We start from the raw sequence: 56,076 nt of genomic DNA on the forward strand, positions 1-56,076 counted from the left end.
TACCTGACGTTGCGGTACGTGATGGTGTCCTTCGGCCAGAAGGTCGGCATCGGCGACACCCTGGTCGACGCGATCACCGACATGTCCGGCACCTCCACCGTCCCCGAGAACGGCGGGAACAGCGGGAACAACGGGAACGGCAACAACGGCAACAAGGGGCAGAACCAGCCCGACAAGAACGCGATGGCCAAGGCGCACGCGCTGCTCGTGCAGGCCCAACACGACTTCGACGCGGCCCAGCAGGCGTTCAACGACGGCAAGGGCGCCGAGTGGGTCCGGCTGAACCACAAGGCCCGCGCCGAGGTGGCCCGGGCCCTCAACCTGCTCAAGTAGGCCGGGCGCTCACGATTTGAACGGCCACGTTCCCCTCCCGTAGAGTGAGGCTCACCGACGCGGGGTGGAGCAGTTCGGTAGCTCGCTGGGCTCATAACCCAGAGGTCGCAGGTTCAAATCCTGCCCCCGCTACGAAGAAAGTCCAGGTCAGCCCATGGTTGACCTGGACTTTCGCTTTGGGGGCGAGATGCGATCCCATCGTTTACCCATCACATTGACAGGTGCGCGGCGCCGCCCAGCCGGGCGGCCGCGCCGTTGGTTCCGGTCGCTTCGGGCACGCTCGGCAGCGGTCGCACACCTACTCGGCATGAGTACGACGAAGCTGGGGCTGGAGCCCCTCATCGGGGTCGAGGAGCTCGCCGAGTACCTCGGTGTCCCCGTGCAGACGATCTACGACTGGCGGCTGTCCGGCCGGGCGCCGCGGGCCTACAAGTTCGGCAAGCACCTGCGGTTCGCAGCCAGCGACATCGCGGCGTGGCTGGAGGAGCGGCACGAGGGTGGCTCTCATGAGTAGGCCACGCATCCCCATTGGCGGCTACGGCGAGATCGCCTTCATCCAACGTGCGAGGGGCAAGGTCGAGGCCCGCACTCGATTCCGTGATTGGGACGGGCAGACGCGGCTGGTGCAGGCGACTGCGACGTCTCGCCCGGCTGCCGAGGTCGCGCTGAAGAAGAAGCTCACGCAGCGCAACGCATTCCAGCCCGTCGACACGTCCCTGACGCCGGACAGCCCGTTCCCGGCGCTCGTCGAGTACTGGCTGGCCGACCTTGACCTGGAGAACAGGATCGCTCCCGCGACCCGGTTCAACTACGAGCGCGACATGCGCCGGCTCGTGCTTCCGGCGTTCCGCGGCTACGCGCTGCGTGAGATCGGTGTGGCCCGCTGCGATGCCTTGCTCAAGGAGCTCGGCAAGCAGTCGTACGCCCGCTCGAAGCGGGCCAAGACCGTGCTCCGGCTCGCGTTCGGACTCGCGGTGCGGCACGAGGTGATCCACCGCAACCCGATCGACGGAGTCGCGCGCCTGCACAAGCCGAAGCGGACGCCGACAGCGCTGACTGCGACCGAGGTCAACGCGATCCGGGCCGTGATCAAGGCGTGGGAGTTGTCGCGCGGCACGTCAGGTCCGAACCCGGACGGCCAGCTCGGACAGATCGTCGAGGTCATGCTCGGCACCTCCGCCCGGATCGGCGAGGTGCTCGCGATCCGTCGCCGCGACCTGGACCTCACGACGACGCCCGCAACCCTGCGGATCTGCGGCACGGTGATCTCCGAGCGTGGTGTCGGGACCTACCGGCAGGAGCATCCGAAGACCGACCGATCCAACCGGGTGATCGCGCTGCCGTCCTTCACGGCCGAGGCACTCCGCCGCCGACTGGCGATCATGGCGGACCACTCGCTGGACGCGCTGGTGTTCCGCAGCCGTGAAGGCACGCCGCTCACCACCGCCAACGTGCGGCGACAGCTCCGCAAGGTCCTCGGCGACGCCGGCATCGAGGGCGTCAGCCCGCACATGTTCCGCCGCACCGTCGCGACCGTGATCAACGAGCAGGCCAGCCTCAACCTCGCCTCGGAGCTGCTCGGCCACACCGACCCCAAGGTCACGATCGAGCACTACATCCGCCGCAACGAGCAGGTGAACCCGCTGACCGCCGAGCTGCTGGACCAGGCGTTCGCTCGGGACGACGACTAGCGCGCGTCGAGCTCGTCGGCCCAGGCATCGAAGTAGGCCCGGATGTCAGCGATAGGGACGCCGACGTCTGGGAAGTCCTGACTCTCGATGCGGCGATGGGTCCGCAGCGTCGCGGCGAACATCGCGAGGTCGAAGCCGCGATCGAAGTCGGCCGCCCTGCTGAGCGTCGCGTCGCGGTCGAAGGTCTGGTGGAGCACGTAAACGTCGACGAAGTCACGCGGCTCCGCCCGGCCGAACAGCGCGAGCGTCTTGCGGATCGCAAGTTCGTCGGGCGCGAAGCTCGGGCCGGCGATGGTGACGGTGGGGGTGCTGGCGGCGGGACTGTCGACGGCGAGATCCACGAGGACGGTTTCGGGACCGGTGATCGCCCAGCGCCGAAATTCCTCGCCGGTTCGTACCAGCTCGTGTCTCCACCCGCGAGCAGTAGCCGCCGCGATGAGCGCATCGCTCGCGGCCTCGACGCTGCCCGCGTGACGCGATGTGAAGAAGTCGAGGTCCTCGGTCGGCCTCGGCACGATCCCTTGGGCGATCAGAGCCCCGCCGCCGGCAAGCAGGAATCCTGCTGACTCGGGCAGCGAGAAGAACACGTTGGCCAGTTCGACCTGGAAGTCGCTCAGCCTCGGGTCGCTCATGCAGTGGCACCGAACGACGCGATGAGCGGCTCCCACGCGCTCCGGATCGCCCTCGGGATGACGAGGTCGTCCCAGAGATCAACCAGCAAGGCCCCGTCGAGACAGGCGAGCAGGTCGGCCGGCTCGCCCTCGCGAAGCACGATCTCGTAGACCCTGGCCCGGTCCCGCCGGTCACGAAGGTTGTAGGGGCGCGATGGGCCTGACCAGTGCAGGTGTTGGGGCAGCGTCACGGTCGCCAGAGCGGTCGCGGTGTCGAGTCGCCACAGGCGGTCGGGCACGACGAACGGCTCGCCGCGAGCGCCGGGGTGGGTGGTGAAGGTGACCCGGGGGACGAGGTCGAGATCGAAGCCGCTGCTGTTGACGATCCGCTCGGCGACCGCGAGCGTCGGCGACTTGGTGCCGTGCTCGTACGTCGAGAGCGTCGGCTGCGAGGTGCCAGAACGGCGCGCCAGCTCGCGCTGCGACAGCCCACTGCCGCGGCGTGCGCGCTCGATGATCGTTCCAGCCATGTCCGCTACGATATCCGCTTAGATATCACTTCTCAAGGTCTCTGTGGCCGAGCAGTCCAAGGCAATAGTGTCACGTTCGCGTTATACTTCTGCCATGCCTGCCCGGCCTTTCTCGCGAGCCGTGTTGTGGGAGATGGCGGCCGCGCAGCATGGCTTCGTCACGGCGCAGCAGGCCACTGAAGCCGGCATCGGCAAGCACGCCACCCAGATGCTCGTTCACCGCGGAACGCTCCATCGCGTCGCGCACGGGGTTTACCGGTTTCCGCAGTATCCGGTTGGCGAGCACGACAACCTCATGCTGGCGGTGTTGTGGACGCGGGTGCCCGAGGCCGCGCTGTCCCACGAGACCGCTCTCGATGCGTACGGCATCAGCGCCGTGAACCCCAACCGCATCCACGTCACTGTCGGCAAGCAGCGCCGGTTCAGGCGCGCGGGATGCGACGACTACGTCGTGCACTACGAGGACCTCGCCCCGGAAGGCATCGGCTGGTGGCAGGAGATCCCGACGGTGACACCGGCCACGGCCATCGCCCAGTGCCTGACCTACGGCACGCCGACGTACCTTCTGCGGCAGGCGATCGAGCGCGGCCATGCACAGGGCTTCCTCAAGACGGCCGACCGCGACGAGCTCATGGCAGCGCTCGGACGCCGCCACCAGATCGTGTGACTGGCGACGTCAGAGCGCGCGGTACCCTGGCACCATTACGCCCCGTCGTCCTCCGGGATTGGCGGGGCTATTTCGCTGCTTGTCGGAGAAGACGTCGGCGCAAGTGCCGGAGCCCAGCCGCGTTGGATGCCACCACGGGAAATCACGTTGGCGATGTCGGAGGTGATCCGTAGCGTCGGTCTCAGTCATGGGCAGTCCGAGCTGCGGGAAGGGGGCGGCTGTGCAGAAGATCGTCGTGAATGCCAAGCCCGGGGGCTTCGGGCTGTCCCGCGAGGCTGCCGCTGCGCTGGGGCTGGAGGTCGCCGAGGAACGGTCATTCATGCAGCCGTATCGCGTCGTCGGCGAGAACGCGCTCCGCAGGGACGATCCTCGTCTCGTTGAGGTCGTGGAGAGCCTCGGCCAGGGTGCGAGCGGCCCCAACGCCGACCTCGTCGTGGTCTGCGTCCCCGACGGGGTCGACTGGGGAATCGCTGAGTACGACGGCGCCGAGTGGGTGGCCGAACGGCATCGCGCGTGGATGCCGAAGGAGAGCGACGTACAGGGCTACGAGGGTGTGCTCCAGACACCTGCAGCCGTTGTCGCGCCGCGCCGCGACATCGCCGCGCTACTCGCTGCGGAGGCCGAGGTTGCCGAACGTGCGGAGGCAACCAGCGACCCGAACGAGCCGCTGCCTCCCCACGTCACGGTCATACGCGGCAGGTCGCCTCGGACAGACAAAGGCTGAAGCTCAGGGCAGTCCGGCGCGGTCGAACTCTTGCTGCAAGCGCGGGCGACGCCGGTGGGTCTCACGCAGATCCGCTATGAGGTCGTTGACCTCGGCTGACTTCCCGGACCCGGCACTCAGCGTCCGCATCTTCGCCAGCCTTCGCGCAGCCAGTCGGTAGTGCTGCGCCCCAGCCTCGACCAGCTCGTTCTCGACCAGACGCTGGTGGATCGGCAGGGTGGCGATCGGGTCGACCTTCTCGTACGCCTTCACCAGCTCGCTCCAGGTGTGGTCGGTGTCCAGGGCGAGCGAGTGCGCGAGGTTCCAGGCGAACTCCGGCTCCTTCAAGGTCAGCAGCGCGAACAGGACCGCGTCCCGCGGACTCGCTGCGAGGGTCGCCACGACCTCGTCGCGGTAGTCGGGCCACGCCTTGCCGGCAGCCTTGTGCAGCCGGGCCGCCGTTGTCGACGAGGGCCACTTGCGGAACACCGACAGTCGCGCGTCGAGCGCATCGGCTGGCCGATGTGCCTCCAGGAGTCCGCACCAGTAGTCGGCCGCCTTGAGCGACTGGTGCCCGCGATCGAAGTTGGTCGCCTGCTTGGCCCAGTCCATGGCCAGGTCGATCTCGCCGATCTCCTCGAAGGCCTCGGCGGTGTCCTCCAGCCAGGCCGCGACCTTCCGGTCCTTCGCGTGGGTCCGGATGATGGCGTCGACGTCGTGGTCAAGGACGGCCAGCCGTTGTGCGTTCCAGTCCAGCGTGAACCACTCGTGGGAGTGGCCCGAGTTCCACCGCTCGGCTGGGCGAGGCCCGAGCTTCGCCTCGACGTCCGCCAAGCGCTTGCGGTACGCCTTCATCCCGGTCTCGCCGAGGGCCGGCGCGTAGGCGACGGGGTCGAGTTCGAAGTAGTCGACCTCGTCGTCATCGAACTGGAACTTCATCATCCAGTCGATCAGCTTCGCGACCGGCGTCCTGGCCGCGGCGGCTGCCCGTGGGTGGAGATCCAACAGGCGCCGACAGGCATCGCCGATGATGCCGCTGGAATCATCAGCCCGGGCGATCACCTTCAGCGACGACGCCAGCGCCTTGTGAGTGACCGAATAGATCTCGGCCGGATCGGTCGTCGGGATCGCGGCCTCCAGGATGTCGACCGCCTCGTGCATGTCCCGGCCGTGCGCGTTGGCGGCGCTATACCGGTAGAGGTCGGACCGCGTGCGGATCAGCGGAAGGACGGCGTCAGCCAGGGTGCTCACCCGCGTCATTCTTCCTTCCGCCGATCATTGCCCGTCCTCCACTCTCCTTCCTGCCCTACCTCGTCCGCGTCTCCTTCTTCGCCCTCTTCGTCTTCCACTTCCTGCTCCCGCCCTCCCTCCTTCACCTCACCCGCATTCCCTTCACGCCTCTTGCAAACGAGGCCTGAAGGCCCGGGCGGGCGGGGCGGCCCGCACACCTACCTCCCACAAGGAGGTGGTCGCGGTGACCGTCACGATCAACAAGATGAGCGCCGGCAAGGGCTACGAGTACCTGCTCCGCACGGTGGCCGCGGGCGACGGGGACAGGTCGCTCTCGACACTGCTGACGCGCTACTACACCGAGGCAGGTACGCCGCCCGGGCGGTGGATGGGCACCGGAGTCGACAGCCTGGAGACCACAATCCAAGCCGGCGACGAAGTGACCGAGGGGCAGCTCAAGCTGCTCATCGGGCAGGGCGCCCACCCGACCACGGGCGAGCCGCTCGGCCGGCGATACCGCACCTACGACCAGCCGCAGTTAGGCAAGCGCCGCCACGCAGTCGCCGGGTACGACCTCACCTTCTCGATCCCCAAGTCGGCCAGCGTGCTCTGGGGAGTAGCCGACGGCGGCACCCAAGCGCTGATCGCCGAAGCTCACCATGCAGCGGTTGCCGACGCGCTCGACTTCCTCGAACGCGAGATCGTGGCCACCCGCGTCGGCGCCAAGGGACCGAAGGGCGCGGTCGCGCAAGCTGAGGTCACTGGCGTCGTCGCGGCCGGGTTCGACCACTACGACTCGCGGGCCAACGACCCGCACCTGCACACCCACGTCGTCATCTCGAACAAGGTCAAGACCGTCCGCGACGGCAAGTGGCGCGCCATCGACGGCGCCCCACTGCACGGGTGGGTCGTCGCACTCTCCGAGCTGCATGAGGCGTCGTTCAGCGATCACCTGACGCGGACCCTGGGCGTCGGCTGGGAGCGGCGCCCGCGCGGCCGTGACCGCAACCCAGCCTGGGAGATCGTCGGCGTCCCGCAGTCGCTGGTCGAGAAGTTCTCCAGCCGGGCTCGCGACATCGACGCCGCGACCGACCACCTCATCGATGATTACGTCGAGCGCCATGGCCGCCGCCCGCACCGAGCCACGATCATGAAGCTTCGCCAGCAGGCCAACCTTTCGAACCGCCCCGCCAAGCGCATTTACTCGCTTGCGGACCTCACGGGCCTGTGGCGGCGCCGTACTGCCGACTACCTCGGAGCGGATCCCGTTGCCTGGGCGAGGGAAGCCACATCGAACCCACCCGCGCGGCTACTGCGCGCAGACGATGTCCCGCTCGACTTCGTCGAGGAGGTCGGCCGCCGTATCGTCGCGACGGTCGGCGAGAAGCGCTCGACCTGGCGCCGGGCCAACCTGTACGCCGAGGCCGCACGCCAGACCCTCGGATGGACGTTCGCCAGCACAGCTGACCGCGAGGCGATCACCGGCCTGGTCGTCGACGCCGCCGAGCGCGGCTCCCTGCGACTCACGCCGCCGGAACTGGCCGTGACGCCGCAGCCGTTCCTGCGCGAAGACGGCACCAGCGCCTTCCGGCCCAAGCACTCGACAGTCTTCTCGGCAGAGCACCTGCTCGCCGCCGAGGACCGGCTCCTCGAACGCTCCGCCGCGACGACGGCACCGACTATCAGCATCGAGATCGTCGACGCCATCGCAGCCCGGCCGGTCACCGGCAATCGACTGAGCCCCGAGCAGGCCGAGGCGATCGCGAAGATTGCCGTGTCAGGTCGAGCGGTCGACCTGCTCATCGGCCCGGCCGGCGCCGGCAAGACCACCGCAATGCGTGCACTCAAGGACGCCTGGACCCGCCAACACGGGAACGGCAGCGTCGTCGGCCTCGCACCGAGTGCGGCCGCTGCCGCCCTACTCTCCGACGACCTCGGCATCGCCTGTGAGAACACCGCGAAGTGGTGCTACGAGCACGACCAGGGCCGGACCGCGCTGAGGAAGAACCAGCTCGTGATCCTCGACGAGGCGACCCTCGCCGGCACCATGACCCTCGACCGCATCACCGCCCATGCCCAGGCCGCAGGAGCCAAGGTCCTCCTGGTCGGAGACTGGGCCCAGCTCCAGTCCGTCGAGGCAGGGGGAGCGTTCGGAATGCTCGCAGAAGCCCGCAACGACGCACCCGAGCTCATCGACATCCACCGCTTCACGCATGCGTGGGAGAAGCGCGCCTCCCTCGACCTACGCCACGGTCGCCCAGAAGCGGTCGACGTCTACCTCGCTCATCAGCGCGTCAGCGACGGCGACGCCGACGACATGGCAGACGCCGCCTACCGAGCCTGGCGAGACGACATCGCTCCCGGACGTGCCAGCGTCTTGATCGCGGACACCTCGCATGTCGTTCAAGAACTCAACGCCAAGGCCCGCACCGAGCGGCTTCTCAGTGGGGCGACGCGACAGGGCACCGAGGCGCACCTGATCGACGGCACTCGAGCCTCGGTCGGCGACTGGATCATCACCCGCAAGAACGACCGCCGCCTCCGCACCCTTCGCTCGGGCTGGGTGCGCAACGGCGATCGCTGGCGCGTCACCGACGTCCGCATGGACGGCTCGATGGTCGTACGCCGCCTCGACCGCAAGCACAGCGGTGCCATCATGCTTCCCGCCGCGTACGTCTCGGAACACGTCGACCTCGGCTATGCCGTCACCGCGCACCGCGCCCAGGGCCTCACCGTCGATACCGCGCACGTCGTCGTGTCCGACACCACGACGAGGGAGAACCTGTACGTCGCGATGACCCGCGGCCGCGACCACAACCACGCCTACGTAGTCGCATCGGCTGCCGACCAGAATCACGGCGTACCCGCCGGCGAAGAGGTCACGGCGCGATCCGTGCTGATCGGCGTCCTCGCCAACCGGGGAGCCGGGCTCTCGGCGCACCAGACGATCACAGAGGAGCAGGAGACCTGGGGCTCCATCGCCCAGCTCGCCGCCGAGTACGAAACGATCGCCGCAGCCGCGCAACGCGACCGCTGGGCCACGCTGCTCCACTCGTGCGAGCTCACTGGCGACCAAGTCGATGACGTCCTCGCCTCCGACGCCTTCGGTCCGCTGGCTGCGGAACTACGCCGCGCCGAGGCCAACGGCCATGACGTGGACCGCCTCCTGCCTGCGGCAGTGAGCCGCCACGGACTTGGTGACGCCGAAGACGTCGGCGCCGTCCTGCGCCACCGGGTCCACCTCGTCACGAGCCAGCGGGCGAGCGGCCGGCGTGCACGATCTCGGCTGATCGTCGGCCTGATCCCCGAGGCTGTCGGCCCGATGGTACGCGACATGCGGCGCGCCCTGGACGAGCGTCGCGACCTGATCGAGCAGCGTGCGCGTGAACTCGCTGACGCAGCCCATCGGAACCGCGAGCCGTGGACGAAGGCGCTCGGTCCGCGGCCCAGCGATCCGGCACTCCGCTCCCAGTGGGACAACGCAGCGGCCACCGTGGCCGCGTACCGCGACCGCTACGGGATCCAGGACAGGCGACCCCTTGGACAAGGGCCCTCAACTGACGGCCAGCGCCTCGACTACGCACGAGCCCTCGCGGCGGTGCGACGAACCGAGCAGGGAAGCCCGGGCAGCCGCGCGGCGGACCGGTCTGCCACCTTGGCGCTATGACCCAGTGGAGAGCGGGTCGTGGACCAGGCAGCCTAATGCTGTCGGAGGATCGGTCTACGGTGACCCCGTGTCATCGGATCCCCCGTCGCAAGCCCGGGTTGAGCTGCCATCCTGGCTCTGGGGCGGTAACCCGGAGCAGCTTCTGAGCGAGTGCCGTTACAAGGCCCGGTCCGAGTCCGGCGGATACCTCGTGCAGCCTGAAGAACGCTATCTCCGCCGATCTCCTGACCTTGTCAGGGTGAAGACGGTCTACGGGCCGGGGCTCACGTCGCGTCTCGGGGATCTCGCAAACCTCCGCGAACGCATTGACCCACCCATGCCCGAGATCATCGGACCGGCGTTGGAGAAGCGAAGGTTCAAGGCGGAAGCCACGCAGGAGCTACTCGATCTCCTCAACTTCGAGCGCTTGGCGATGTACGCCACGCCTGTGAGTGACCTTCCCGACCGGGCCGCCTACCTGCTTGATCTCCTGCGCCAAATGCCGCTGGGGGGCGACGCTAGCGTCCACCCATTTGAAGGAGCCGGCCTCCACGTCATCGAAGTGGACCCAGTCCTGCTGCACCGACTGAAGCTCGCATCGATCTGGTTGCGCATCGAGCAGGACGAGCGCCTGGGTAACGGCGACCTGACGCACCTCAAGGACGTCCAAACGCACGACCAAGCGTTCGGATCCTCGGCCGGGCTGTACAGCGGCGTCTACATGTTCGACGCCTACGTCGATCCGCTCCTGGCTGCGCTCGCGCCGGGAATCTGGGGGTTCCAGGTTGTCCGCACGTTCGGACCGATGATCTTCAGCTTCGGCCGATGCGTTTCGGGCAGCAACGGTGATGCTGCGGAGCTGCTCCAGCTGATCTCGACGCCCGGCGCAATGGAGAAGACGCCGACGGCTGCCCTCTCGAGCGGCGCCGCCGCCGATGCAACCCGATGGTGGGCCGAGCGGCTCAATCAACTGTTCGGGGTCCTCGGTGATCTTGCGGTGTTCACGGACCAGACAGGTCTCTACCGCCCTGAGAAGCACCTCGAGGCGATGCTGACGGTCGAGCAGATCTTCCGTCGCACGACCTCGATGCAGGTGTCTCATCGAGATTCAAACGCCCGACGGACCTTGCTGTTCTCAGTGCTTGACTCGATCCAGCGGGCCAACGGCTGGGACCTCGACCTCATGGTCACGCTGAGTCACGCGGAGAGGGTTCTGGCCGACCTCGAAGAGTCGATCCCCGCCGGTGCAGGCGACATCCTGCTGCCGATGGCCCGACAGGGAGTCAGCTCGCTCCGACGCATGCAGGACGGGTTCTTCATCCGGAGGCACTTGAAGACGCAAGCAGTTGAACTCCGTCTGCCCGGCGGGCAGGTGAAGGTGCTCTCGGCCGAAGACGCCACCGCCCAGTACCTCAAGGTTCTGCGGAACGCGACCCATGGCCACGGCGGCAAGGGCAAGGCGGTCGACCAGACTGCGGCGCTCCTGGCGCACCATGACGGCGACGTTCCACACGACATCGGACTCGTCGCCTACCTCTACCTACTGGACATGATCGCCAACCCTGAGCGCCTGCGCCGATGCTTCTATCGGTCAGGCCAGTAGCAGAGCGGAGCGGAACTGCGGTCTGCCCGATTTCGTCGGCCGTCCCGAATAGGCTGCCGACGTGAACTTGGTGCGGTCGAAGCAACGTGTCGCGGACCACGGGGAGGTATTCACCCCGCCGGATCTGGTCGAGGCGATGATCAGCTTGGTCCACGCCGAGGCCGAACGCATCGACTCACGTTTCCTCGAGCCGGCCTGCGGCTCGGGCAACTTCCTTGTTCCCGTGCTGCTCCGCAAGCTCGGCACCGTCGAGGCCCGCTATGGCCGGAGCGACTTTGAGCGGCGCCACCACGCCTTGCTCGCCCTCATGTCGATCTACGGCATCGAACTGCTGCCCGACAACGTCGCCGAGTGCCGGGCCATTCTGCTTGAGGTGTTCACGACGTTCCTCGGTGACGCGGACATGCTCTGGGCAGAAGCGGCCTCGGCCGTGCTGTCGGTCAACATCGTCCACGGCGACGCATTGGCCATGACCACGAACACCGCTCCACTGCGCCCGATCACCTTCGCTGAATGGACCTACCTAGGCAAGGGCAGGTTCCACCGCCGCGACTTCCGCTTCGACACGATGACTCAGTCGTCGTCCTTCGGCGAGGAAGACACCTTGTTCGCGGACCTCGGCAAGCATGAGATCTTCACCCCGACCAGGGACCACGGCGACCTCACGGTCGACGAGATCGCGGAGGGCGCCGCATGACCGAGCAGGTCCCGTTCAGCATGCGCAATCGCAACCCCGACGTGCTGACCTGCATCGCCAACTTGTCCAACGACGAGGTGTTCACCCCGCCGGAGTTCGCCAGCCAGATGCTCGACCTCATCGAGGAGGCGTGGGCAAAGGACCACGACGGCGCGAACATCTGGGCCGACTCGACGCTGCGTTACCTCGACCCGTTCACCAAGTCGGGTGTCTTCCTTCGCGAGATCACCACGCGGCTCGTGAAGGGACTGGAGTCGGAGATCCCCGACCTGGAGAAGCGGGTCGACCACATCCTGGCCAAGCAGGTCTTCGGCATCGGCATCACCCAACTCACCAGTCTGATCGCGCGCCGCAGCCTCTACTGCTCCAAGAGTGCTAACGGGAAGCACTCCATCGCTTCGTCGTTCGACACCGAGGATGGCAACGTCTGGTTCGAGTCGATCGAGCACACCTGGGTCGGTGGCACCGAGTGGGTCTACAGCGCCGACGCTGGCGGCAACCAGGTCAAGAAGTTCACCAATGGCAAGTGCAAGTACTGCGGTGCCAGCCAGAAGACGTTGGACCGTGGTGAGGGCTTGGAGACCCACGCCTACGCCTTCATTCACACCGACGACATCAACGCTCGGGTCGCCGGGCTGTTTGGAGACGACATGCAATTCGACGTCATCATTGGCAACCCGCCGTACCAGCTCGACGACGGCGGCTTCGGGACGAGTGCCGCGCCGATCTACCAGAAGTTCGTCGAGAAGGCGCTCGACCTCGACCCTCGGTACGTCGTCATGGTCACCCCCTCTCGCTGGTTCGCCGGTGGCAAGGGTCTCGACCAGTACCGCGAGCGAATGCTCGCGGACCGGAGAATGCGCAAGCTCGTCGACTATCCGAAGCTGTACGACGGGTTCCCGGGGGTCAAGATTCGTGGGGGCATCTCGTACTTCCTGTGGGACAGGGACCACGACGGCCCGTGCACGATCCAGACGATGTGGGACGGCCAGCCAGTAGGAGCACCTTCCGCTCGGTTCCTCGATGCCTACGACGTTCTGATCCGCTGGAACGACGCTGTCTCCGTGTTGGACAAGGTGACCGCCAATAAAGAGCCCACGCTGGACTCACGGGTGTCGAGCCGAAAGCCGTTCGGACTCCCAACCAACTTCCACGGCAAGGCGTCTGACGTGGGGCTGCAGGACGCGGTGAAGCTATTCGGCTCGCAGAAGGTCTCGTGGATCAACCGGTCGGAGATTCCCGTGAACCGTAACTGGGTGGACGACTGGAAGGTCTTGATGACCGCCGTCCAGGGCACAAGTGCAGCGGTCGAAACGAAGTTCCTCAGCAAGCCGATCATTGCTGGCCCAGGGACGGCCTGCTCGGAGACCTATCTCGTAGCAGGTCGATTCGACACCGAGCAGGAGGCGACAAGGTACGCCACATATCTCCGCTCCCGGTTCGTCCGGTTCTTGGTTTCCCTGCGCAAGCAAACGCAGCACGCGACGCGGGACGTCTACTCGTTCGTGCCGGACCTTCCGTTGGAGGAGGACTGGACGGACGCGAAGCTCTACGAGCGGTACGGCCTGACGAAGGATGAGATCGCCTTCATAGAGTCGCAGGTCGCTGCGCACGACGACGCCGTGGTGGATGAAGCCCCATCGGATGACGCTGATGAGTAGGCCCATCGCGGACCTCCTGCCGGAGAAGCCGGAGGCCCGACTGCGGATCTACGCCTACGAGATCCACGACGACGCGCATGCAGGTCTATTGAAGATCGGCCAGACAGCCCGAGACGTGAAGAAGCGGGTCGGGGAGCAACTCAAGACGGCCGGGATCAAGAACTTCAAGATTGTCCTCGACGAGCCCGCCGAGACCATCGAGGGCACTCTGTTCGGCGACGCCGAGGTCCACGCCCTGCTGCGCATGAAGGGCATCGAGCACGTCACCGAGGTCGGCGCGGAGTGGTTCCGGTGCGGTCTCGCTGACGTCATCACTGTGCTCAACGAGTTGCGCACAGGTGTCGTCTACGGCGGCACGCATTCCGACACCTTCCCGATGCGGCCTGAGCAGGCCGAGGCCGTCGCGAAGACGCACGCCTACTTCCACTCGATCTGGAAGGAGGACATGCACGCGGTCCCGCGCTTCCTGTGGAACGCGAAGATGCGGTTCGGCAAGACCTTCGCTACCTACCAGCTCGCCAAGAAGCTGGGCGCGACCAAGGTGCTTGTGGTGACCTTCAAGCCGGCAGTCGAGGACGCTTGGCAGAAGGACCTCCAGGACCACGCCGACTTCGACGGCTGGCAGTATCTGTCCAAGGCCACCGGCAGCGACCCAACGACCGCCGACAAGAAGCGCCCACTCGTCTACTTCGGGTCGTTCCAGGATCTGCTCGGCAAGGACAAGTCCGGCAACATCAAGGCCAAGAACGCTTGGCTGCACGAGACCAACTGGGACCTCGTCGTCTTCGACGAGTACCACTTCGGCGCGTGGCGCGACAACGCCAAGGAGCTGTTCGAGGGCGAGGACGACGCCGAGGCCAAGAAGGAGCTCAAGGCCGAGTTCAATCCCGACCTCGAAGGGTTCAACGAGGAGCTCGACGAACTCGGTGAGGCCGAGGCCGAGTTCCTGCCGATCACCACCAAGGCGTACCTCTACCTCTCCGGCACACCGTTCAAGGCGTTGGCGACCGGAGAGTTCATCGAGGAGCAGATCTTCAATTGGACCTACACCGACGAACAGCGCGCCAAGCAGGCGTGGCCGATCAAGCATCCGGACAAGAAGAACCCCTACGCCGCGCTGCCGGAGATGCGGTTGCTGACCTACCAGATGCCCGACGAGCTGATCGCGATTGCGAGCCAAGGCGAGTTCGACGAGTTCGACCTTGGCGAGTTCTTCGCAGCGACCGGCACCGGGACCGCGGCGACGTTAAAGCACAAGAACGACGTCCAGAAGTGGCTCGACATCCTCCGCGGCGCGTACTCAGCGGCGAACGTGGACAACCTCAAGCTCGGGGCGAAGAAGCCTCCGTTCCCATACTCCGACGTACGTCTGCTCCCGTACCTGAACCACTCGTTCTGGTTCCTGCCGACCGTCGCGTCGTGCCACGCGATGGCGAACCTGTTGGCCGAGAAGCAGAACATCTTCTTCCAGGATTACCAGGTGCGCACGGTCGCAGGCACCGGCGCGGGCGTCGGCCTCGCCGCACTCCCACCGGTCAAGAAGGCAATCGGCAGCGGCTTCGACTCCAAGTCGATCACCCTGTCCTGCGGCAAGCTCACCACCGGCGTGACAGTGCCGCAGTGGTCATCGATCCTGATGCTGCGCAACCTCAACTCGCCGGAGACCTACTTCCAGGCAGCCTTCAGGGTGCAGTCGCCATGGTCGATCAAGAACCCCGAGGGCGATGACCCGAACAAGGAAGAGATCCTCAAGCCGGTCTGCTTCGTCTTCGACTTCGCCCCTACCCGTGCTCTGCGCCAGATCGCCGAGTACGGCGCTGGCCTCTCCCCAGAGACCTCGAACCCCGAGGACGCCGTCAAGGAACTCGTGAACTTCCTGCCAGTTCTGGCCTACGACGGCTCCCACATGACCCAGGTCGATGCCGGCGGCATCCTCGACATCGCCATGGCAGGCACCTCAGCGACACTGCTCGCCCGCAAGTGGGAGTCCGCGCTGCTGGTCAACGTGGACAACGACACCCTCCGAAAGATCATGAACGACCCCAAGGCGATGGCCGCGATCATGAACATCGAGGGCTTCCGGGCGCTCGGCGCCGACGTGTTCGAGACGGTCATCAACAAGTCCGAGAAGGTCAAGGCCTCGAAGAAGGAGAAGGGCGAGGACATCACGCCCAAGGAGAAGAAGGAGCTCAGCGAGGAGGAGAAGGAGTACAAGTCCAAGCGGAAGCAGATCCAGGAGAAGCTGATCAAGTTCGCCACCCGAATCCCGGCGTTCATGTACCTCACCGACTTCCGTGAGAACACCCTCAAGGACGTGATCACCAAGCTGGAGCCCGACCTGTTCAAGGCCGTCACCGGCCTCACGGTCGATGACTTCCACCTGCTCGTGTCGCTCAACGTCTTCAACAGCGCCCACATGAACCAGGCAGTCTTCGCCTTCCGTCGCTACGAGGACTCATCGCTGTCCTACACCGGGATCGAGAGCCACGAGGGGCTGCGCCACTTCGGTCTCTACGACACGGTGATTGCAAAGGAAGCCTGACTCGGCTCGGCGAGGAAGTTGACGGATGACTGATTCTTTGACGAAGCCCAGCGGGGGGTGGGGCTGGGAGCAGACCGGCCCTGCGTGGGGCGCCCGCGCTTTCGCTCCGAAGTCTGGCCAGGATCACCTCGGGCTGGGCTCGGTCAGCTCCGACCGCATCCTCCCCGCGCTATCGCCAGGCATCAACGTGCTGACGGTGCACCCGCGATACTGGTCGTTCTACTCCTGGGTGCTCGACGACTTCTGGGCAGCGGATCTTCCCCGCAACCGCGCCAGCTTCGTCGGCTTCTACCGGCCCCGCGAGGCCATCTTCTCGATGGCTTGCCATGTGTGTGACGCGCCCGAGCACGCCACCGTCGCGGGCAACGTGAACGGCAGCCGGCGGATCAGTGCCAAGGTGAACGATCCGGACTTCGACCCACAGTTCGATTACATCAAGGAGCCGCTCGGCGGTTACGGGCTCTACTACCGCTCAGCGATGGAGCTGACCGGGTCGCTCGTCGTGGCGTCGCCAGCTAACGGATTCCCGGTCGACGCCCCGACCCCAATCGGGCGGGCACTCGCCGAGGCATTCCGGAGCGCTGTCGCTGGCACCGAAGTTGCTCGTCGGCTCGCGGAGAACAAGGTCTCAGAGCCGGTGCCACGCGAGGCCCTTGTCGAGTTCGCGCGGAGGGGATGCCTGTGCCAGTTGCGTGCGGCGGAGGCGCACGACCTACCCCTGTTGCGGGACCTGTTCCTCCACTCGGGGACACCCGCTGAGGTGGCCTCACGCGGCGAGACCCTGCGAATGCTGCTGGATCTCAGTACCTGCCGACAAGCAGTAGAACTCTCGCAGGACGACTTCCGGCAGCTCATCTACTTCCGGCAACTCGACGGCTCCGACTACGTGCCGCGGCTTGAGTTGGTGGACGTTGCCCGCCGCTGGCGCGTGTACCAGGGCCGGGAGTACTTCGCGTACGTCTTCAACCGCCTGCTCCGCTGGGTCTCGCGCCGCGGGCTCGCCGCGACCGACGGCGGACTTACGGTCCTTCCGAAGGCGGAGTTGTGGGCACTCGTCGACGACGCCGTGGACGGTAGCTCTCAGGGAGACGACCTGCGGCTGGACCTTCCAGCGGTGGATGCCCGTACCCGCGCGTCTTCCCTACTTGAGGGGCTTCTCGCCGAGGTCGACGCGTCGCCCGATGCCGACGGCATCTGGCCACGCACCGAAGCCCTCGACGAGCACGCGCTCTACACCGCCTGCCGCGAGTACGACGAGGATGACGGCCGCACCATGGTGGCGCTCCTTGCGATGGTGCTACTACTGCGGGAGCGTTTCGGACTTCCAAGCCGCGCACTGGAGTACGCCAAGGAGCAGGTCCTCGTCGCAGAGGGAGGGAGTCTCCGCATCGGCATGGCGAGGTTCATGCACCAGCTGAACCAGCGCATGCTGCGAGCCCCAACGCTCGGCGAGCTTGCCCGATGGCTGATCGAGGACTTCGTGATCGTCCAGCACGAGCGAGTGGCGACGGCGAAACTCCCTGACGACACCTACCGGGTGCGACGCATCGGCGATGCCGTCAGGTTCTTCGCCCAAGAGTCGCCAGCGGTCTTCAATGACAGCCGCTTCCGTGCTCTCAGCACAACCGTGCATGAACTCGGTTGGGTCTCGACATTCAATGAATCTGACCGTGAACTCACCGAGTCAGGCCAGCGACTCCTGGTCGACGGAGACTTGCCCGGGAGAGCCCTCGCAGACGCGTCGGCGCCATTCGGCGAACCGGATCCGGAGAGTGCGTGAACTCGCCCCGAGCAGACGTCGTCATCCCCGAGCTCCTCCAGGGACAGTGGACGACAGCCCTGATCTGCACCTACGGCGCCGACCTCACCTTCTTTGAGACGAGGCTGTTGGGGCAGCTCGCTCAGATCCCGCTGCGCATCGTGCTCGCCGACGATGGCCAGCTCAGCGAGACACTCGCCGAGTCGGCCCGGACGGGCCAGCGGCGTCGGCTCGCGAACAAGGCGTACGTCGCAGCTCCTGTCCGTCACCCTCGCGCGGCACACGGCAAGTTGATCGCGCTGCTTGGACCTTCGAGCGGGCTCTTAGTGGTCGGCTCGGGGAACCTTGGGTACGAGGGATACGCGGCCCCCGGAGAGCTCTGGCATGTGTACGCCTACAGCGACGAGCGCTCGGAGCACCTACAGGAGTTCGCCTCGGCACGGGCCCACATTGACGGGCTGGCTCAGCGCGGCGTGCTCGATCCGCCCGTCGTCGAACTGCTACAAACAGCGTGGGGCCAGTCGCCGTGGATCCCGCCGGCACCCGACAGCCCGTCAGCGCTGCGGAGCAGTCTCGATGACCCGGTCATTGACCAGCTGCGGGCGGAGGTCGACGGGCCGGTCGATGAACTCATCGCGCATGCTCCGTTCCATGACGCCGACTGCGCTGCGCTACGAGCCCTCATCGAGCAATTTCAGCCCAAGCGCACCCGCCTCCTGCTCACCGACGCCACGTCGGCGGATCCGGTTTCCATCCAGAACGTGATGAGGAATGCCCCGGGTCCGGTCCTCGAGCGAGTCCAGGTCAAGTCCGAGCCGAGCGCCTACATCCACGCGAAGTGGGTGCACCTGATCCAGGGCGACTCGGAGACCCTGCTCACCGGCTCTGCCAACCTGTCGCGCACCGCATTGCTTCGGTCCGCGATGAACGGGAACGTCGAGCTCAGCGTCATCAACCACGGTGAGCGGGGAGCATTCGACTCGCTCTACTCCCACCTGGAGCGCAGCAAGATCGGCGATCCGGCGTCACTCAAGATCAGCTATCAGGGCGCCCCACCCGGAGAGAGGGTCGAGGAGCCGCACCCGGTTCTGTTGTGGAGCAGGCTCGACGGGGCCAGACTCACGTTGGCCTTCGACCGATCGATCCCGGACGGAACCTCGATTGTGGTCGAGGACCACGCCGGTCGCCCGCTTGAGTGGACGTCGACGGAGATCGACGGCGCCCAGGTTCGACTGGCTCTGGCGCGGGAGTCCGCGGATCGACTGGCCGAAGGTGGCCGGATCCAGGTCATGCTTGACGGCGACGACAGGCAGATCAGCCACTCGTGGCCATACCACGTCGCCCAGTTGCGCGGGCGGCTCGAACGGGTGGGCCAGCGGGATCGACTGCAGCACGTGGGCGACCTTCCGGAGCAAGACGCGGAGCTGTACGAGCTTCTCCAAGAGCTCGACGCGACGCTTATCATCGACCGCGCATCGGTCTGGCGGATCGCGAAAGGCAACGAGCCGACCCCTGTCGCCACCGACGATGACGGGGAACCGTCGATCAGGCTCGAAGACCTCGACTGGACCCGCGTGCGTCGCGATCACCGCTACGGCGGCTACTTCGGGCGCAGCGGCGGACCCGGCGCAGCGCCGACGGACATTCAGGTGATCCTTGCCGCGATAGCCGGTCGACTCGGCGAAATCGGCCTGGAGGCTGTCAATCCGTCCGAAGCTGAGGACGAGCTCGCGCATGAGGGCGACACCACGTCCTCAGAAGGCGACGACGAGCGCGAAGACGAACTCGAAGACGAGCTGCTGAGGCGTCGCCTTCCGGTCAGCACTCGCACACGGATGGCGTTCGACCGGTTCTCCCGCCGCTACTCCGAGGCGCTCGCAGACTCGGGCTTCATCGAGGAACTCGGCCCCATTCCGGCGGCTACCAACGCGATCATCTTCAACCACCTGCTTGCTCGGTTGGTGGAGCGGAGCGCCATCTCGCCTCTGGTTGCGCTGGACGCTCAACTTGGGACGTGGGCATTCCTCTGGGGCAGCCCTGACATAGCCGGCATCGCTGAGGGGCTCGATGACGAAGCCGCCGAGGTAGTCCGACAAGTGCTGCGGGAAGGTCATGCGAAGGTTGCTACCGTTCGCGGGCTCGCTGCAGCAGCGGACGGACCGGCGTCTGGTCAGGATGTCGCGAGGCTGCGGGAGCTGACGCAGCACCTGCTCGTGGACGAGGATTTCAGCCTCAGCCCCGACCTGCTGGAGGAGTCGGTTGGCGCTGCCGCAATGGCTAGTGGCTTGCTGGACTCCCTGTCCCGCGCGGCGTCGCCGCAGGGGCCGACGGACATTCTCGATGTTGTCGTGGGCGGCCTGGGGATCGCGCGAGGGTCGGCTCACTGGCGAAAGGAAACCGTCCGTCGAGCCCGGGCAAACTACGACGCGACGACCCTCGTCGTGACCGAAACCCTGCCGGGACTCACGCCGGCACTCGCCACCGAAATGCTCGGCAGGGTCGTCGTGGCGGCTTCCTTCGCGGGCCACCCCGGTGAGTACTGGCGCATCCGCTTCGAGGGCAACGGCAGTGCGGTGGCGTTCTGGGACGCAGATGCCGAGGACGGCATTGTCATGGTCGACGGTGACGATGAAGACCTCGATGCGCTTGCCGTTCCGTGGCCGTCGTGGATGAGCAAGGTCGAACTCCTGCGCGAGGAGCTCATGCAGCGGTCCCACGTGGCGGCATCGGCATGACGCCCACGGTTGTGCACCGGGTGCACGACCGGGTACTACGGTCCCGCGCCCGGCACGGTGCCGCGGATTCGGCGGCACCGTGTGACCTGCAGGTTCCTGGCGACGGTCCCGCACCCGGTGCGGTGCCGGTGAGTCACCGGCACCGGGGCTCCTGCCAGAACTTCCCTACGGACCCGGTCCCGGTCCCGGCTCCGGTCCGGGACCGTGTGACCTGCAGGTTTGCGGACGGTGGTGCCGAATCGGCACCGCCGTGCAGTCCACACGTTCAAGCGCTCAGAAACACTTGCCGACGCGGGCCTGGCGACTCGCCGGGACCGTGCTCCCGGTGCCGCTGCCGCGGCGGCACCGCGCGCTTCGGCAGGAGCCGAGCCATCGGCGGCAGGGAGGTCATGCACTCGACGGTGCGCGTGGTCGGAGCTGATGTCAACCGCCGATTCCTGCTCGGCATCGGCAACTCCGAAGTGGTCGAAGACAGTACGAGACAACGGAAGACAACCGGTGACAACCAACGCGGAAGATTCTGCCGGCCGCGTCTCACCATGCGATCTGCCGGGCGGGGGTGCCCATCGAAAACCCATCACAGACAGGACGATCGACACCGAGATGACCGGAGACAACCGGTAGAGTGGCGGCGTCGGCAGCCAGCCGATCTCCGTGTAGATCGAGTCAACCGCAGCTGACCAAAGACATTCCGAAGTAGCGGAAATCGGACCAGATCGTCCCAGAGGTCGCAGGTTCAAATCCTGCCCCCGCTACGAATTTCAGGCTCGGAGATCGTGGATCTCCGAGCCTGAAAGCATTTGAGATTTGATACGACAGCCAGAAACCGGCCAGAAACTTGGCCGAGGAGCCCTCCGGAAGCCCCGTTGCGGGGAACGGCATGGGATGTCATGGAGCGCCACGGAGGCGCGTGGAACGGCCAGCACACCTGTTGGTCATGGATACCAACACCACCATGAGCGGCCTGGAGCCGCTGCTGACGATCGAGGCTCTTGCCGAGTACCTCGATGTGCCGGTCACGACGATTCGCGACTGGCGCACCGATGGCAAGGGTCCCTGCGCGATTCGCGTGGGCGGACGAGTCCGCTTTGCGGTGAGCGACGTTCTCCATTGGCTCACGGAGCAGCGCGAGGTCGAGCCCGGTCGTGGACCGGACGGACGGTGATGAGCCATGCCTAGGCCCCGCACCCCGATCGGCACGTTCGGGGAGATCTACTACGAGAAGGCTCCCGGCGGTCGCGTGCGCGCGTTTGCCCGGTTCCGTGACCACGATGGCCAACTTCGCCGGGTCCAGACGACGGCTTCGACCCAGCAGGCGGCAGCACGCAGACTGAAGGAGTTGCTCGCAGAGCGTGCCGAGCAGAGCGTCGGCCAAGGCGAGTTGTCGGGCAGCAGCTCGTTTCGGCAACTCGTCGACGTCTGGCTCGCCGACCTCGACTTGGAGAACAAGCTCGCGCCGTCCACTCGCGACCTCTACGAACGCAACATGGAGAAGCTGGTCATGCCGGCCTTCGCCAACTACACGCTGCGCGAGATCACTGTGCGTAAGGTCGACCAGTTCATCAAGACGCTGGCCTCGACCAAGAGCTACAGCACCGCCAAGCAGGCTCGCACGGTGTTGAGCCTCGCGTTCGGTCTGGCGGTGCGGTACGACGCCATCCCCCGCAACCCGGTGCGTGACACCGTCCGGTTGCAGAAGCCGCCTGGGCAGGCCCAGGCGCTCACGGTCGAGCAGATCGACGTGATCCGCACGGCGGCGCGGAGTTGGCGTCGAGGTGCTGGGTTCGCAGGCCCGCCCCCGGACGGCCAATTGGAGCAAATCATCGAGGTCATGCTCGGCACGTCGGCTCGCATCGGCGAGGTGCTCGCGATCCGGAAGTGCGATGTCGATGTCACCGATTCTCCCGCGACAGTCCGTATATGCGGCACCATCGTGTCCCCGAAGGGCAAGCCCACCCATCGTCAACCTCACCCCAAGACGCAGAAGTCGACCCGAAACGTTTCCGTGCCGTCCTTTGCTGCTGAGGTGCTCCGCCAGCGACTCGTGCTCATCGCGGGTGAAGAGCCCGAGCACTTGATCTTCTTCAGTCGCAACCACACCCCATTGACGACGAACAACATCCGTCGCCGACTGCGCGCGGTGCTGGAGGACGTCGAGATTGAGGGCGTCACCCCGCACTCCTTCCGGCGGACCGTTGCCACGTTCCTTGATCGTGCCAGCGGCCCGGACCTGGCGGCCGAGATGCTCGGGCACACATCCAGCAAGATCACCAAGGAGCACTACATCCAGCCTGACGAGACCGTCGACCCGGTCACGGCAGACATATTGGAGGCGCTGGCTCCTCGGCTGGGAGGTGGCCAGGATGCCGTCTGACCATGAGGAAGCCGCAGAAGACCGAGCAGGGGTCACGGCTCTACCGCTGCGTAATGAAATGCATTACGATAAGCGTGTGTTCGAGCGCCTCGACTGGTCGAAGCGCGGCGAGTACATGCAACGCCAGCACGGCATCACGCCACAGGTGGCAGACGACGCGCTTGGCGATCCAAACCGGATCGTCATCGACCCCGACTACAACAGCACAAGCGGCGAAAGCGTCCGAATCATCGGCTTCTCGACCATCGCCGACGACATCGTCACGGTCATCGTGCTTCACCACGAGGGAACCGAGTACGGCGTGAACGGGTGGTCAGCCAACGAGAAGGACCGCCGCATATACAACGAAGGCAGCTACGCCGGCGAGGAAGGAGAAGCCCCATGAAAGAGAAGATCGACGACCTGCTCGCCGCCGAGGCCAAGGCGGTCGAGGAAGCCGAGGCTGGAAGCGACCCGAATGAGCCGTTGCCGAGCCACGTCAAGGTCACGCGCGGATATCCGCGTGCACGCAACCTCCAGGTCCGCTTCCGCGAGGACGAGTTCGACGATCTGACGCAGTACGCCGAACAGCGCGGCCTCCCGGTCTCGACGGTGGTGCGCGCGCTCGTCCTCCAAGCGATCGCACCGGCCGACGACCTCAAATCCGCACTGGACAAGCTGGAGACCGACCTCGCGGCCGTGCGGCGTAAGGCCCTCAGCGCCTGACCGCCGATAGGTTCAGCTCGTGGCACTCGCGGCATTTACTCTCAACGGCACCCGGTACGAGCTGTCCAGCGACGTTGCAGAGGCGCGGTTGGCTGGAGTGATGCCGGAGCCCATCCGCGAACACGCCGTCCAGGTGAACGGGGTCTGGTATCCAGTGAAGCAAGCCTTCGAGGTCGCCGTGGGCGTGCCACGTTCGGAGTTCATCTCCCACACGGCATGCCGACACTTGGCAGCCCTCGGCTTCCCGCTGCAAGGGCAGATCGAGAGCCGGGACGGGGCACCTGTCGCCACGGAGACGGCGAAGCCCGGCTTGACGGTTGTCCGCGACCTTAGCGGTGAGGAGTGGCACACGGAAGCCAACGTCCAGGCGTCAGTCGTGACCGCGCTGGCAGCCCGCGGCTATCGCGTTCTCTCCGTCGCGAACACCGCGACCAAGGAGCACGGGATCGACGTGATCGCCTCGCGTGAAGGCACAACGGTTGCGGTTGAGGTCAAGGGCTATCCGAGCAGGACCTACGCCGACCCAGCTCGCGCGGGCGAGCACAAGAAGACCCGGCCAAGCACTCAGGCCGGCCACTGGTTTGCCGCTGCCGTGCTCGCCGCGATGCGACTGCGTGGCAGGGAGCCAGGCTGGAGCAGCGTGATCGCGCTTCCAGACTTCAATCGGTACCGAGACCTCTTCAGCGAAACACAGGGCTCGTTGTCCGCTGCGGGAATCGTTGTGTGGTGGGTCGACGAGGAAGGGGCCGTCGACTTCGGCTAACGCCCGATCCCGGTGCCCCGGGGCTCGGGACGATGTTCGATCGCTGTCTCGAAGTCGAGGCGGCTCTGCGCGGCTTCCTTGGGTGGCTTGCGCTTGACCGGCGTCGGGCGCAGTTCGTTGCGCACGATGGCGAGGAGCTCGGTCTGGACGGGGCCGGTGATGGGCAGCCACTCGCGTCGTGGACCTCTGACCAGGTCGCCGTTGTCCTTCTCGATGGCGGGGGCGAGGACGCGCTGGAAGTAGAGGCGCTCCTTGATGCCGAGTTCGACCGCGGTGCACACGCGCTCGTCAATGCCGGCGCTGATACGTTCGAGTCGTCGTACTTGGGTGGGGTCGTTCATTGCGTCGTCGGGCAGCTTCTGCGCTCGGGCTGCCGCGACCGAGCCTTCCCCGGCGGCGAGTCCGCCCTTGCCGTAGAGCCCGCCGACGTCACGGGTCTGATGGATGAGGCGTCCGTAGGTCTCGGCACGCCGCTGCCAGCGGGCTGCAAGCTCGGGGTTGCTGTTGGTGAGGCGGCGCGCGGCTTCGAGGGAGACGATGCGTTGGGAGTCCATGATGACGCGCAGGCTTTGGGCGTCGGGGAACTTGATCAGGTGGAGCAGCAGGTTGTGCTGTTCTTGCAGGACCCCGGTGATGCCCGGCAGGGCGGGGCCGTCGATGGGGCGTGTGGGTGGTTTCCAGCCGCGTCGGTCGACGGAGTAGTCGGGGTCGCCGTAGCCGGAGTACGCCGCGCAGACCTCGGCCGCGCGGCCGAGGCGTCCGGGGTCCTTCAACTGCTTCCAGCCGGTGATGTTGGAGTAGCGCCGGTCCAGGCCGACGAGGGCGCGGGTGATCTCGGCGGCGTCGCGGATCACGGTCATGCACTCGGCGTCGGACAGGCGTCCGTAGCCGACTCCGGCGTCGAAGTCGTGCTCTCCGAGGGCACAGGCTCGGGCGGCTTGCCGCCAGAGGTCGACCAGCTCGAAGCGTTGGTCTGTGACGAGTTCGTCGATTGTCGGCAGCCCGGCGGGGTCGGCGTTGATGGCGGCGTCGAGGCGGTAGCGCAGTTCCTCGGCCGGGCCGCGGGCGCGGGCGCTGGTTCCGGTGAGGTTGATGCGTGGGTTCGCGGCCTGCATGGCTTGGTGGCACCACAGGAGGACGGCGTGGCGGTAGCGGGCGATCTGTTCGCCGATCTCCTTGCGTTCGGTGACGGTGGTGGTCTCGGGCACGGTGTGGAGCCCGGCGCCGCCGATGCGTTGCTGGATGCGGTGCTGGGTCAGCAACTTGCGGAGCGAGTCGCGCAGCAGCCGCGTGTTCTCGCCGTACATCACGGGGCGTCCAGCTCGCGAGCGGCGTAGAGCATGTCCAGGACCAGTTCGACGGTTAGGCCGTCGATCCCGTGCGTGGCGAGGTCCTCGATGGCCGACTCCGCGACGGTGAACAGCACGTCGCGGTCGGTGATCGGGACGGGGCTGATGGCGGGGATGAGGTCGCCGTGGATGAAGTCGATCTGGAGCAGGACGCGGTCGTACTCGATCGAGGCGTCGATGCTGACCGCGTGATCGGCGAGGGCGGCGACATAGGAGCGGGCCTCGGCGAGGGTGACCGCGTGGGCGAGCAACATGATGGGTTCCTTTTCGGGAGGGATGGCTGACCTTCCACCGTCGGCGCGACCCATGGGTTGGGCCGCGTCGAGACGGCGGCACTGTGGACAACTCGGCGAGTCGCGCCTGTGTGAGCGGGCCTACGACGCGGCGCGAACCTGTTCCTCGATCTGCCGGCGCGCGGCGACGTCGTCCCGGACGAACAGGAGGAAGTCGGCATAGCGATCGACGATCTCGACCTCCCCGCCTGTCTCGCGTAGGGCCTCGCCGGGCCAGGTGGTCTGCCTCGTGGGTCGGTCGCGGTCCAGCCGGCAGCCAGCCGTGGAGACCCACTCGCGCAGCCGATTGCGGCACTCGGCGAAGTCGCGATGCCACCCGATCGGCCCCGAGGGGGTGCCCTCGGAGTTGTAGGCGTTGAGCCAGTGGGTGTGGAGCGCGGAGAGTTCCCAGACCAGCTCGTCGTGGCGATGCCAGTACGGCGGCACCACCGTCGGCGGCAGCCCGTAGGTCAGGCGCAGCCAATCCACCCACGCGTCCAGATCGGTCCATTCGGCCATGGCCTCGTCAGCGGTGAGCAGGTTCCAGTTGATGGGTCGCAGCGAGTCTTGGTCATCGAAGTCGGCGGTCCCGAACGCTTGGTCGGGACCGCCGTACGAGTCGCCGTCTTCGACATCCACCACCGCGGGCTGATCGAAGTCGGTTGTCATCGCTCGCGCCCGTCAGATGCCGACGGCCTGGGCAGGCTCGTTGACCACCGTCATCTCGTTGGTCGGCGGGTCGGGCTGCTCGGCCGGCGTGCGGTCCACGACGTAGCGGGTCCGGGCACAGTCGTGTCCGATCCGGCGGGCGACGAACTGCTCCCGGATCTGGCTGGGACCGCCGGGGCGCTCCTGCTCGTACTCGTGGATGTAGCCCGAGGCGACGATCTGGTCGCCGGGCTTGAACCGCGGGTACGCCCGCTCAGCCGCGCGGTCGAAGAGCACCAGATCGCAGTAGACAGAGTCGAGCTTCGTGAACGACCCATCGACCTCCTTGCGGTGCTGCTCGATGCCGACCCGGCAGTAGAACCGCGCGTGCCCCTTGCCGGTGAACGTGAGCTCCGGCGCGGTCGCGATGAACCCCTGAAGGCTCATCTGGGTGGGAATCGTCATCGCTGACTCCTGACGTCGGGCGGCGCCCGGATGGCGACCGCTCTCAGGAGTCAGGTGTGCAACCACAGCCTTCTGATCGCGTCGGCGAGCAACGTCGAGCACGAACGATTTGGCCCGCTTCTGTCGGACGTCTCTGGGAGAATCAAGTCATGACAGACACCCGATTCACCACGGTCGTTGACGACACCGAGGAGTTGCTGAACGTCGTCGACATCGATGGAATCGGCGATGTCGAGACCCTGCTGATGTTCCTCTTCGCGAGGCCCGTCGGCGTTGAAGAGGGCTGGAACGATGACCGAGACAAGACCTCACTTGAGGTCATCGTTCAGGGAAACAATGAGGCGATTGGCTCCACCTTCGACTTCCCGCTGAGCGTCATCGACCTCGTGCGCTCGTGTGCGCAGACCGTTGACGATTTCGAGCCATACGGAGCGGACGGTTCCCAGACAGACGACGCGCCCAACGTGACGGCGCTCGCTGACGATGAGCTCATCACCGTCTTGCAGGGGGCACTTGGCAAGGTTCGGCTCTTCAACATGATGGACGACGGAGAATCCGAGTGATGCTGCCATCAGATGGCGCCGACGAGGCGTCGTACGAAGTTCCGCGTGGCACCTGCCCATCGTGCGGATCCGGTTCCGTGATCCACCTGGTCATCGGTATGCCGTCGGGACCTGACGTCATGGGCGCCCCTGAATGGGTCCAGTGGGTCGGCTGTGTCCACCCCGGGTACAACCGAGAGTGCAGTTCGTGCGGTGTGGCTTGGACGTTCACACAGGACGGTCCGCAAGACCAGATGGCAACGCCTGAGGGCGAGTTCGCCGCCGAAGTCCGGCAGCGATGACATCGCTCATCGCTTGGCTTGATTCGACTCCCGAGGAGCAGCGCGCTGCCCGGGAGCTCATCAGCCTGTTCACCCAGCAGGAGGGTCGCGACGAACTCGGCATCGGCCAGATCCGGGATGCCTTTAGCGACCTTCTCTTCCCTGGAACCTCCGTCATCCAGACACGAGCGCGCTACTTCCTGTTCGTGCCGTGGTGTTACAGCCACGGTAAGGCCGCACAGGTTCGCGGTCGTGCGGTGGTCGTCCGCGGTGAGCAGCAGGAGCGAGAGCTCATCAAGACACTTCTCGACTCGAACCTTGAGGACGCCGTTGGACTGATCGGGCGGCGGAAGGGACCAAGCATCAAGAACCTGCCCTCGACCATTTACTGGTCGGGTCTTCGTCGCTACGACATCTTGACCCACGACAATGACCTCGGTCTCCTGGCTGGGGCCGGAATCGGAGACGGGTCGACCGAGCTCAGCGCCCGCATCTCCGCGGATTGGGATGCGGGCGTTCCCGACCCCCCGGCTGACTTCCCAAAGGCCGTGCCCGGCGGCTTTGACCTCGAACTGGCCGAGGCCGAATGGCTCCGTGATCGGATCGTCGCTGCGGCTCCAGAGTCGGTCCTTGCCCACCTCCTGGATCGAAGGCTTGCCATTCCTGATGGCACGAGCTTCGCGTGGGATGTCGTCGATCGCGAGCAGTTCGAGGTTCTCGATCACGCGTACCGGTTCAGCGGCGTCATGCATGGGGCCTCGCTGCTCTACAACCTGCTCATCGGCGAGATGTACGACGCGAACGCCACCCTGAACCGGATTGAAGACGCCGGGGCCTACTACCGCGGCGAACTCGACGCATGGATCGAGGACTTCGTCACCCCGAACCTGGACAACCTTCAGCATTGGAACATCGAGCGGATGTGGGAACTCGTCCTATCGACGAACCCGCGGATCGACAAGCGTGCACAAATGTTCGTTGAAGCATGGGTTGGTGCGATCCGAAGCGGCGCGTATTCCGGCGTGGCTGACAATCGGGATCTCCGCCAGTCGGTGCGCGCGCGAGAGGAGCGCAAGGGCAAGCAATCCCGGCTCCTGAACCCGCGCATGCTTGCGACCTGGTCGGGGGCCTCTGGCGCGGGGCAGTTGGCATTTCGCTGGGGCACGGTGCGCGTCATCGTGAACGACATCGTGAAGGGGCTTGGTCGCGATGCTCGCTCCTGACAGTCGCGCTGTCCTCTTGCGCGAGCTCAAGCCGTCCACCGGCTTCACGTTCGACAGTGCCGTGGCCACGACCTTCACGCTCGACCTGACGGCGACTCTCATCCCGGCGCTTGCGTTCAGCTCGTACTCGTTCTCCGGTCGCATTCCCGACCCGGTCGCGGCTTTGGAGTCGGTGCGCCGGACGGCGCAGCGGCTCGACGTGTTCTGCCAGGGAGGGAACATCGGCGTCCCGGGCAAGGCCCCCGATCTCCTTGCGTTCCTGGAACCGATGGTGCACGAGGTACGCCGCCCGAGCGGAGGCCTCTTCCACCCCAAGGTCTGGTTCGTGAAGTACACGGATGACGACCAGCGGTCGGCCTACCGCCTTCTGGTGTTGACCAGGAATCTCACCGCCGACGCTTCGTGGGACCTGGCCGTACGACTGGACTCTTCCGGCCTCAGTCGCCGGGCTCTTCGCGAGAACCGGCCGCTGCAGGCGTTCCTGCGCAGCATGCCCGGCCGAACGATCCGGCCACTCGACGCTGAAAGGACGGCTCGCGTCGAGAGGCTGGCGACCGAGGCCGGTTTCGTTGAATGGGAATACCCCGAAGCTGTCGAGAGCGTCACGTTCCACTATCTCGACCACGGTCGTGAGGGGTCGATCGACTTCGCCGGGGCGCGCCACCTCGTCGTGTCACCTTTCGTCAACGACAACGGGCTCAACCTCATCCGACCTGACGGCCCGATCTCGATCCTTTCGCGGCAGGAGGAACTGGAGAAGCTCACTCCCGAGTCGGTCGCAAGGCTCGACGCCTTCATCATCGACACCCTCGCCGGCTTCCGCGACGAGCCAGAAGCCGGAGAGAAGCCAGCCGACGGTCCAGCCCAGGGACTCCTCGGTCACCTGCACGCGAAGATGTACGTCATCGAGCCTCACGGCCGGGCACACCGAGCACGCCTGATCATCGGATCTACCAACGCAACGGACGCTGCGCTGAGGACCAATGTCGAGTTCTGCGTCGAGTTCGAGGGACCGCGCAAACACCTCGGCATCGACGCGTTCCTCGGCGACGATGCTCCGTTCCGAACTCTGCTAGAGAGCTATCAGCCGGTCGGCGGAGCCAAGCCGGATTCGCAGGAAGACGAGCAGAAGGACCTCGACGACGTCCTCCGCGCGATCTCGGAGATCACCCACACCGTGACGGTCACCGCAACAGCCGGTTCGTCGGCGGGGAGGCGGTCGTCGCCGTAGGTGGCGGTGACCTGGCTGATGACGATGCGATACCCGTCGTACCAGCGTGCGACCTGTCCCTTGGCCTCGCGGTGGGTTGGGAACCGGGCGAGCTTGGCGACGTCCTTCTGGTCGGCGAAGTAGTAGATGGCGTTGACCACGTCACCGTCGGGCGAGAGGTACTTCTCGACGCGCTGGAGGCCGGGCAGGCTGCGGGCGTATTCGTCGATCTGGGCGTCGAGGCGGTGGAAGTCGTCGTCGTAGGTGCCGGGCTTGAAGATGAACTGGCAGCACATCATGGGAGTTCTCCTGGTTGCGGTCGTACGGGTCTGGGCTGGTCTGCGCTTCCGGCCCGGATGGTCCGGCGGGCTGAGCGGACGTCGGGGCCGAGCCGGGCAAAATGAGCGAGCAGGTCGTCGGCGACAGCGTCGAGGGCCTCGTCGGTCATCGGGTCGAGCGCATCGAGGATGAACAGTGCGGTCGTGGTGTCATCTGTGAGTTGCGTGCGTCGTCCTTGGCGCCAGTTCCAGCGGCGGCAGGTCACGCCGGTTTCGTCGCACCACACGACCTCGCCGGGTTCGGGGTGCTCGACGATGTCGGCTCCGTCGGTGACGGTGTGGAACGGCTCCTCGCCGGTGGCGCGCGCGAGCCGCGGTGGCCCGTCGTAGCGGTTCAGGTCTTCGCCGCCGAGCGGGATCTGGTGGAGTACCGAGACTGCGTTGTAGAGGTCGGTGAGCCGGTGGACTCGCGGCAGACCTGCCTCGGAGCCGGCGCGCCTGGTGAGCGCTTCGAGGCTATTGCGGGTGCGTTGCGGCTTCGCGCCGAACGCCCGATACGCCTCCCGCCAGGAGGCGATGTGGGGAAGCTCCTCGACCGCATGGCCGTCGAGCTCGCGCACCGCCGCCTCCGCGGCGGCGAGCAGTGCCTCGCTGTGCTGATCGCTGGCTCCTGGTGTGATGCCATCGACAGCAAGGAGCAGGACGCGGTAGTCCGGGCGCAGCCCGAAGACCGCGCTGTCGACACCGGCGCCGTCGAGGAAGGAACTGAGGTCAGGCATCCTTCGCACCCACCTGCGCCGCCTTACCGGTCTTGTTGGACTTGAGGGAAGTGCCGACTCCGGGCTCGAAGACGGCGAGGGAGAACCGGGCCGGTTTCGTGCCGGCGTTGGCGTATCCATGGTCGACGTCTCCGGCGAACCCGATGGCGTCGCCGGCGTTGAGGGTGGCTTGCTGGTCGCCGACCGTCACGGTGACGCTGCCCTGGTGAACTTGCAGGAGCTCGTGGGTCCCGGCGGCGTGGGCCTCGCTGGTGTGGGCGTCCCCAGGTCCGAGGGTCCAGTCCCACAGCTCAAGGACGTCGGGCGGCTGGGTGCCGGCTACCAGGACGCCGCGGCCGCCGGCGTCGCCGGTCCACAGTGCTGCGCCCTCCCCGCTCCGGGTCACCTTCAAAGGTGCCGTCTCCGGGGGTTCGACCAGAGCCGGGAGTCCGACGCCGAGGGCGTCGCTGAGCCGCAGCAACGTCCCCACACTGGGGTTGGCTGCACCCTGCTCGACGTTGACCAGCATCCGGCGGCTCACGCCGGCCAGGTCGGACAGCTGGTCGAGGGTCAGATGACGAGCTTGCCGCTCGTGACGGACCCGGCCACCGATGGCGGAGGCGAGCGAAGCGGTGCTCAGATCCATGTGTGCAATATAGTGCACTAGATAGTGCATCTCAAGTCGGACGGGGTCGCGGGCCGGCTCAGCTGCCGTGGGAGACGGCGACCGGGCGCCCGAGCGACTTCCGGACCATCGACCAGAACGAGACCGCGGCCCACACACCCTCGAGCAGGATGAAACCCCACTCCCGGCTCAAAACAGCCGTGATGGTCAGCACAGCCGAACCCGCGAAGTTGACCGCAAGGTAGGTGTAGGACGACTGCTGCAGGCGTCCGCCCAGAGCCGCCACGAAAGCGACGAGGATCAGCAGCGAACCGGTGACCTGGACGACGTCGTACATGACAAGGCTCCTCAGGACACCGTCTTGTCGCTGGCCGGGTACGGCGTGCCTCGTCCGGTCGCCCGCTCGGGCGCTCCCACCATTGTGTCGGGTCCCGACAGCCTGTGGGCGGTCAGATACGTCACCAGGCCAGGGACGATCGGGTTGCCGGCGGCCATCCTTGAGCTCACCGAGGTACGGACGAATGGGCACTCGCGTCGGAGTTGGGCGAAGGGTCATGGCTGTCGCGCTGACGGCGCAAGATTCAATCCGCTGGCAGAAACCGGCCACTTACAGTCCGATCGGACCCACGCTCGCCCGTTACAATCCGAGGTGCAGTGCAAGGTCTTCCCGCGTAAATCCGAGGAAGTCCGCGATCCTCCAAGCCAATCCGTAGCGGCCGATCTCGTCCAGAGGTCGCGGGTTCAAATCCCGCCCCCGCTACGAATCTCAGGCGCGGAACCTACGGGTTCCGCGCCTGAAAGGTTTGTGGGACCTGATCATCTGTCCATTCGGGGCCGAGACATCCATGACGCCCTGTGCGCGTCGCACGCTCGTGGCGCCGGGCCCGCCTCGCCGTCTGGCCGTAGAACTTGGACCGGATGGTCCAGAGGGAGGCTATTCTCACAGCGTGAGCGCTTCCCAACCGGCGAAGGAAACGACCCCGAAGACCCGGCGGGGCCAGGCCAGTCGCGAGCGGCTCGTCGAGGCCGCCGTCCAGTCGGTTGTCGACCACGGCATCCACCAGATGCGTCTCGACGAAGTGCTGACATCGGCCGGGTCGAGCAAGAGCCAGATGTACCACTACTTCTCCGATCGGGATGCGTTGGTGGAGGCTGCGGTGGCCCATCGCTGCGACGAGTTCCTCGGGCAGCTCGGGCCGGCCTTCGAGAGCGTGAGCGCGTTGTCGGACCTGAAAACGTTGCTGCGGGCGTTTGCTGCCGAGTACGCCCGTGAGCTCAAGGGATGCCCGATCGGGACCCTGGCCGGTGAGCTGAGCTCCGGCCCGGAACCGGCGCGCCAGTTGGTGGTCGAGGCCTTCGCGGCGTGGGAGAACCATCTCGAGCGCGCGCTCCAACGCATCAAGGCCGCCGGCGAGTTGCGTGCGGATGCCGACACCGGACACCTGGCCCTGGGGCTGCTGACCGCTCTCGAGGGAGGCATGTTCCTCAGTCAGGTGCGGAACGACCCCACGCCACTGGAGGTCGCCCTCGACGGCGCCCTGGACCGGCTCGCGAGCTTGCGAGAATAAGTGGACCGCTGAGTCCAGTTAGTGCTAGCCTCCAAGAAACTGGACCAAATGGTCCATTCCTGTGCAGGAGGCTCACATGTTCGACTCCGCCGTTGCCGGTCGTCGTGGCCGGTTGATCCTTCTCCTGGTCTGCGTGGTGCAGTTCATGGACGTGGTCGACACCGCGATCCTCAACGTCGCGCTGCCGAGCATCCAGGAGGATCTCGACTTCACCCAGCAGAGCCTGCAGTGGGTGATCAGCGGCTACCTGGTGACCTACGGCGGGTTCCTGCTCCTGGGCGGGCGCGCGAGCGATCTGCTCGGCAGGCGCCGGATGCTGGTCGTGGGTACGACAGTGTTCGGGCTGTTCTCGCTGGCCGGCGCGCTGGCGCCCAGCAGTGAGGCGCTCGTGATCGCCCGCACCGTGCAGGGGGTTGGAGCGGCGATCATGGCACCTGCTGGCCTCTCGATCCTGATGACCACGTTCCGCGGGCCGGCACGGAACAAGGCCCTGGGGGCGTGGGGGGCGATGAGCGCCCTTGGAGCCGCGGCCGGGATCTTCTTCGGCGGTGTTCTCTCCGAGGGACCAGGGTGGCGTTGGGTGCTGCTCGTCAACGTCCCGATCTGTGTGGCGATGATCGTGGCCGCGGTCGTGCTGCTCTCTCCGGACAGTGCGCTGCACCGTGGATCCGGCTTCGACACGATCGGCGCCTTCCTGGTCACCGGCGGGATGCTGCTCGGGTTGCATGCGCTCATCGAGGCCCCCGACCGGGGGTGGGGCACCGCTCGCACGATCGGCGAACTCGCGACCGCAGGGCTACTGCTCGTCGCGTTCGTGCTCAACGAGCGACGAGCCGCTCACCCGCTCTTCCCTCTCAGCCTGTTGGGCATCCCCGGCATCGCGGCCGCCGATGTCATCCAGCTCGCCGCCTTCGGCGGCTTCACCGGTTCGTTCTTCTTCCTCACGCTGTACATGCAGGAAGTCCTCGGGTTCTCGCCGATCCAGGGCGGTTCGGCGTACTTGCCAGTGACGGTGGTGATCATGCTGGCCGCCGGGCTGTGCGCGGTGCTGGTCGGGAGGATCGGAACGCGCCCGATCATCGTCGTGAGTGCGCTCGTCTCGGCAGGCGGGATGTATCTGCTGTCCCGCATCCCGGTCGACGGGTCGTACGGCCCCGACCTGCTCCCGGGTCTCCTGGTCATGGGCGTCGGCCTGGGCGCGCTCCTGGTCACCGTGACCAGTGCCGCGAACACCGGCGTTCCGCCGGACGAGGCCGGCCTGGCGGCCGGCCTGCTCAACGCCTCCCAGCAGCTCGGGACCGCCTTGGCGATCGCCGTGTTCTCGGCCCTCGCGACCCATCGGACCCGGGACCTGCTCGCGGCGGGTGTGCCGAGTGATGCGGCGCTGACCAGCGGATACAGCCGGGCAGTGCTCGGTGGCGCGGTCTTCGTGGCACTCGCTGCCCTCATCGGGTTCCTCGCTCCGAACACGCGGACCGTGACGACGACACCCGGGGTCGCGCCGGAGGTTCCGGCTCCAGAGGTCATGACCTGAGCGATCCGGTCCCGTCCTGGCGCGAGGCCGAAGGCATCTCCTCATCCCTGATCGCCAGCCGATCGAGCCATGCCAGCGGTCGCCCGTCACGGGAGAGGTCACCAATCGATGAACGGAAGGTAGCAACATGAGACAGATCGACCGACAGGTCTACGGGCCCTGGGCACTGGTCACCGGGGCTTCCTCGGGGATCGGAGCGGAGTTCGCGCGGCAGATCGCGGCGAGTGGGATCAACGTCGTGCTCGTCGCGCGCAGTCAGGAGCGGCTCCGCGACGTGGCGACCTCGCTGCAGCGAGATCACCACGTGGACACGCGCACGATCTCGCTCGACCTCGGCCAGGACGGAATCCTCGACCGGATCGCCGAGGCGACCGACGACCTGGACATCGGCCTCGTCGTGTCCAATGCGGGCGCGGGCAACCCGGGCCCGTTCATCTCGCTGCCCCTCGCCGGCCTCCGAGAGATCGTCCAACTCAACGTCATCACGCACCTCGAGCTCGCGCACCACTTCGGCCGCCGACTTTCCGAGCGCGGCAGAGGCGGACTGGTGCTGGTCTCGGCCGCTGCGGGAGCTGGTGGGCTCACCTACATGGCCAACGACAGCGCGACGAAGGCCTACCCACTGAGCCTCGGGGAAGCCCTCCACGAGGAGCTGGAGTCCGCGGGCGTCGACGTCACGGTGCTGGTGCCCGTGCTCGTGAAGACGCCCGTGGTCGACCGGATCGGCCTCGAGGCGATCGACCTTCCGGTCGATGCGATCTCGGCGGAGGAGGCCGTTGACGAGGCGTTCACTGCTCTCCTCGAGCACCGGCCGACCACCATCGACCGCGAGCGACTTGCTCCCTTGTTTGCGGAGATGAAGGGAGCCGTGATCACAGCGATCTCGAAGCGGCTCGCAGCAAGTCGGCCGGCCCACTGAGGTGCCGGAGCCGACGACAACCATGGAAGGAAAAGCCAGATGAAGTACCTCGTCCAGGTCAGGTTCAACGGCGCCGACCAGGTCATTGCCCAACTGTCCGCCGAGGACCAGGCGAAGATCACCGCCGAGTTCCAATCGGTTCGGCGTCTCGCTGGAGTGCTCGACGGCAACCAACTCGAGACGGCGGCGGCCGCCGCCACCGTGCGAGTCGAGGACGAGAAGGTGATGGTCAGCACCGGTCCCCCGGTCGCCTCGGGTGCGGAGCTGAGCGGCTACTACATATACGACGCGCCCGACCTCGACTCGGCGACCACCTTCGCTTCGAAGATCCCGGTGGCCCGCATGGGTGGAACCGTCGAGGTACGCGCGGTGGTGGAGAGGTAGAGATGGCCGACTTCCCGAGACCCGCCGAGGGCATCGTCGTCACCCATCTGGTGATTTCCTCAGACGTGACCCGGTCGCGGCGCTTCTATACCGAGGTACTGGGCGGCGAGCTGTTGCTCGACGGCGAGCCCACCATCGTCGCACTCGCGAACTCCTGGATCATCATCAACACCGGGGGCCCGCCCACGGACGACAAGCCGACTGTGACTCTCGAACCGCCTGCCGACCCCGACCGGATCAGCAGCTTTCTCAACATCCGGGTGGCTGACATCCAGGAGGTCTACCAGCGGTGGCGGGCGAGTGGTGCCCAGTTCCTGACTCCACCGACCGATCGCGGCGCCGAGCTGCGCTGCTACCTGCGCGATCCGGACGGCCACCTGATCGAAGTCGGCCAGACCTTGTCCGCCAACGGCCGATAGGGAAATGCACCGGGCTGGCGGCCTTCATGCCTGGAGGGGGCTCCCTCGGCCACCGATGGCAGACTCGTCAACATCACCTGGAGGCGAGTGAGTCAGGCCTCGATCCAGGCGTAGGCGAGGCTGGTCGCGCCGGCGTACACGGCGTGGTGCAGCAGGTCGGTGGCGATCGCCTTCGCGCCGTACGACCAGGTCGGCTCGGCCACGCCGAGAGCGGGCAGCAGCACCTGCTCGCCGCCGCAGACGAGACCGAGATGGGCGACGGCCGCGAGTGGCGGCGATGCGGGAGTCAGGCTCAGCAGTCCCCGTACGGCGCCCGGCGTCGGCCACCGCTCGGACGGCCCTCATGCCGAGTCCTGGCGCGGGTGGTCAGCGCTGCGGGCGAGTCGAGGCCCGAGAGGCGGCGTACTGAGCGGGTCGGGAGCGGATCTGCGCGGCGCGGACCTGCGGGGAACGCATCCACCGGTGGGGTCGCTCGAGCCACTCCAGGAAGAACAGCAAGGCGAAGACGCCGCCCAGGAACAGGACGATGAACAGCAGCTCGGCGAGCAGGCTCAGCATGAGTCCTTCGTACCCACCGCGCAGAGGTTCAGTCACCTCATGGAACCGGCCGGGCCTGGGTACCGGACTGCTGGTGCTCAGAAAACCGCCAGAGTCGCCGGATCCACAGCCGCCGGAGCTGCCTCGGCAGATGCTGCTGCGGTACACCGACGTGCCCGAGGGACGCATCAGGACCCGGGTGCTGGGGCAGCGGCGCGAGGGCGTCTCGCCCGTGGTCGTCGTGCAGGGGATGACCGTCTCGGACTACCTGCTGCCGGCGTGTGCCGCTCTTGGCGAGTGGACCGAAGTGCACCTGCTCGACGTGCCCGGGTACGCCGGGAGCGGCGAGCCGACGCGCCCGCTCGACGTCCGGGGGTACGGCGAAGCGGTCGTGCACTGGCTGCAGGAGACCGGGCTGGAGCGCGTGATGATGGTCGGCCACTCGAGCGGCACCCAGGTCGCGGCGTGGACGGGCGTGCTCTCGCCCGAGCGGGTGAGCGCGGTCGGGCTCGCCAGCCCGACCATCGACCCGATCGCGCGTTCGCTGCCGAAGCTGTTGTTCCACTGGCGACGGGACGCCCGGGCACCCTCGCCGGGGCTCGAGCAGAGCCACGGTCCCGAGTGGAAGCGGGCCGGCCCTCGCGGCGTCGCGCACCTGGTCCGGGTGCACCTGCGTGACCGGTTGGAGGAGCAGGTCTCGCGGCTGTCGATGCCGGTCCGGGCCCTGCGCGCAGAGGACGACCGGCTCAGCACCGACCGCTGGATGGACGAGCTGGTCCGAGCCGCCGGGGATGCCGACTGGGTCTCGGTGCCCGGGGCACACGCCTTCGTCTGGCTGTATCCGGAGGTCTGGTCCGAGCCTCTGCGGCGCCTCGCCGAACGGGTCGGCTGAATGCCGACGGTGTCGCCGGGGGACGCGGTCGCGTCGTTCGACTCGGCCTCCGCGTTCCTCGAGTCGCTCGCACGTGCGCTGCAGGGCAAGGACTTCCCTCATCTCGGCCAGTCGCGGTTCAAGGTGCCGCTGGTCCACGCGAGCCGGGCGCTGCCGCTGCGGTTGCGGCAGCGCGCCTACGCGATCGCCAGCGGTCGCGAGGGCGTCCCGCCCGACCGGCTCGGCGAGATCGACCTGGAACAGGTGGCCGCCTGGGTGACCGCGAAGTACCCGGCACGCTCGGCTGCGGCCGTGCTCCTCGGGTCGTCCAACGGAGCTCTGACCCACCTCGCCGCGGCGTGCGGCATCCCGTGGCTGCCGCAGACCCTGCTCATCCCGGTACGCCGGCCCGGCGTCGACCCGCGGGACTATCGCGCCGCCGCAGAGTTCGGCGGACGCCATGCTCCTGCCCTGCTCGACGCCAACCCGGGTGTCGAGCTGCACCACATGCACGACGCCAACCAGGACGCCCTGAGCGCGTCGCAGATGGCCTACTTCCGCGTGAAGTGGCGCGAGCTGCCTGATTCGTACCTGCAGTTCCTGAACAAGCACCTGCATCCGGGCGCCCCGCTCCTCGTCGTGCGGGACACCTCGACCTGGCCGGTCACCAGGTACGGCGAGCGGCACTTCTTCCAGACCGGGGCGCAGGGCGGGATGAACGCCGACGAGTACCTCGACGAACCCGGCGCGCCGGTGCCCGACGACACCGCCGCCGAGGCGGAGTGGGGCTTCGCCGACGCACTGCTCGAGTCGATCCGGGCATGGGCCGACGACTCCGCTCACCCGGTCGTCGAGATCCGCTACGAGCATCCGCAGCATCCGGCCGCCGCGGTGGCCGATACCACCCGCGCCTGGCTCCGCGACCGGGGCGAGTCTGCGGAGCGCCTGCTGGTCAGTTCCTTCGTCGTGCACGACCCGTGGCGCACCCTCACCAGCGCCTCCGTGCCGTTCTGGACGTTCTTCCCGGTGCAACCCGCCGCCGCCGATCTCGCCGCCTACCTCGGCACCACGGCGTACGACGACATCGACGTCATGCTGTTCAGCCACGGCGTCGAGTCGCGCGGCCTGGCGGACGCGGCCACCTGGCAGCGACTCGCCGGCCGCGCCCGCATCCGCGGCCGGCTGCTGGGCGTCGACGCACGCGCCTTCCCGGCCGACTTCCCGGTGTTCGTGCGCTACGCCCGTGCGCTCCGCTCTCTGCCGGAGGGCGCTGCGACGTGGCTGCCGATGACGGTCGACGCCGCCCTGGCCGGACTCGCGACCGACCCCCGAATCACCGTCGAGGCCTCGGCGTGATCCGCGGTCGGGCTCAGCGTCCGTGCGCGTGACGGCGCCAGGCGGTCCACGAGGCGTACGCCGCGGCCGGCACCGCCAGGCCGAGCGAGACGTTGCGCAGCGGGTGGTGACGCCAGCCGCCGAGGACCGCGTCGAGCTCCGGCTGCGGCTCGAACACGTTGCCGTCGTGCGGCTCGGACGGCTCGTCGAGGAAGCCGACGAACCTCATCGCCGGCGTCGTCAGGCGGCCGTAGACACCGGGCATCAGGGCCTTGCCCCACGCGGCCGTGTGCTGGAGCTGGCCGACCGTGGTCTGCCGCCGCGGCCGGCGTGCACGGCGTACGACGACCCGGGCGACGTGCCGCGGGGAGGCGACCGGAGGCACGGGCCTGACCACGCGTCCGGTGTAGTTCGCCGCGTGCTGGTAGATCGGGGTGTCGATGGCGCCCGGGAGGACCACGCTGACCGAGACGCCGGGATGGTCGTGCAGCTCCTCGCGCACCGCCTGGCTGAAGCCGAGGATGCCGAACTTGCTGGAGGAGTAGCCGGTGACGTACGGCGTCGTGATCTTGCCGTAGAGCGACGCGACGTTGATCACCGCACCCCGACCTCGCGGCTTCATCACCCGGAGGGCGGATCGGGTGCCCCACATGGTGCCCAGCAGGTTCACCTCGATGATCCGGCGCTGGGTGGCGACCGGGGTCTCGTTCAGCTCGCCGTAGGCCATCACGGCCGCGTCGTTGACCCAGACGTCGATCGCGCCGAACCTCGCCACCGTGCGGTCCGCCACGTCGTCGACGGCGTCGGGATCGGCGATGTCGACGGGCGCGACCAGCACCTCGGCCCCGGCCTCCCGGCAGGTCTCGGCGGTCTCCGCGAGCGAGGCCTGGGACCGGGCGACCAAGGTCAGGTTGCTGCCCTTGGCGGCGAACCGCTCCGCGACCGCGCGGCCGATGCCGCTGGACGCCCCCGTGACCACGACCGTGGCACCCCGCGGGTGGACCCCGCGGCTCACGGCTTCAGGACGACCTTGATGCAGCCGTCCTTCTTGTGCTTGAAGATCTCGTAGCCGTGCGGCGCCTCGTCGAGCGGCAGCTGATGGGTGGTCAGATCCTCCGTGCCGAGCGGGTCGGCGTCATCGATGACCACCGGCATGATGTCGTCGATCCAGCGCTTGACGTGGGCCTGGCCCATCCGGATCGTCACGCCCCGGTCGAAGAGGTCCAGCATCGGGAACGGGTCGGCCTGTCCGCCGTACACACCGATCAGCGAGATCGTGCCGGCCCGGCGTACGGCCCTGAAGGCTGTCCGCATCGCCGCCATCCGGTCCATCCCGATGGACTCCGAGATCTTCCGCGCGATCGGGTCGGGCAGCTTGCCGGCGGCCCCGAGCATGGCGGCCTGGATAGGGGACCCGTGTGCCTCCATGCCGACCGCGTCGATGATCCCGTCGACGCCGCGGCCGTGCGTCATCTCGAAGATCGTCGCCGCCACGTCGTCGACCATGGTGTCGTCGATGGTCTCCGCACCGTACTTGCGGGCCAGCTCGAGCCGCTCCGGGACGCTGTCGACGGCGATCACCTGCTCGGCACCGAGGTGCCGCGCGATCCGGACCGCGAACTGCCCCACCGGACCCAGGCCGAGGACCGCGCAGGTGCTGCCCTGCTCGATGTCGGCGTACTTCACCGACTGCCAGGCGGTCGGGATGATGTCCGAGAGGAACAGGAACCGCTCGTCGGGATGGTCGCTGGGCACCTTGATCGGGCCGAAGTGCGCCTGGGGGACCCGCAGGTACTCCGCCTGCGCGCCGGGGACCGCGCCGTACAGGTTGGTGTAGCCGAACAGTGCCGCGCCCTTGCCCTGGCCGGTGACCTGGGTCGTCTCGCACTGCGCCATGAAGCCGCGCGAGCACATCCAGCAGTGGCCGCAGGAGATGTTGAACGGCACGACCACCCGGTCACCGGGCTTGATCTGGGTGACGTCGGGGCCGACCTCCTCGACGATCCCCATCGGCTCGTGGCCGAGGATGTCGCCCTTGTTGATCCACATGCCGAGGATGTCGTAGAGGTGCAGGTCGGAGCCGCAGATCGCGGTGGACGTCATCCGCACGATCGCGTCGGTGGGCTGCTGAATGCTCGGGTCAGGCACCTGGTCGACGGAGAGGGTGTGCGGGCCCTGGAATGTGACTGCCTTCATTCCCGCCCGTTACCCGTTGCACCTCGACGCATGCGCCGGCCGCGAGAGGGCACCGACCAGCATGGACGGCGCCACGGACGATGTCGCCTGGAGGTTGTGGCGCGAGGGGTACGACGCGCTGCCGCGGATGTGGGACGCCGATCCTCGCGCGTACGCCGAGGATGCGCTCCGTGCGCGGATGTTCGGCCGTCCGTGCCTGGTCGTCCGGGGCGAGCCGGGGGCACGCTTCTTCTACGACGAGAGCGTGGTCGCGCGGCGTGGCGCGGTGCCTCGGCCGCTGTCGGGGCTGCTGTTCGGCCGGGGCGCGGTGCACGGCCTGGACGACGAGGAGCACCGCCGGCGGAAGGCGATGTTCCTGGAGACCCTGTCCTCCGAGCGGACACTGACCGGCCTCGTCGAGGAGCGGCTCACCCGGGCCGTGCGGCGTTGGCCGGAGCTGGGGGAGTTCTCCCTGCATGACGAGCTCGTCCGCTGCTACGGCGGTGCCGCGCTCGACTGGGCCGGCATCGGCGTAGGTCACTTTGCCGATGCTGACCGGATCAGCCGTCGCCTGGCGGCGATCGTCGCCGGCTTCGGGCTCACACCGGCGCCCTACGCGCGGGGCTGGGCTGCGCGGTGGTGGGCAGACGCGTGGGCCGAGCGGATCGTCCGACGCACCCGCGCCGGCAGGATGGTCGCGCCGGCGGGGACCGTGCTCGACCGGGTGAAGCCCGACGCAGCCTGGGCGGAGCTGCCTCCTCGGGTGGCGGCGGTCGAGCTCCTCAACGTGCTGCGGCCGGCCGTGGCCGTGGCGTGGCTGGGGACCTTCGCCGGCTGGGAGCTGGTGCGCCACCCGGGGCTGGGGCCGACCCTGGCGGACCCGGGTCAGGAGGTGGCGAGACGCGCGTTCGTCCAGGAGGTACGTCGCGTGAGTCCGTTCGTGCCGGCGCTGCTGGGGCGGGTACGCCGGGAGACCACCTGGCAGGGACACGAGCTGGACGTGGGCGACGCCGTGCTGCTCGACGTACCCGGCACCAACCGTCATCCGTCCTGGGGCGACCCCGACCGCTTCCGGCCGGAGCGATTCATGGAGCGGCCGGTCGGGGAGTTCGAGCTGGTGCCGCAGGGAGGCGGCGACGTACGTACCGGACACCGGTGCCCCGGCGAGGATCTCACGGCGTCGGTGCTGGACAGGACGGTCGAGCGCCTGGCGGGGGTGTCGTTCCGCGTGTCGTCCGGCGCGCCGGACCGGCAACGCATCCCCGCGCTCCCCAGGCTCGGTCTCCGGCTCAGCGGCGTCCGGGTGTGACGCGCGGGGGGCCGGGTACTTGGCAGACGCCCCGCCACCACGGACCAACCGGAGCCAGCAGGAGAGAGCAGATGACCACCGCCCGCGAGATCATGACCGAAGGCGCCGAGTGCGCCGGAGCCGACGACACGCTCCTGGATGCCGCGCGCAAGATGCGCGACCTCGGCGTCGGCGCTCTGCCGATCTGCGGGGTGGACGAGCGGCTCGAGGGCATGGTCACCGACCGGGACATCGTCGTCGCCGGCATCGCCGAGGGACGCGACCCCGCGACGACCCGGGTCTCGGAGCCGGCCGACGGCAGGGCGGTCACGATCGGTGCGGACGACGCCATCGAGGAGGCGCTGCGCACGATGATCGAGCACGGCGTACGCCGGCTGCCGGTGATCGACGGCGACCGGCTCGTGGGCATGGTCGCCCAGGCCGACGTGGCGCGCGCGACGTCGCCGCAGCAGGCCGGCGAGCTGCTCGCCGCCCTGTCCGCGGCCCCGGACAACAGCGGGTCATGACGCCGATCGCTCTTCGACGGAGGGCGTGCCGATGAGGGTCGTCGTCACCGGAGCCAGTGGCAACGTCGGTACGGCGCTCGTCGAGGCGCTGGTGCGCAGCCCCGAGGTCATGTCGGTGACCGGCGTGTGCCGCCGGCGTCACGAGTGGCAGCCGGACGGCGTCGACTGGTTCTGGGGCGACGTCAGCACGGCGAACCTCGAGCCGGTCTTCGACGGAGCTGACGCCGTGGTGCACCTGGCCTGGCTGTTCCACCCCATGAGGCGGGCGGAGGTCACCTGGCAGTCGAACGTCGTCGGCAGCGCCCGGGTGTTCGCGGCGGCGGCGAAGGCCGGGGTGCCGGCCCTCGTGCACGCCTCGTCCGTCGGTGCGTACTCCTCCCGGGTCGACCTTCTGCCCGTCTCGGAGGCGTGGCCGACCGACTCGGTGCCGCAGGCGGCGTACAGCCGGGAGAAGGCGTACGTCGAGCGGCTGCTCGACCGGCACGAGGTCGATCATCCGCAGCAGCGCGTCGTACGGCTCCGTCCTGCGTTCACCTTCCGGGCCGAGGCCGCGGAGCAGCAGCGCCGGCTGTTCCTCGGACCCTTCCTCAGTCGTCGGCTGCTTCGGCCGGGACGGGTGCCGGTGCTGCCGCTGCCGAGCTCGCTGCGGCTGCAGGCGATCCACACCACCGACGTCGCCGCGGCCTACCTGACCGCGGTCACCGGAGACGTCGCCGGCGCCTTCAACGTCGCCGCGACCCCGGTGCTGGGTCCGGCCGAGCTGGGCGAGATCCTGCGGGCCCAGCCCAGGCATGTCCCCGCCGCCGCGCTCCGGGCCGCCACCAGCGCGGCGTTCCACGGGCGGATGATCCCGACGGCTCCGGAGCTGTTCGACCTGCTGATGCGCGTCCCGGTGATGTCGACCGAGCGCGCCCGCCGCGAGCTGCGCTGGAGCGCCACGACGACGGCGGAGGACGCCGTCCGCACCTTCCTCGAGGCGCCGGCCGACCTCGACACTCCACCCACCCCGCCCCTGTCGCCCGCCACCAGCGGGCCGGGGCGTGCGCACGAGCTGGCGACGGGTGTCGGCCGCCGCTCCTGACCGCTTCCGCTGGTACGTCGAGGCCCCGGCACACACCGCCGGCCACCGCGCCAGGCCCTCGCGGATGTCGGTTGTTGCTGCTGGGCTGGATTCATCGACTGACCTCGTGGAGGTGTTGGGCATGCGTTGGGCCGACTTCGAAGCGGCCGCCCGAGGGCTGGCGGCTCTGGGCAGGAAGAAGCTGCTCGCTCCGGGTGTGGTGCTCGTCGGCACGATCCGTCGGGACGGCGCTCCACGGATCAGCCCGGTCGAGCCGTTCGTGCTCGACGGCGAGCTGTGGTTGTCGATGCTCTGGGGATCGCACAAGGCGGCAGACCTGGCCCGCGACCCGAGGGTGCTGGTGCACAGCATCGTGTCCAGCCGCGACGGCGGCGACGGGGAGTACAAGCTGCGCGGGCGCTGCCACGCGGAGGAGGACCGCGGTGTGCGGGAGCGTTACGCGGACGCGGTGTCGGCCGCCCTGGGGTGGCGGCCGGATCCCGATCGGGTCCACCTGTTCCGCGTCGACATCGACTCGGTGTCCTACCTGCGTTACGACGATGCCACGGGTGACCAGTTCACCGTGCTGTGGCCGCAGGGACGCGAGTACGTGCGGAGGGGGACCGGCGCCACCAGTCTCGGTCCGCCCGAACCAGCCGACCTCGGGCTGCTGGATCCCTAGGGCACGTGGCGCTGGGCCGCGCTAGTCCTCGAGGCTCACCCGGCCGGCAGCAACGAGCACGCGGAGGGCGTTGAGGGTGACCATCAGGTTGGGGCGGCCGGCGGCACCCCAGTCGACGACCTCGGGCGTGGTCCTGCTGTCGGACGCGCGCCACCACTGCGCCTGGGCGTTCCACCGGCCGTCCGGTCGGCGCTTGTCCTCGAGAAGATCCAGGGCGTCCGACGCGCGAGGATCGTTCGTCTTCCCTCCACGGGCGATGACGAGCAGCGCAGCGAGCACGTCGTAGTGCCAGTACGACGGGTACGGCGTGGACAGCCAGCGGGCGTTGATCGGCTCGCCACTGCCGCCCCTGCGAAACACCCGGTGCTCGAGGAACAGCTCGACGGCGCGGTCTGCCGCATCTTGGGCACCTTCGTGGCCGGTGGCCGCGGCGTACTCCTGCAGGCCCCACGCCGTCCGGAGCGACTCGTGGAACGACGAACGGTGTCCGTCCGCCTGGTTGTCGCAGTTCCAGCCGCCGTCCGGCCACTGCCAGGAGATGATCGCCTCGGCCAGCCGCGCGGCGCGCTCGTCCCCGGCAAGTCCCAACCGCGCGCATGCGCCCAGGGCGTTGCCATGGACGCTGGCGTGTGAACGCGGCAGACCCTCCACGACTCGCGGCGGATACCTCAGGCCGTTCGCGATCCACGCCAGCACGTGCTCGGCGGCGGCCGCCACGCGCCGGTCGTCGGCGGGCACGCCGAGCTCCGCCAGCGACACCAGGCGCCAGTGCGCGCCGGTCCACTTGCGGTACGGGTCGCCGCCGAACCCGCCGTCCTCCTGCTGCCCGGCAAGAAGGGCGGACACCCAGGGACCTGCCGTGGGACCGGTCAGGTCCGTGACGGAGTCCGTGCCCACGAGCTCTCGGCGGGCCAGGTGTCGCACCGCTGGGTCGTCGGCCTCGAGCAGCCACGACACCGCGGCTGCCGTCCTCTCGTCCACCCTGTGAGGATCGCAGACCGCCGGCTCGATCGGCCCCTGGAACCTGAACGAACCGGAGCCCCGGTGCGTAGTTCCCAGTGACGGATGTGCCCTGGGCACATCAACATCCGATAGAAGAGAGTCGGTGGTCAGCGTGCTGACCAAACGATGGATCCTCGGTGGACTGGTCGTGGTCATCGTGGCCGTCATCATCATCCTGCTGGTCGTCTACAGCGGCGGAGGCAGCAGCGGCGGGGGCGGCGGCGGAGGCTACTGAGTCTGACCGGCCGTGCCCGCGCTGGGCAGCCTCAGACCTGGGATCGCAGTACGTCGACCTCGCAGCCCGGTGCGGCCGGGTCGAAGCCGTGCTCCACCAGCCATCGGACGGCGATCAGGCTGCGCCATGACCACCAGGCACGGATCACGTCGACCTCGACCTCGGCGCCGTAGCCGGCGATGACGTCACCGAGGTGCTCCCGGTGCCCGAGCGTCAGGCTCGCGAGGTCGTACAGCCCGTCGCCGGGACCCGCCTCGGACCAGTCGACCACGCCGGTGACCCGGTCACCGTCGACGAACACGTGGGCGACCTGCAGGTCGCCGTGCATGAACACCGGCGTCCAGGGCCGGAGCGCCGCCTCGGCGATCCGGCGGTTCCGTGTGACCAGGTCGGCGGGGAGGACGTCGTTCGCGAGGAGCCACGTGCATTCACGCTCCAGGCTCGACGCGACCTCGTCGAGGGTCCGGCCGGGCCAGGGTGGCGGCGCCGCGTCGTGCAGCGTCCGTACGGCGGCACCCGCCGCCGACCAGGCCTTCGGTGACGACGTCGGCGGCTCGCCGAGCCGGCCCAGTGCTGACCCCGGGAGACCGGCGAGCGCGAGCACCGGCGGCTTCCGCCACAGCACCTGCGGTGTCGGGATCGGCGCCCGGGCCATGGCTTCGACCTCGACGTCGGTACGTCGCTGATCGGCGTCGATCTTCAGGAACACCTCGCCGACGCGCACGGTCGCACGCTCCTGGTGAGCCACGACGACCTGCACGTCTTCCACGTCGGCCATTGTCGCGAGACGGTGACCGGCGTACCCACCGGTTTTGTCGGCGCTCGGTGAGATGCGAGACGAGTTTCAGCAGCGTGGAGTGACGGTGGTCAGGTGCATCTGCGGGGCGTCGATCGAGTGGGCGTTCGGACGCTTCAGCGTGTAGTAGCGGACCCAGTCCATCTGCATGAACGACGGCCGCATGGTGGCGCCGGGCACCGACTGCATCACGAACTGCGGGCGGTACCTGATGCCGGAGAGGGCAGCGCGCCGCCGTTCCGTCCTGATCACCTTGGTGTCGACGAACCAGGAGATGTGGCGCTTGGTGATCTCGACGGCGTACGTGTGCCACGCCAGTGAACGCAGGTCTCGCTTGCGGGCGTAGGTGAAGCGGTGGTCCGGGAGCGTGTTCACCGAGCCGCGGACCCGCGTGTCACCGGGCGAGTAGGTGCCGAGCACGATCCTGTTCGCGCCGCAGCTGTCGTCGCCACTCGCCGGGACCAGCTCCCAGGTGTAGCGGTAGTGCGCCCCCGTGCCCTTCTGCGGCTCCCGGGCGCGCACCCGCGCCTCCCAGCGGCCCACCCGGGCGGCCTGGTCGCTGGGGTACGCCGTGACGTTGGCGGGGCCCTTCGACGCGTCGAGGGTGAGCATGCCGTTCACCTGGTAGATCAGGCCGGGGTGGTTGGACTTCCAGTTGTTGCCGAGCGACCCGACCTCGAACTCCTGGTCCCACGCCGGCTTGCCCCACCGGAACACCGCGGCCGCGTTCGTGGGGTACTTGCAGTAACCCACACAGGGGCGCGACGAGGCCGGCCGCACCTGCGCCATCTCGGCCGGTGTGCCTGCCCCGACGACCGCCATCGCCGTGCCGGCGAGGACCATGCCGCCGAGGGCGGACACGTATCTCCGGGATCTGGCCGGGCCTCGACCGGTTCCGACGCTCGAACTGAGGGGGGTGGCCGATCGACGCGACTTCCGAGTGAGCACGACGGCAGGATCGCACGACACGATCGCCCATGTAGGGCGAATGGCAGTTCACGGATGTCAGTAGGTTGGGGGCCGTGGACGAAGGCGACCGGCTTCGACACGCGTCGTCGTTCGGCAGGGCTGCGGCCGCGTATGAGGAGCACCGTCCCGACTACGCCCAGGCGGCGGTGCGGTGGGCGCTCGACCTGGCTCCGGGCCCTCGCGTGCTGGACCTCGGTGCCGGCACGGGCAAGCTCACCGGCACGCTGGTCGCGGCCGGGCTCGAGACCACCGCGGTCGAGCCCGATCCGGCGATGCTGGCCGAGCTGCACAGGCGGTTGCCGAATGTCCCGGCCAGGTCCGGAAGTGCGGAGGCGATACCGCTTGCCGACGCGTCCGTCGACGCGGTGGTGGCGGGCAACGCCATGCACTGGTTCGACATGGCGTTCGCGGGTCCGGAGATCGCTCGCGTCCTCGTGCCCGGCGGCATCCTCTCCGGGCTCTGGAATGTGCTGGACGATCGGATCGACTGGGTCGCGGAGCTGCGACGCGTCAGCGGCAGCGAGGCCATCGGTCCGCGTGACACGCCCGACAGCTGGCGTGCCGAGACCGCGACCGCCCATCTTCCCGCGAACGGCGCAACGGCCCGTTTCGGTACGCCGGAGCAGGCGGAGTTCCCGCACGGACAGCGCCGAACGGCCGACTCCTTGGTCGAGACGCTCGCGACCCGCGCGGGCATGTTGGTGATGCCGGAGCGGGAACGAGAGGCGCGGCTCGGCCAGATCCGCGCCTTCCTCGCGAGCCGTCCCGAGACCGCCGCGAGCGAGTTCGAGCTTCCCATGCTCACCTGCGTCCTCCGGACCAGGCGGCTGTCGACCTGACCCACCACCTCCGGGCGTCTTTGGACCCGACGAGTCCGTTGTCGGATCACCCGCCTACGCGGGTGATCGGCGGCCCTGGGTGGGTTGTGGCCCCCTCGAGGCTCACGAAACGCTCGCGAAGCAGTGCGTACGGCGGGCCTTCCTCGAACCACCCGTGGGGAGCGACCTGCTCAACCACCGGCTCCGGCTCTGCGGTTGCCGGACTTGGCCGCGGCGACGACGACGCCGACGACCAGCGCGCCGGTGGCCGCACGGCGTACCAGGGTGCGGAGGCGGTGCTTCGGGACCTGGGGCGACTCGACGTTCGGGTACAGGCTCGGGTAGGCCTTGCGGGCGCTCTCGACCGCCTCCCCCCGCTCGGGGTGGGCCTCGTTGCTGACCAGGACGTCGCCGTCCGGTGAGGCCGGCTCGTAGCGCCAGCGCCACCAGCCGTCCGGCTGCTGGGTGACGACGACACGACCCCTCTCCGACGGCCTCATTCGGGGATCCTCCCGCCGGGATGGACCCAGGCGGGGGACTCGGTGAGCGGACGGCCCTCCTCGTCCAGCGGCTCGCCGGGAGCCGGTGCCTCGGGCGACTCCTCCTCGGTCGGCGGCTCGGACGGTGGGATGGGCGGCGCCTTGCCCGCCCGGCGCACCTCACGAGCGCGGCGCCAGTCGGCCTTCGACAGCAGCAGCAGCCCGCCCGCGCCGCTGTCACGCAGCGCCCGTGCGATGCGGTGCGCGATGAAGCCGGTGACGAAGGGCAGGACGATCACCACGACGCGCAGCGTGTTGCGGATGTCGGCGACCGGCGCGTGCGTCCACTGCACCAGGGTCTCCTCCGACATCGCCACGAGGCACACGCCGTAGAAGGTCAGCGCCGCGACGCCGATCGCCACCCGTCCGGGGCTCTCGCGCGGCCGCCCGGTCAGGTGGTGGGTGCCGTAGTCGTGGGTGAGCCGACGGTCGATCCACGGCCACAGGTACAACGCCGCGAAGGTCACGAGGGGGAGCAGGACGCCGGCCCAGAACTGGTTGGGGATCGTGAAGCCCAGCAGATGCGGCTCCATCGGCGGGAAGAGGCGCAGCGCGCCCTCGATCCACCCGACGTACCAGTCGGCGACGGAGGGTGCGGTGATCTGGGGGCTGGAGAAGTCGCCCCACACCCAGATCGGGTTGATCTGCGCGAAGCCGCCGAGCAGGACGCACACCGCGCTGACGAAGAACATCAGCGACAGCGACCGGATGGCGTACGACGGCCACATCCGCGAGCCGACCACGTTCGCGTCCGACCGGCCGGGACCGGAGAAGTGGCTGTGCTTCTGCCGGATCAGGACGGCCATGTGCACGGTGATCAGGATCGCGATCAACGCCGGCACGATCAGGATGTGGAGCGCGTAGAGGCGCTCGATGATCACGTCGCCGGGGAAGTTGCCGCCGAAGACCAGGAACGCCAACCAGTCTCCGATGAACGGCGTCCCCTCGGCGATCGAGAAGAAGATGTGCAGCCCCGTGCCCGACAGCAGGTCGTCCGGGAGCGAGTAGCCGGCGAAGCCGTTGAAGATCGCCAGGATCAGCAGGGTGACCCCGACCGTCCAGTTCAGCTCGCGGGGCTTGCGGAACATCCCCGTGAAGAAGATCCGGCAGAGGTGCAGCACGATGGCGCCGACGAAGATGTGAGCGGCCCAGTGGTGCGCCTGCCGCACCAGCAGCCCTGCGCGCACGTCGAAGCTGATGCTCACCGTCGAGGCGTAGGCGCTCGACACCTCCTTGCCGTGCATCGGCGCGTACGAGCCGTCGTACGTCGTGAGGTGCGAGCTCGGGTCGAAGAAGAGCACCAGGTAGATGCCGGTCGCGACCAGGAACATGAAGCTGTACAGCGCGATCTCGCCGAGCATGAACGACCAGTGGTCGGGGAAGATCTTCGCCATCGTCTTGCGGGCGACCGAGGCGTACCCCAGCCGCTCGTCGGCGAGCCGGAGCACCCGGTTCGCGCGTCGCGCCCTCATGCGCGGTACCCCCACCAGGCGGCACCGACGGGGCCCGAGAACGGGCCGTTCGCGACCAGGTTGCCGTCGCCGTCGAGGGCGAGCGGCAGCTGCGGCAGCGGGTGGGAGGCGGGACCTTGCATCGGCTTCGCGCCGTCGAGCACGTTGAACACCGAGTGGTGGCAGGGGCACAGCAGCTGCGCCGGCTGGTCGGCGTACAACCCGACCGGGCAGCCGGCATGCGTGCACAGCTTGGAGTAGGCGACGACGCCGTCGACCGCCCAGTTGGTGCGGTCGGCCGGTAGCTGCAGCTGGTCTGGCGAGACCCGGATCAGCAGCGTCGCGCCGACGTCCTGGCGGGGGTCGGACCCATCGGGGAACACGGTGAGATACCCACCGACCTCGAGGTCGTCGGGCTTGACCGGCTGGAGCTCCTCGGTCATCAGCCGCCGGCCCTGGCTGAACGCACTCTCGGAGAGGACCTCGTCGGGCACCTCGCTCATCGAGGGCAGCAGCGAGCGCAGCGGGAACAGCAGCGCCGCGCCCAGCGTCGTGACCGACAGCCCGAACATCCCCCACAGGAAGCCGGACCGGGGCACGGGCGACTCGGTGAGCGCCTGCCGGAAGTGCTCGAACTGCTCCGACGACGTCGGGCCGATCGCCCGCTCCTCGACGTAGTCCGGCTCCTCCTGGTCGATCCGGTGCGACCACACCGCAAGGGCCAGCGCTATCAGCGTCAGCGAGCCGCCGAGGACGGCGCCCAGGACCGGCGTGCTCAGGTCGAGGACGTACGCCGCGGCGAAGCCCATCGCGCACAGCGTGCCCAGGCCGAAGCAGAGCACGACCGGACGCGGGGCCGGAGCGCGGCTCACTCTTCGGATTCCTTACGGGGTGCCCGGCGGCCGAGCAGGAGAATGATGATCACGAGGAGCGGCAGCGGGATCAGGAAGGCGAGCAGGCTCTCCGCGATCGGCCCGTACTGGTCGAGCGGATGGCCGCCCTCGACCTGCTGCGGCCCGAGCTGCTGGACGTAGCTGACCACGTCGTTCAGCTCCTGGTCGTCGAGGGTCTTGGCACCGAACGGCGGCATCTCACCCGGGCCGACCCGCACCGCCTCGGCGATCTGCTCCGACGGGGTGTCGTACAGCTGGGGCACCCGGGTGCCGTCCTGGAGGATGGTCCCGGTGCCGGAGGAGGAGTGGCAGGCGGCGCAGCTGGCCAGGAAGACCGTGCGCCCGGACGTGATGTCGCCGGCCGAGAGCTGGGGGAGCGGCTCACCCGAGCCGAGCTGCTCGCCGACGTACTGCACCAGCGCGGCGATGGTGGCCGCGTCGTACTTCTGGGTGTGCGGCTCGGTGGTGGCGTCCGGCTCGAGCAGCGGCATCCGGCCGGTCTTCAGCATGAAGTCGACGTACGCCGGCCCCGCCGAGCGCAGGTCCGGCCCGCGGCTGGTGCCCTGCGCCTGGATCCCGTGGCACCACGCGCAGTCGCGGAGGAAGACGTGCTGCCCGAGGTTGGTGTCACCGGCGCGGGACGGAGAGTACGCCGTGCCGGCTCCGGCCACCGCGGAGCCCGCGCGCAGCGTCGTGGTCAGCCACAGCGCCGCCCCGATGACTGCCAGGAGTCCCAGCGATCGCACCACCCAGGAGCGTCTGGTCCGTCCGCTCATCGGGCGCCTCCCACGGAGGGCTCCTCCAGCACCATGCCGTCGACAGGGTCGTCGATCTGGCCGTACTCCGGCTCGGGCCAGCGCCGCTGCAGCGCGCGCAGCCAGCCGCCGACGAGAACGACCGCGAGGGCCACGAAGAAGAAGTCCATCGGCACCCACATCACGAGCCCGCCGATGCGCTGGTCGACGATCACGTCCGCACCCGCCGCGTGCGCCGCCTGTGCCTGGGCCGGGTAGAGCGGGTGGTCGATGAAGGTCAGCAGAGCGCCGAGCGCGGCCCCCGGCGGGATCGCGGCGGCGACGTACAGCACCGCGGCGGGTCCGGTGAGCCGCCGTCGGGCCGGACCGAACAGGTGCCACCAGAACAGCCAGGCCGTCAGCAGGAAGCAGGCGTGCTCGGCGACGTGTGCGTACGTCGAGGCCACCGCCTCGTCGTACGCCGCGGGCAGGTGCCAGAGCCAGAGCGCACCGATGTAGGCGCCCCAGGCGAGGTGCGGTCCGATCACGGCCGGCCGGAGGAGCCGGTGCTGCAGCCGGGTGAGCGGACGGCGTGCGGCGCGAGGAAGGCCGGCGAGCAGGGGCAGGCCGCACCTGGACAGCGCGAGCAGCGGCGCCGACACCAGGATCAGCGTCATGTGCTGAGCCATGTGCGTGGACAGCCGCTCCTCGAGGAGCTCACCCAGCGGAGGGGCGGTAACGACGCCTGCGACGACAACGGCGGCCGCCACGGCCCACGGTCGGCCGAGGTGGGAGCGGCCGCTCGCGCTGCGGTGCAGGCGATGCAGCCCTCGGATGTAGCAGACCGCGCCCGCGAGCAGCAGGCACCCGCCGACCACGGCGGCGCTCCAGGCCAGGGCCGCGGTCATCAGCACGCCTCCAGCACGTAGAGCGCGATCCCGCCGCCGGTGATCGCGGCCAGCATCATCGAGTCGAGGAACAGCCCGATCACCATCAGCAGGTGGAGCCGGCCCTTCGCGAGGTCGTCGTCCTCGAGGCGCCGGACCAGCACCCGGAGGCGCAGGCAGGCCAGCAGCGCGAGCAGGGTGACCAGCCAGGGGATCACGATGGCGCCGATGGTCACGGCGTACTCCGCCCGCGACGGACTTCCGCCGTGCTGCAGGTCGTACGCCGGGTAGCGGACCAGGCACCCCAGCTCCATGGTCGACCACGAGACCGCCAGGCTCACCGCCCAGGCGACCACACCACCGACGACCGCGAACCAGGTCAGGATCGGCCCGACCCGTCCGCTCCGTGCGCCGCCGGAAGCGCCCGTCGACCCGTCCGACGACGCGGTCGGCGGTGACTCCGGGGGCGTGGTGGGTCGGCTCATGTCAGATCCAGTACGGCGCGAGGTAGGCCGTGACGTAGACGGGGACGGCGACGGCGGCGAGGAAGTACCAGTACAGGGCGACCACCCGGATGGACCCGGTCTGGCGGGACGGGCCCAGCCGTCGGACGATCGCCTGGGCGAGCAGGAGCAGGAGCATCAGGAGCCCGAGGACGACGTGGACGGTGTGCAGCCCGGTGACCGAGTAGAACAGCGACCCGTAGGTGTCCTTGCTGAGGGTGGAGGCGGGCCACTCGTCGCGCCAGTCGATGACCTGGAGCACGAAGAAGCAGACCCCGCCGAGCAGCGTGACGACCAGCCAGAAGAGTCTGCGGTCTCCGGCCCGGAGTCGCGCCGCCCGCCCGCACAGCCACATCGGCAGACAGCTGACGATCAGCACGGCGGTGCCGATCGACGGCACCAGCAGGCTGGGCAGCTTCTCGTGGTCGGGCGGCCAGGTGCCGTCCGCGCTGAACCGCAGGTAGTAGTAGCTGGCCAGGACCGCCGCGAACGTCGCGGACTCGGTGCAGATGAACAGCACCATCCCCCACCAGCCGGTGGTCCGGCCGGACGGCGCCTCCTCCAGGCGGTGGGGCGTACGCCGGACGGCGGCCTCGGTACCGCGGGCGACGGCGGTCATGACTCCACCTCCGGCCGGTTCCAGGTCCACCACAGCACGACCAGGGCCAGCAGCCCGGCGCCGACGTACGCGCCGACGTAGATCTTGAGCAGCAGGAAGACCACGGTGATCAGGAGGGAGAGGGCCACCAGGATCGGCTGGATGATCTCCTCGGGCATGGTCATCACCCGTTCGATGCGCGCGTCGAACTCACTGGTGCGCAGGGTCTGGTGCTCGTCGGTCAGCACCCGCAGGTCGTCCTCGTCGTGCTCCTCCATGGAGGCCAGGGACTTCCCGTCCCAGAGCGGGTTCAGGCTGTGCACGGTGGGCAGGACCGGGAAGTTGTACTCCTTCGGCGGAGAGCCGGTGGCCCACTCGAGCGTGTTGCTGCCCCACGGGTTGTCGGGGGACCGCGGTCCGTGCAGGAGGCTCTGCACGAAGACGAACAAGGTGAGCAGGAAGCCCAGCGCGAGCACGAACGCGCCGATGGTCGAGAGCAGGTTCCAGATGTTCCAGCCGAGGTCGCCGTCGTAGCTGTAGATGCGACGCGGCATCCCGAGCAGGCCCGAGATGTGCATCGGGAAGAAGGTCAGGTTGAAGCCGCCGAAGACCAGGATGAAGCTGATCAGCCCGCCGCGTGGGCTCGTCATCCGGCCGGTCATCTTCGGCCACCAGTAGAAGAGCCCGGCGAGCAGCGGCAGCACGGCGCCGCCGAAGAGCACGTAGTGGAAGTGGGCGACCACGAAGTAGGAATCGGTGACCTGCTGGTCGAACGGCACGACGGCGAACATCACCCCGGTCACGCCGCCCAGCACGAACGCGACGATGAAGCTGACGGCGTACAGCATCGCGGTGGTGATCCGGATCCGTCCGAACCACATCGTGCCCAGCCAGGCGAACATCTGGATGCCGGCCGGCAGGCTGATCGTCAGGGTGGCGGCGGAGAAGAAGGCCAGCGACACGGTCGAGAGGCCGACTGCGAACATGTGGTGCACCCAGACGCCGAAGGAGATGATCCCGGTCGCGACGGTGGCCAGGACCACCAGCGGGTACGCCACGATCGGCCGGCGTGAGAACACCGGGATGACTGACGAGATGATGCCCATGGCAGGCAGCACGATGATGTAGACGTCCGGGTGGCCGAACAGCCAGAACAGGTGCTGCCACAGCACCGCGTCGCCGCCGTGGCTGGTGTCGAAGAAGTGGGTGCCGAAGCGGCGGTCCATGAACAGCATCAGGTTCGCGGCGTCGAGGGGCGGCAGCGCGAAGACGAGCATGAAGGACTGGGTCACGATCGCCCAGACGAAGAGCGGCACCCGGTTGAGCGACATGCCGGGCGCGCGCATCTTCAGCGCGGTGACGATGAAGTTGATCGAGCCGATCGTGGTCGAAACGGCCAGCATCAGCAGGCCGAGCGTGTAGAAGTCGAGGTTCAGGCCGGGGAGGTACTC

56 protein-coding genes, 1 tRNA gene, 1 pseudogene and 1 riboswitch (1 of these 59 only partly in view) are annotated in these 56,076 nt (G+C 68.1%); of the genes and pseudogenes, 34 read left to right on the forward strand and 24 right to left on the reverse strand.

Annotated elements, in window-relative coordinates:
* The 4 genes and pseudogenes from VGK78_RS10870 to VGK78_RS10885 form a co-directional block, all read left to right on the forward strand.
* A pseudogene (locus VGK78_RS10870) lies at positions 1 to 333 on the forward strand (hypothetical protein); the annotation flags it as partial.
* A 58-nt stretch (positions 334 to 391) separates the two neighbouring features.
* A tRNA-Met gene (locus tag VGK78_RS10875) sits at positions 392 to 465 on the forward strand.
* 175 nt (positions 466 to 640) lie between these two features.
* Entirely contained in the window at positions 641 to 847 is a 207-nt protein-coding gene (locus VGK78_RS10880; protein WP_331527650.1) for a helix-turn-helix transcriptional regulator, read from the forward strand.
* Positions 840 to 2,024 (forward strand): tyrosine-type recombinase/integrase, encoded by a 1,185-nt coding sequence (locus tag VGK78_RS10885; RefSeq protein ID WP_331527651.1) that lies wholly within the window; start codon positions 840 to 842, stop codon positions 2,022 to 2,024. Before VGK78_RS10880 ends, VGK78_RS10885 begins: the two co-directional genes overlap by 8 nt.
* On the opposite strand, the gene VGK78_RS10890 is transcribed toward VGK78_RS10885, so the two are convergent.
* Together VGK78_RS10890 and VGK78_RS10895 are read right to left on the reverse strand one after the other, a co-directional pair.
* A complete protein-coding gene (locus tag VGK78_RS10890) occupies positions 2,021 to 2,611 on the reverse strand; it encodes a nucleotidyl transferase AbiEii/AbiGii toxin family protein (protein ID WP_331527652.1) in 591 nt (196 codons plus the stop codon). The genes VGK78_RS10885 and VGK78_RS10890 overlap by 4 nt on opposite strands.
* Positions 2,612 to 2,652: 41 nt before the next feature.
* Entirely contained in the window at positions 2,653 to 3,165 is a 513-nt protein-coding gene (locus VGK78_RS10895; protein ID WP_331527653.1) for a helix-turn-helix domain-containing protein, read from the reverse strand.
* 94 nt (positions 3,166 to 3,259) lie between these two features.
* Between VGK78_RS10895 and VGK78_RS10900 the strand changes: the two genes are divergently transcribed.
* On the forward strand, positions 3,260 to 3,832 hold the full coding sequence (locus tag VGK78_RS10900; RefSeq protein ID WP_331527654.1) for a type IV toxin-antitoxin system AbiEi family antitoxin domain-containing protein: 573 nt from the start codon (positions 3,260 to 3,262) through the stop codon (positions 3,830 to 3,832).
* Between the two features lie 220 nt (positions 3,833 to 4,052).
* Positions 4,053 to 4,556 carry a hypothetical protein gene (locus VGK78_RS10905; RefSeq protein WP_331527655.1) on the forward strand — a complete coding sequence of 168 codons (504 nt, stop codon included), beginning with the start codon at positions 4,053 to 4,055 and terminating at the stop codon, positions 4,554 to 4,556.
* A 3-nt stretch (positions 4,557 to 4,559) separates the two neighbouring features.
* Here the strand turns inward: VGK78_RS10905 and VGK78_RS10910 are convergent, their stop codons facing one another.
* Positions 4,560 to 5,786 carry a DUF6880 family protein gene (locus VGK78_RS10910; RefSeq protein ID WP_414690673.1) on the reverse strand — a complete coding sequence of 409 codons (1,227 nt, stop codon included), beginning with the start codon at positions 5,784 to 5,786 and terminating at the stop codon, positions 4,560 to 4,562.
* A gap of 223 nt (positions 5,787 to 6,009) precedes the next feature.
* Here VGK78_RS10910 and mobF point away from each other — a divergent pair, with 223 nt between their 5' ends.
* From mobF to VGK78_RS10970, 12 genes are all read left to right on the forward strand, one after another.
* Positions 6,010 to 9,432 (forward strand): MobF family relaxase, encoded by a 3,423-nt coding sequence (gene mobF / locus VGK78_RS10915; RefSeq protein WP_331527657.1) that lies wholly within the window; start codon positions 6,010 to 6,012, stop codon positions 9,430 to 9,432.
* 316 nt (positions 9,433 to 9,748) lie between these two features.
* A complete protein-coding gene (locus VGK78_RS10920) occupies positions 9,749 to 11,014 on the forward strand; it encodes a hypothetical protein (protein WP_331527658.1) in 1,266 nt (421 codons plus the stop codon).
* A 61-nt stretch (positions 11,015 to 11,075) separates the two neighbouring features.
* On the forward strand, positions 11,076 to 11,711 hold the full coding sequence (locus VGK78_RS10925) for a DNA methyltransferase (protein ID WP_331527659.1): 636 nt from the start codon (positions 11,076 to 11,078) through the stop codon (positions 11,709 to 11,711).
* Positions 11,708 to 13,372, forward strand: a complete 1,665-nt coding sequence (locus tag VGK78_RS10930; RefSeq protein WP_331527660.1) for an Eco57I restriction-modification methylase domain-containing protein — start codon at positions 11,708 to 11,710, stop codon at positions 13,370 to 13,372. The genes VGK78_RS10925 and VGK78_RS10930 overlap by 4 nt, the downstream gene beginning before the upstream one ends.
* Positions 13,365 to 15,914 (forward strand): GIY-YIG nuclease family protein, encoded by a 2,550-nt coding sequence (locus VGK78_RS10935; RefSeq protein ID WP_331527661.1) that lies wholly within the window; start codon positions 13,365 to 13,367, stop codon positions 15,912 to 15,914. Before VGK78_RS10930 ends, VGK78_RS10935 begins: the two co-directional genes overlap by 8 nt.
* 196 nt (positions 15,915 to 16,110) lie before the next feature.
* On the forward strand, positions 16,111 to 17,694 hold the full coding sequence (locus VGK78_RS10940; RefSeq protein ID WP_331527662.1) for a hypothetical protein: 1,584 nt from the start codon (positions 16,111 to 16,113) through the stop codon (positions 17,692 to 17,694).
* Positions 17,691 to 20,408: a hypothetical protein gene (locus VGK78_RS10945; protein WP_331527663.1), complete on the forward strand. Its 2,718-nt coding sequence runs from the start codon at positions 17,691 to 17,693 to the stop codon at positions 20,406 to 20,408. The genes VGK78_RS10940 and VGK78_RS10945 overlap by 4 nt, the downstream gene beginning before the upstream one ends.
* A gap of 937 nt (positions 20,409 to 21,345) precedes the next feature.
* Entirely contained in the window at positions 21,346 to 21,573 is a 228-nt protein-coding gene (locus VGK78_RS10950; RefSeq protein ID WP_331527664.1) for a helix-turn-helix domain-containing protein, read from the forward strand.
* A gap of 6 nt (positions 21,574 to 21,579) precedes the next feature.
* Positions 21,580 to 22,782, forward strand: coding sequence for a tyrosine-type recombinase/integrase (locus tag VGK78_RS10955; protein WP_331527665.1), 1,203 nt, complete (start codon positions 21,580 to 21,582; stop codon positions 22,780 to 22,782).
* 76 nt (positions 22,783 to 22,858) lie between these two features.
* Positions 22,859 to 23,167: a hypothetical protein gene (locus VGK78_RS10960; protein WP_331527666.1), complete on the forward strand. Its 309-nt coding sequence runs from the start codon at positions 22,859 to 22,861 to the stop codon at positions 23,165 to 23,167.
* A complete protein-coding gene (locus VGK78_RS10965) occupies positions 23,164 to 23,487 on the forward strand; it encodes a hypothetical protein (protein WP_331527667.1) in 324 nt (107 codons plus the stop codon). Before VGK78_RS10960 ends, VGK78_RS10965 begins: the two co-directional genes overlap by 4 nt.
* A gap of 19 nt (positions 23,488 to 23,506) precedes the next feature.
* Entirely contained in the window at positions 23,507 to 24,250 is a 744-nt protein-coding gene (locus VGK78_RS10970) for a YraN family protein (RefSeq protein ID WP_331527668.1), read from the forward strand.
* Here VGK78_RS10970 and VGK78_RS10975 read toward each other — a convergent pair.
* From VGK78_RS10975 to VGK78_RS10990, 4 genes are all read right to left on the reverse strand, one after another.
* Complete coding sequence (locus VGK78_RS10975; RefSeq protein WP_331527669.1) at positions 24,247 to 25,458, reverse strand: hypothetical protein; 1,212 nt, start codon at positions 25,456 to 25,458, stop codon at positions 24,247 to 24,249. The genes VGK78_RS10970 and VGK78_RS10975 overlap by 4 nt on opposite strands.
* Positions 25,459 to 25,556: 98 nt before the next feature.
* Complete coding sequence (locus VGK78_RS10980) at positions 25,557 to 25,853, reverse strand: hypothetical protein (RefSeq protein WP_331527670.1); 297 nt, start codon at positions 25,851 to 25,853, stop codon at positions 25,557 to 25,559.
* A 120-nt stretch (positions 25,854 to 25,973) separates the two neighbouring features.
* On the reverse strand, positions 25,974 to 26,540 hold the full coding sequence (locus tag VGK78_RS10985) for a hypothetical protein (RefSeq protein ID WP_331527671.1): 567 nt from the start codon (positions 26,538 to 26,540) through the stop codon (positions 25,974 to 25,976).
* A 12-nt stretch (positions 26,541 to 26,552) separates the two neighbouring features.
* A complete protein-coding gene (locus VGK78_RS10990; protein ID WP_331527672.1) occupies positions 26,553 to 26,984 on the reverse strand; it encodes a single-stranded DNA-binding protein in 432 nt (143 codons plus the stop codon).
* Between the two features lie 149 nt (positions 26,985 to 27,133).
* On the opposite strand from VGK78_RS10990, the gene VGK78_RS10995 reads away from it, so the two are divergent.
* The 3 genes from VGK78_RS10995 (at position 27,134) to VGK78_RS11005 (ending at position 30,261) form a co-directional block, all read left to right on the forward strand.
* Complete coding sequence (locus VGK78_RS10995) at positions 27,134 to 27,547, forward strand: hypothetical protein (protein ID WP_331527673.1); 414 nt, start codon at positions 27,134 to 27,136, stop codon at positions 27,545 to 27,547.
* 277 nt (positions 27,548 to 27,824) lie between these two features.
* Complete coding sequence (locus VGK78_RS11000) at positions 27,825 to 29,030, forward strand: DUF6361 family protein (protein ID WP_331527674.1); 1,206 nt, start codon at positions 27,825 to 27,827, stop codon at positions 29,028 to 29,030.
* A gap of 271 nt (positions 29,031 to 29,301) precedes the next feature.
* Positions 29,302 to 30,261, forward strand: coding sequence for a phospholipase D family protein (locus VGK78_RS11005; protein WP_331527675.1), 960 nt, complete (start codon positions 29,302 to 29,304; stop codon positions 30,259 to 30,261).
* A gap of 274 nt (positions 30,262 to 30,535) precedes the next feature.
* On the opposite strand, the gene VGK78_RS11010 is transcribed toward VGK78_RS11005, so the two are convergent.
* The 3 genes from VGK78_RS11010 to VGK78_RS11020 are packed head-to-tail and all read right to left on the reverse strand — an operon-like array spanning position 30,536 to position 32,238.
* Positions 30,536 to 31,297, reverse strand: coding sequence for a B3/B4 domain-containing protein (locus tag VGK78_RS11010; protein ID WP_331527676.1), 762 nt, complete (start codon positions 31,295 to 31,297; stop codon positions 30,536 to 30,538).
* Positions 31,290 to 31,922, reverse strand: coding sequence for a helix-turn-helix domain-containing protein (locus VGK78_RS11015; protein WP_331527677.1), 633 nt, complete (start codon positions 31,920 to 31,922; stop codon positions 31,290 to 31,292). The genes VGK78_RS11010 and VGK78_RS11015 overlap by 8 nt, the downstream gene beginning before the upstream one ends.
* A 58-nt stretch (positions 31,923 to 31,980) precedes the next feature.
* On the reverse strand, positions 31,981 to 32,238 hold the full coding sequence (locus VGK78_RS11020) for a CBU_0592 family membrane protein (RefSeq protein WP_331527678.1): 258 nt from the start codon (positions 32,236 to 32,238) through the stop codon (positions 31,981 to 31,983).
* A gap of 13 nt (positions 32,239 to 32,251) precedes the next feature.
* Positions 32,252 to 32,315, reverse strand: a riboswitch (guanidine-III (ykkC-III) riboswitch).
* A 533-nt stretch (positions 32,316 to 32,848) separates the two neighbouring features.
* On the opposite strand from VGK78_RS11020, the gene VGK78_RS11025 reads away from it, so the two are divergent.
* The 5 genes from VGK78_RS11025 (at position 32,849) to VGK78_RS11045 (ending at position 36,725) form a co-directional block, all read left to right on the forward strand.
* Positions 32,849 to 33,469 carry a TetR/AcrR family transcriptional regulator gene (locus VGK78_RS11025; protein WP_331527679.1) on the forward strand — a complete coding sequence of 207 codons (621 nt, stop codon included), beginning with the start codon at positions 32,849 to 32,851 and terminating at the stop codon, positions 33,467 to 33,469.
* Positions 33,470 to 33,545: 76 nt separating this feature from the next.
* Positions 33,546 to 35,003 (forward strand): MFS transporter, encoded by a 1,458-nt coding sequence (locus VGK78_RS11030; protein ID WP_331527680.1) that lies wholly within the window; start codon positions 33,546 to 33,548, stop codon positions 35,001 to 35,003.
* A 127-nt stretch (positions 35,004 to 35,130) separates the two neighbouring features.
* Positions 35,131 to 35,922, forward strand: coding sequence for an SDR family NAD(P)-dependent oxidoreductase (locus VGK78_RS11035; protein WP_331527681.1), 792 nt, complete (start codon positions 35,131 to 35,133; stop codon positions 35,920 to 35,922).
* A gap of 39 nt (positions 35,923 to 35,961) precedes the next feature.
* Positions 35,962 to 36,306 carry a YciI family protein gene (locus tag VGK78_RS11040; RefSeq protein WP_331527682.1) on the forward strand — a complete coding sequence of 115 codons (345 nt, stop codon included), beginning with the start codon at positions 35,962 to 35,964 and terminating at the stop codon, positions 36,304 to 36,306.
* Between the two features lie 2 nt (positions 36,307 to 36,308).
* Complete coding sequence (locus VGK78_RS11045; protein ID WP_331527683.1) at positions 36,309 to 36,725, forward strand: VOC family protein; 417 nt, start codon at positions 36,309 to 36,311, stop codon at positions 36,723 to 36,725.
* A gap of 366 nt (positions 36,726 to 37,091) precedes the next feature.
* On the opposite strand, the gene VGK78_RS11050 is transcribed toward VGK78_RS11045, so the two are convergent.
* Entirely contained in the window at positions 37,092 to 37,283 is a 192-nt protein-coding gene (locus tag VGK78_RS11050) for a hypothetical protein (protein ID WP_331527684.1), read from the reverse strand.
* 130 nt (positions 37,284 to 37,413) lie between these two features.
* Here VGK78_RS11050 and VGK78_RS11055 point away from each other — a divergent pair, with 130 nt between their 5' ends.
* Complete coding sequence (locus tag VGK78_RS11055) at positions 37,414 to 38,154, forward strand: alpha/beta fold hydrolase (protein WP_331527685.1); 741 nt, start codon at positions 37,414 to 37,416, stop codon at positions 38,152 to 38,154.
* Positions 38,155 to 39,489: a hypothetical protein gene (locus tag VGK78_RS11060; protein WP_331527686.1), complete on the forward strand. Its 1,335-nt coding sequence runs from the start codon at positions 38,155 to 38,157 to the stop codon at positions 39,487 to 39,489. It abuts the gene before it with no gap.
* Between the two features lie 13 nt (positions 39,490 to 39,502).
* Here the strand turns inward: VGK78_RS11060 and VGK78_RS11065 are convergent, their stop codons facing one another.
* Both VGK78_RS11065 and VGK78_RS11070 read right to left on the reverse strand, forming a co-directional pair.
* A complete protein-coding gene (locus VGK78_RS11065) occupies positions 39,503 to 40,483 on the reverse strand; it encodes an SDR family oxidoreductase (RefSeq protein WP_331527687.1) in 981 nt (326 codons plus the stop codon).
* Entirely contained in the window at positions 40,480 to 41,664 is a 1,185-nt protein-coding gene (locus VGK78_RS11070) for a zinc-dependent alcohol dehydrogenase (protein WP_331527688.1), read from the reverse strand. The genes VGK78_RS11065 and VGK78_RS11070 overlap by 4 nt, the downstream gene beginning before the upstream one ends.
* Positions 41,665 to 41,725: 61 nt before the next feature.
* Between VGK78_RS11070 and VGK78_RS11075 the strand changes: the two genes are divergently transcribed.
* From VGK78_RS11075 to VGK78_RS11090, 4 genes are all read left to right on the forward strand, one after another.
* A complete protein-coding gene (locus tag VGK78_RS11075; protein ID WP_331527689.1) occupies positions 41,726 to 42,952 on the forward strand; it encodes a cytochrome P450 in 1,227 nt (408 codons plus the stop codon).
* A gap of 71 nt (positions 42,953 to 43,023) precedes the next feature.
* Positions 43,024 to 43,458: a CBS domain-containing protein gene (locus VGK78_RS11080; protein WP_331527690.1), complete on the forward strand. Its 435-nt coding sequence runs from the start codon at positions 43,024 to 43,026 to the stop codon at positions 43,456 to 43,458.
* A gap of 31 nt (positions 43,459 to 43,489) precedes the next feature.
* Positions 43,490 to 44,539 carry an NAD-dependent epimerase/dehydratase family protein gene (locus VGK78_RS11085; protein ID WP_331527691.1) on the forward strand — a complete coding sequence of 350 codons (1,050 nt, stop codon included), beginning with the start codon at positions 43,490 to 43,492 and terminating at the stop codon, positions 44,537 to 44,539.
* 121 nt (positions 44,540 to 44,660) lie between these two features.
* Positions 44,661 to 45,200: a pyridoxamine 5'-phosphate oxidase family protein gene (locus VGK78_RS11090; protein WP_331527692.1), complete on the forward strand. Its 540-nt coding sequence runs from the start codon at positions 44,661 to 44,663 to the stop codon at positions 45,198 to 45,200.
* 21 nt (positions 45,201 to 45,221) lie between these two features.
* On the opposite strand, the gene VGK78_RS11095 is transcribed toward VGK78_RS11090, so the two are convergent.
* A complete protein-coding gene (locus VGK78_RS11095) occupies positions 45,222 to 46,181 on the reverse strand; it encodes a hypothetical protein (protein WP_331527693.1) in 960 nt (319 codons plus the stop codon).
* 133 nt (positions 46,182 to 46,314) lie between these two features.
* On the opposite strand from VGK78_RS11095, the gene VGK78_RS11100 reads away from it, so the two are divergent.
* Entirely contained in the window at positions 46,315 to 46,437 is a 123-nt protein-coding gene (locus tag VGK78_RS11100) for a hypothetical protein (protein WP_331527694.1), read from the forward strand.
* Positions 46,438 to 46,468: 31 nt separating this feature from the next.
* Here VGK78_RS11100 and VGK78_RS11105 read toward each other — a convergent pair whose 3' ends face one another.
* Together VGK78_RS11105 and VGK78_RS11110 are read right to left on the reverse strand one after the other, a co-directional pair.
* Complete coding sequence (locus tag VGK78_RS11105) at positions 46,469 to 47,215, reverse strand: aminoglycoside phosphotransferase family protein (protein WP_331527695.1); 747 nt, start codon at positions 47,213 to 47,215, stop codon at positions 46,469 to 46,471.
* A 66-nt stretch (positions 47,216 to 47,281) separates the two neighbouring features.
* Positions 47,282 to 48,094, reverse strand: coding sequence for a glycoside hydrolase family 16 protein (locus VGK78_RS11110; protein WP_331527696.1), 813 nt, complete (start codon positions 48,092 to 48,094; stop codon positions 47,282 to 47,284).
* A 161-nt stretch (positions 48,095 to 48,255) separates the two neighbouring features.
* Between VGK78_RS11110 and VGK78_RS11115 the strand changes: the two genes are divergently transcribed.
* Positions 48,256 to 49,041: a class I SAM-dependent methyltransferase gene (locus VGK78_RS11115; RefSeq protein ID WP_331527697.1), complete on the forward strand. Its 786-nt coding sequence runs from the start codon at positions 48,256 to 48,258 to the stop codon at positions 49,039 to 49,041.
* 170 nt (positions 49,042 to 49,211) lie between these two features.
* Here the strand turns inward: VGK78_RS11115 and VGK78_RS11120 are convergent, their stop codons facing one another.
* The 8 genes in view from VGK78_RS11120 to ctaD are tightly spaced (at most 1 nt apart) and all read right to left on the reverse strand, a layout consistent with a single transcriptional unit that may run on beyond the window.
* Positions 49,212 to 49,520 (reverse strand): hypothetical protein, encoded by a 309-nt coding sequence (locus VGK78_RS11120; RefSeq protein WP_331527698.1) that lies wholly within the window; start codon positions 49,518 to 49,520, stop codon positions 49,212 to 49,214.
* Entirely contained in the window at positions 49,517 to 51,031 is a 1,515-nt protein-coding gene (locus tag VGK78_RS11125) for a cytochrome b (RefSeq protein WP_331527699.1), read from the reverse strand. Before VGK78_RS11125 ends, VGK78_RS11120 begins: the two co-directional genes overlap by 4 nt.
* Positions 51,028 to 51,882 carry a ubiquinol-cytochrome c reductase iron-sulfur subunit gene (locus VGK78_RS11130; protein ID WP_331527700.1) on the reverse strand — a complete coding sequence of 285 codons (855 nt, stop codon included), beginning with the start codon at positions 51,880 to 51,882 and terminating at the stop codon, positions 51,028 to 51,030. The genes VGK78_RS11125 and VGK78_RS11130 overlap by 4 nt, the downstream gene beginning before the upstream one ends.
* On the reverse strand, positions 51,879 to 52,679 hold the full coding sequence (locus VGK78_RS11135) for a c-type cytochrome (protein ID WP_331527701.1): 801 nt from the start codon (positions 52,677 to 52,679) through the stop codon (positions 51,879 to 51,881). Before VGK78_RS11135 ends, VGK78_RS11130 begins: the two co-directional genes overlap by 4 nt.
* Positions 52,676 to 53,545, reverse strand: coding sequence for a cytochrome c oxidase assembly protein (locus VGK78_RS11140; RefSeq protein ID WP_331527702.1), 870 nt, complete (start codon positions 53,543 to 53,545; stop codon positions 52,676 to 52,678). Before VGK78_RS11140 ends, VGK78_RS11135 begins: the two co-directional genes overlap by 4 nt.
* Complete coding sequence (locus VGK78_RS11145) at positions 53,545 to 54,009, reverse strand: hypothetical protein (protein ID WP_331527703.1); 465 nt, start codon at positions 54,007 to 54,009, stop codon at positions 53,545 to 53,547. The genes VGK78_RS11140 and VGK78_RS11145 overlap by 1 nt, the downstream gene beginning before the upstream one ends.
* 1 nt (position 54,010) lies before the next feature.
* On the reverse strand, positions 54,011 to 54,646 hold the full coding sequence (locus tag VGK78_RS11150) for a cytochrome c oxidase subunit 3 (RefSeq protein ID WP_331527704.1): 636 nt from the start codon (positions 54,644 to 54,646) through the stop codon (positions 54,011 to 54,013).
* A protein-coding gene (gene ctaD, locus VGK78_RS11155) for a cytochrome c oxidase subunit I (protein WP_331527705.1) crosses the window boundary here: on the reverse strand, positions 54,643 to 56,076 show its 3' portion. The gene runs 480 nt beyond the window's last position; only the last 1,434 of its 1,914 coding nucleotides appear in the window; the start codon falls outside the window, past its right edge; the stop codon is at positions 54,643 to 54,645. Before ctaD ends, VGK78_RS11150 begins: the two co-directional genes overlap by 4 nt.

The organism is Nocardioides sp., assembly GCF_036503465.1.
Taxonomy (GTDB): Bacteria; Actinomycetota; Actinomycetes; order Propionibacteriales; family Nocardioidaceae; genus Nocardioides.

Coding starts and splice junctions, on each gene's coding strand:
- VGK78_RS10880 (WP_331527650.1), top strand. CDS start 641: ATGAGTACGACGAAGCTGGGGCTGGAGCCCCTCATCGGGGTCGAGGAG.
- VGK78_RS10885 (WP_331527651.1), top strand. CDS start 840: ATGAGTAGGCCACGCATCCCCATTGGCGGCTACGGCGAGATCGCCTTC.
- VGK78_RS10895 (WP_331527653.1), bottom strand. CDS start 3,165: ATGGCTGGAACGATCATCGAGCGCGCACGCCGCGGCAGTGGGCTGTCG.
- VGK78_RS10900 (WP_331527654.1), top strand. CDS start 3,260: ATGCCTGCCCGGCCTTTCTCGCGAGCCGTGTTGTGGGAGATGGCGGCC.
- VGK78_RS10920 (WP_331527658.1), top strand. CDS start 9,749: ATGCCCGAGATCATCGGACCGGCGTTGGAGAAGCGAAGGTTCAAGGCG.
- VGK78_RS10930 (WP_331527660.1), top strand. CDS start 11,708: ATGACCGAGCAGGTCCCGTTCAGCATGCGCAATCGCAACCCCGACGTG.
- VGK78_RS10935 (WP_331527661.1), top strand. CDS start 13,365: ATGAGTAGGCCCATCGCGGACCTCCTGCCGGAGAAGCCGGAGGCCCGA.
- VGK78_RS10950 (WP_331527664.1), top strand. CDS start 21,346: ATGGATACCAACACCACCATGAGCGGCCTGGAGCCGCTGCTGACGATC.
- VGK78_RS10955 (WP_331527665.1), top strand. CDS start 21,580: ATGCCTAGGCCCCGCACCCCGATCGGCACGTTCGGGGAGATCTACTAC.
- VGK78_RS10965 (WP_331527667.1), top strand. CDS start 23,164: ATGAAAGAGAAGATCGACGACCTGCTCGCCGCCGAGGCCAAGGCGGTC.
- VGK78_RS10980 (WP_331527670.1), bottom strand. CDS start 25,853: ATGTTGCTCGCCCACGCGGTCACCCTCGCCGAGGCCCGCTCCTATGTC.
- VGK78_RS10985 (WP_331527671.1), bottom strand. CDS start 26,540: ATGACAACCGACTTCGATCAGCCCGCGGTGGTGGATGTCGAAGACGGC.
- VGK78_RS10990 (WP_331527672.1), bottom strand. CDS start 26,984: ATGACGATTCCCACCCAGATGAGCCTTCAGGGGTTCATCGCGACCGCG.
- VGK78_RS10995 (WP_331527673.1), top strand. CDS start 27,134: ATGACAGACACCCGATTCACCACGGTCGTTGACGACACCGAGGAGTTG.
- VGK78_RS11000 (WP_331527674.1), top strand. CDS start 27,825: ATGACATCGCTCATCGCTTGGCTTGATTCGACTCCCGAGGAGCAGCGC.
- VGK78_RS11010 (WP_331527676.1), bottom strand. CDS start 31,297: ATGCCTGACCTCAGTTCCTTCCTCGACGGCGCCGGTGTCGACAGCGCG.
- VGK78_RS11015 (WP_331527677.1), bottom strand. CDS start 31,922: ATGGATCTGAGCACCGCTTCGCTCGCCTCCGCCATCGGTGGCCGGGTC.
- VGK78_RS11020 (WP_331527678.1), bottom strand. CDS start 32,238: ATGTACGACGTCGTCCAGGTCACCGGTTCGCTGCTGATCCTCGTCGCT.
- VGK78_RS11030 (WP_331527680.1), top strand. CDS start 33,546: ATGTTCGACTCCGCCGTTGCCGGTCGTCGTGGCCGGTTGATCCTTCTC.
- VGK78_RS11035 (WP_331527681.1), top strand. CDS start 35,131: ATGAGACAGATCGACCGACAGGTCTACGGGCCCTGGGCACTGGTCACC.
- VGK78_RS11040 (WP_331527682.1), top strand. CDS start 35,962: ATGAAGTACCTCGTCCAGGTCAGGTTCAACGGCGCCGACCAGGTCATT.
- VGK78_RS11045 (WP_331527683.1), top strand. CDS start 36,309: ATGGCCGACTTCCCGAGACCCGCCGAGGGCATCGTCGTCACCCATCTG.
- VGK78_RS11050 (WP_331527684.1), bottom strand. CDS start 37,283: ATGCTGAGCCTGCTCGCCGAGCTGCTGTTCATCGTCCTGTTCCTGGGC.
- VGK78_RS11055 (WP_331527685.1), top strand. CDS start 37,414: ATGCTGCTGCGGTACACCGACGTGCCCGAGGGACGCATCAGGACCCGG.
- VGK78_RS11060 (WP_331527686.1), top strand. CDS start 38,155: ATGCCGACGGTGTCGCCGGGGGACGCGGTCGCGTCGTTCGACTCGGCC.
- VGK78_RS11070 (WP_331527688.1), bottom strand. CDS start 41,664: ATGAAGGCAGTCACATTCCAGGGCCCGCACACCCTCTCCGTCGACCAG.
- VGK78_RS11075 (WP_331527689.1), top strand. CDS start 41,726: ATGGACGGCGCCACGGACGATGTCGCCTGGAGGTTGTGGCGCGAGGGG.
- VGK78_RS11080 (WP_331527690.1), top strand. CDS start 43,024: ATGACCACCGCCCGCGAGATCATGACCGAAGGCGCCGAGTGCGCCGGA.
- VGK78_RS11085 (WP_331527691.1), top strand. CDS start 43,490: ATGAGGGTCGTCGTCACCGGAGCCAGTGGCAACGTCGGTACGGCGCTC.
- VGK78_RS11090 (WP_331527692.1), top strand. CDS start 44,661: ATGCGTTGGGCCGACTTCGAAGCGGCCGCCCGAGGGCTGGCGGCTCTG.
- VGK78_RS11105 (WP_331527695.1), bottom strand. CDS start 47,215: ATGGCCGACGTGGAAGACGTGCAGGTCGTCGTGGCTCACCAGGAGCGT.
- VGK78_RS11120 (WP_331527698.1), bottom strand. CDS start 49,520: ATGAGGCCGTCGGAGAGGGGTCGTGTCGTCGTCACCCAGCAGCCGGAC.
- VGK78_RS11125 (WP_331527699.1), bottom strand. CDS start 51,031: ATGAGGGCGCGACGCGCGAACCGGGTGCTCCGGCTCGCCGACGAGCGG.
- VGK78_RS11135 (WP_331527701.1), bottom strand. CDS start 52,679: ATGAGCGGACGGACCAGACGCTCCTGGGTGGTGCGATCGCTGGGACTC.
- VGK78_RS11140 (WP_331527702.1), bottom strand. CDS start 53,545: ATGACCGCGGCCCTGGCCTGGAGCGCCGCCGTGGTCGGCGGGTGCCTG.
- VGK78_RS11145 (WP_331527703.1), bottom strand. CDS start 54,009: ATGAGCCGACCCACCACGCCCCCGGAGTCACCGCCGACCGCGTCGTCG.
- VGK78_RS11150 (WP_331527704.1), bottom strand. CDS start 54,646: ATGACCGCCGTCGCCCGCGGTACCGAGGCCGCCGTCCGGCGTACGCCC.